This is a genomic window from Ancylobacter gelatini, assembly GCF_022601675.1.
In the GTDB taxonomy this organism is placed as follows: Bacteria; Pseudomonadota; Alphaproteobacteria; order Rhizobiales; family Xanthobacteraceae; genus Ancylobacter; species Ancylobacter gelatini.
The window spans coordinates 1-56843 of sequence record NZ_JAKVIL010000013.1 but is presented as its reverse complement, the minus strand read 5'-3'; the positions used below and the strand labels follow the sequence as shown (position 1 = coordinate 56843).

The 56843-nt window shown below is 67.5% G+C and carries 54 protein-coding genes, 1 tRNA gene and 1 pseudogene (1 of these 56 running past the window's edge); 23 read left to right on the top strand and 33 right to left on the bottom strand.

Annotated elements, in window-relative coordinates:
* The 4 genes and pseudogenes from MKI84_RS19000 to MKI84_RS18985 all read left to right on the top strand — a co-directional run.
* Positions 1-256, top strand: the 3' portion of a protein-coding gene (locus MKI84_RS19000) for a TetR/AcrR family transcriptional regulator C-terminal domain-containing protein (protein WP_241621835.1). 407 nt of this gene lie to the left of the window's left edge; the window shows 256 of its 663 coding nt (coding positions 408-663); the start codon falls outside the window, past its left edge; it ends in the stop codon at positions 254-256.
* A 16-nt stretch (positions 257-272) separates the two neighbouring features.
* On the top strand, positions 273-1292 hold the full coding sequence (gene ilvC, locus MKI84_RS18995; protein WP_241621834.1) for a ketol-acid reductoisomerase: 1020 nt from the start codon (positions 273-275) through the stop codon (positions 1290-1292).
* 208 nt (positions 1293-1500) lie between these two features.
* Positions 1501-1755: pseudogene (locus MKI84_RS18990) on the top strand (BrnT family toxin); the annotation flags it as partial.
* Positions 1724-1948 carry a hypothetical protein gene (locus MKI84_RS18985; protein ID WP_241621832.1) on the top strand — a complete coding sequence of 75 codons (225 nt, stop codon included), beginning with the start codon at positions 1724-1726 and terminating at the stop codon, positions 1946-1948. The pseudogene MKI84_RS18990 and the gene MKI84_RS18985, both read left to right, overlap by 32 nt.
* A gap of 46 nt (positions 1949-1994) precedes the next feature.
* Here MKI84_RS18985 and MKI84_RS18980 read toward each other — a convergent pair whose 3' ends face one another.
* The 6 genes from MKI84_RS18980 to MKI84_RS18955 form a co-directional block, all read right to left on the bottom strand.
* Positions 1995-2534, bottom strand: coding sequence for a DedA family protein (locus MKI84_RS18980; protein WP_241621831.1), 540 nt, complete (start codon positions 2532-2534; stop codon positions 1995-1997).
* Positions 2534-3811, bottom strand: coding sequence for an NAD(P)/FAD-dependent oxidoreductase (locus tag MKI84_RS18975; protein WP_281063258.1), 1278 nt, complete (start codon positions 3809-3811; stop codon positions 2534-2536). Before MKI84_RS18975 ends, MKI84_RS18980 begins: the two co-directional genes overlap by 1 nt.
* Before the next feature lie 6 nt (positions 3812-3817).
* Positions 3818-5689 (bottom strand): DNA mismatch repair endonuclease MutL, encoded by a 1872-nt coding sequence (gene mutL, locus MKI84_RS18970; protein WP_241621830.1) that lies wholly within the window; start codon positions 5687-5689, stop codon positions 3818-3820.
* An 80-nt stretch (positions 5690-5769) separates the two neighbouring features.
* Positions 5770-6591 (bottom strand): ABC transporter permease subunit, encoded by an 822-nt coding sequence (locus MKI84_RS18965; RefSeq protein WP_241621829.1) that lies wholly within the window; start codon positions 6589-6591, stop codon positions 5770-5772.
* 112 nt (positions 6592-6703) lie between these two features.
* Positions 6704-7615 (bottom strand): ABC transporter permease, encoded by a 912-nt coding sequence (locus MKI84_RS18960; protein ID WP_241621828.1) that lies wholly within the window; start codon positions 7613-7615, stop codon positions 6704-6706.
* Between the two features lie 10 nt (positions 7616-7625).
* Positions 7626-8801, bottom strand: coding sequence for an ABC transporter ATP-binding protein (locus tag MKI84_RS18955; RefSeq protein ID WP_241621827.1), 1176 nt, complete (start codon positions 8799-8801; stop codon positions 7626-7628).
* 193 nt (positions 8802-8994) lie between these two features.
* On the opposite strand from MKI84_RS18955, the gene MKI84_RS18950 reads away from it, so the two are divergent.
* Positions 8995-10395: a glutamine synthetase family protein gene (locus MKI84_RS18950; RefSeq protein ID WP_241621826.1), complete on the top strand. Its 1401-nt coding sequence runs from the start codon at positions 8995-8997 to the stop codon at positions 10393-10395.
* A 12-nt stretch (positions 10396-10407) separates the two neighbouring features.
* On the opposite strand, the gene MKI84_RS18945 is transcribed toward MKI84_RS18950, so the two are convergent.
* Entirely contained in the window at positions 10408-11148 is a 741-nt protein-coding gene (locus MKI84_RS18945) for a metallophosphoesterase family protein (RefSeq protein WP_241621825.1), read from the bottom strand.
* Between the two features lie 166 nt (positions 11149-11314).
* Complete coding sequence (locus MKI84_RS18940) at positions 11315-11674, bottom strand: DUF1127 domain-containing protein (protein WP_241621824.1); 360 nt, start codon at positions 11672-11674, stop codon at positions 11315-11317.
* A 220-nt stretch (positions 11675-11894) separates the two neighbouring features.
* On the opposite strand from MKI84_RS18940, the gene MKI84_RS18935 reads away from it, so the two are divergent.
* On the top strand, positions 11895-12779 hold the full coding sequence (locus tag MKI84_RS18935; RefSeq protein WP_241621823.1) for a LysR substrate-binding domain-containing protein: 885 nt from the start codon (positions 11895-11897) through the stop codon (positions 12777-12779).
* A 31-nt stretch (positions 12780-12810) separates the two neighbouring features.
* On the opposite strand, the gene MKI84_RS18930 is transcribed toward MKI84_RS18935, so the two are convergent.
* The 3 genes from MKI84_RS18930 to MKI84_RS18920 all read right to left on the bottom strand — a co-directional run bounded on the left by MKI84_RS18930 (position 12811) and on the right by MKI84_RS18920 (position 16486).
* Complete coding sequence (locus MKI84_RS18930) at positions 12811-14181, bottom strand: glutamate--cysteine ligase (protein WP_241621822.1); 1371 nt, start codon at positions 14179-14181, stop codon at positions 12811-12813.
* Positions 14182-14285: 104 nt separating this feature from the next.
* Positions 14286-15407, bottom strand: a complete 1122-nt coding sequence (locus tag MKI84_RS18925) for a carboxylate-amine ligase (protein ID WP_241621821.1) — start codon at positions 15405-15407, stop codon at positions 14286-14288.
* Positions 15408-15694: 287 nt separating this feature from the next.
* On the bottom strand, positions 15695-16486 hold the full coding sequence (locus MKI84_RS18920; protein WP_241621820.1) for a 16S rRNA (uracil(1498)-N(3))-methyltransferase: 792 nt from the start codon (positions 16484-16486) through the stop codon (positions 15695-15697).
* A 104-nt stretch (positions 16487-16590) separates the two neighbouring features.
* On the opposite strand from MKI84_RS18920, the gene MKI84_RS18915 reads away from it, so the two are divergent.
* The 10 genes from MKI84_RS18915 to MKI84_RS18870 all read left to right on the top strand — a co-directional run bounded on the left by MKI84_RS18915 (position 16591) and on the right by MKI84_RS18870 (position 25304).
* Positions 16591-17394, top strand: coding sequence for a hypothetical protein (locus MKI84_RS18915; RefSeq protein WP_241621819.1), 804 nt, complete (start codon positions 16591-16593; stop codon positions 17392-17394).
* Between the two features lie 17 nt (positions 17395-17411).
* Positions 17412-18395, top strand: a complete 984-nt coding sequence (gene ubiA, locus MKI84_RS18910; protein WP_241621818.1) for a 4-hydroxybenzoate octaprenyltransferase — start codon at positions 17412-17414, stop codon at positions 18393-18395.
* Positions 18396-18524: 129 nt separating this feature from the next.
* Positions 18525-19157, top strand: a complete 633-nt coding sequence (locus tag MKI84_RS18905) for a ribonuclease D (protein ID WP_241621817.1) — start codon at positions 18525-18527, stop codon at positions 19155-19157.
* A gap of 118 nt (positions 19158-19275) precedes the next feature.
* The gene (gene lptC / locus MKI84_RS18900) at positions 19276-20043 is read left to right on the top strand and encodes an LPS export ABC transporter periplasmic protein LptC (protein ID WP_241621816.1); all 768 of its coding nucleotides are present in this window, start codon (positions 19276-19278) and stop codon (positions 20041-20043) included.
* Between the two features lie 69 nt (positions 20044-20112).
* The gene (locus MKI84_RS18895) at positions 20113-20757 is read left to right on the top strand and encodes an LptA/OstA family protein (protein WP_241621815.1); all 645 of its coding nucleotides are present in this window, start codon (positions 20113-20115) and stop codon (positions 20755-20757) included.
* A 170-nt stretch (positions 20758-20927) separates the two neighbouring features.
* Complete coding sequence (gene lptB, locus MKI84_RS18890) at positions 20928-21869, top strand: LPS export ABC transporter ATP-binding protein (protein WP_241621814.1); 942 nt, start codon at positions 20928-20930, stop codon at positions 21867-21869.
* Positions 21870-21929: 60 nt separating this feature from the next.
* Positions 21930-23531: an RNA polymerase factor sigma-54 gene (rpoN, locus tag MKI84_RS18885; protein ID WP_241621813.1), complete on the top strand. Its 1602-nt coding sequence runs from the start codon at positions 21930-21932 to the stop codon at positions 23529-23531.
* 167 nt (positions 23532-23698) lie between these two features.
* Entirely contained in the window at positions 23699-24298 is a 600-nt protein-coding gene (gene hpf, locus MKI84_RS18880; protein WP_241621812.1) for a ribosome hibernation-promoting factor, HPF/YfiA family, read from the top strand.
* Between the two features lie 73 nt (positions 24299-24371).
* The gene (gene ptsN / locus MKI84_RS18875; protein ID WP_241621811.1) at positions 24372-24836 is read left to right on the top strand and encodes a PTS IIA-like nitrogen regulatory protein PtsN; all 465 of its coding nucleotides are present in this window, start codon (positions 24372-24374) and stop codon (positions 24834-24836) included.
* A gap of 156 nt (positions 24837-24992) precedes the next feature.
* The gene (locus MKI84_RS18870) at positions 24993-25304 is read left to right on the top strand and encodes an XRE family transcriptional regulator (RefSeq protein WP_241621810.1); all 312 of its coding nucleotides are present in this window, start codon (positions 24993-24995) and stop codon (positions 25302-25304) included.
* A 42-nt stretch (positions 25305-25346) separates the two neighbouring features.
* Here MKI84_RS18870 and MKI84_RS18865 read toward each other — a convergent pair whose 3' ends face one another.
* From MKI84_RS18865 to rpmH, 5 genes are all read right to left on the bottom strand, one after another.
* Complete coding sequence (locus tag MKI84_RS18865) at positions 25347-26420, bottom strand: NAD(P)-dependent alcohol dehydrogenase (protein ID WP_241621809.1); 1074 nt, start codon at positions 26418-26420, stop codon at positions 25347-25349.
* Positions 26421-26524: 104 nt separating this feature from the next.
* Complete coding sequence (gene yihA / locus MKI84_RS18860; protein ID WP_241621808.1) at positions 26525-27193, bottom strand: ribosome biogenesis GTP-binding protein YihA/YsxC; 669 nt, start codon at positions 27191-27193, stop codon at positions 26525-26527.
* 15 nt (positions 27194-27208) lie between these two features.
* Complete coding sequence (gene yidC / locus MKI84_RS18855; RefSeq protein WP_241621807.1) at positions 27209-29026, bottom strand: membrane protein insertase YidC; 1818 nt, start codon at positions 29024-29026, stop codon at positions 27209-27211.
* Positions 29016-29426 carry a ribonuclease P protein component gene (gene rnpA / locus MKI84_RS18850; protein WP_241621806.1) on the bottom strand — a complete coding sequence of 137 codons (411 nt, stop codon included), beginning with the start codon at positions 29424-29426 and terminating at the stop codon, positions 29016-29018. Before rnpA ends, yidC begins: the two co-directional genes overlap by 11 nt.
* Positions 29427-29473: 47 nt before the next feature.
* A complete protein-coding gene (rpmH, locus tag MKI84_RS18845; RefSeq protein ID WP_241621805.1) occupies positions 29474-29608 on the bottom strand; it encodes a 50S ribosomal protein L34 in 135 nt (44 codons plus the stop codon).
* A 532-nt stretch (positions 29609-30140) separates the two neighbouring features.
* Here rpmH and MKI84_RS18840 point away from each other — a divergent pair.
* The 3 genes from MKI84_RS18840 (at position 30141) to MKI84_RS18830 (ending at position 33176) form a co-directional block, all read left to right on the top strand.
* The gene (locus MKI84_RS18840; RefSeq protein WP_241621909.1) at positions 30141-31610 is read left to right on the top strand and encodes a sensor histidine kinase; all 1470 of its coding nucleotides are present in this window, start codon (positions 30141-30143) and stop codon (positions 31608-31610) included.
* Between the two features lie 45 nt (positions 31611-31655).
* The gene (locus MKI84_RS18835) at positions 31656-32933 is read left to right on the top strand and encodes a glycoside hydrolase 5 family protein (protein ID WP_241621804.1); all 1278 of its coding nucleotides are present in this window, start codon (positions 31656-31658) and stop codon (positions 32931-32933) included.
* A 166-nt stretch (positions 32934-33099) separates the two neighbouring features.
* A tRNA-Arg gene (locus tag MKI84_RS18830) sits at positions 33100-33176 on the top strand.
* 354 nt (positions 33177-33530) lie between these two features.
* Here MKI84_RS18830 and MKI84_RS18825 read toward each other — a convergent pair.
* The 5 genes from MKI84_RS18825 to MKI84_RS18805 form a co-directional block, all read right to left on the bottom strand.
* Positions 33531-34151 (bottom strand): DJ-1/PfpI family protein, encoded by a 621-nt coding sequence (locus MKI84_RS18825; RefSeq protein WP_241621803.1) that lies wholly within the window; start codon positions 34149-34151, stop codon positions 33531-33533.
* Positions 34152-34216: 65 nt separating this feature from the next.
* Entirely contained in the window at positions 34217-35167 is a 951-nt protein-coding gene (locus MKI84_RS18820; RefSeq protein ID WP_241621802.1) for a substrate-binding domain-containing protein, read from the bottom strand.
* Between the two features lie 82 nt (positions 35168-35249).
* On the bottom strand, positions 35250-36242 hold the full coding sequence (locus MKI84_RS18815; RefSeq protein ID WP_241621801.1) for an ABC transporter permease: 993 nt from the start codon (positions 36240-36242) through the stop codon (positions 35250-35252).
* The gene (locus tag MKI84_RS18810) at positions 36235-37803 is read right to left on the bottom strand and encodes a sugar ABC transporter ATP-binding protein (RefSeq protein ID WP_241621800.1); all 1569 of its coding nucleotides are present in this window, start codon (positions 37801-37803) and stop codon (positions 36235-36237) included. Before MKI84_RS18810 ends, MKI84_RS18815 begins: the two co-directional genes overlap by 8 nt.
* Positions 37800-38450: a GntR family transcriptional regulator gene (locus tag MKI84_RS18805; RefSeq protein ID WP_342593652.1), complete on the bottom strand. Its 651-nt coding sequence runs from the start codon at positions 38448-38450 to the stop codon at positions 37800-37802. The genes MKI84_RS18810 and MKI84_RS18805 overlap by 4 nt, the downstream gene beginning before the upstream one ends.
* Positions 38451-38644: 194 nt before the next feature.
* Between MKI84_RS18805 and MKI84_RS18800 the strand changes: the two genes are divergently transcribed.
* From MKI84_RS18800 to MKI84_RS18790, 3 genes are all read left to right on the top strand, one after another.
* Positions 38645-39901 carry an iron-containing alcohol dehydrogenase gene (locus tag MKI84_RS18800; protein WP_241621799.1) on the top strand — a complete coding sequence of 419 codons (1257 nt, stop codon included), beginning with the start codon at positions 38645-38647 and terminating at the stop codon, positions 39899-39901.
* On the top strand, positions 39898-40857 hold the full coding sequence (locus tag MKI84_RS18795) for an alpha/beta hydrolase (protein ID WP_241621798.1): 960 nt from the start codon (positions 39898-39900) through the stop codon (positions 40855-40857). Before MKI84_RS18800 ends, MKI84_RS18795 begins: the two co-directional genes overlap by 4 nt.
* 161 nt (positions 40858-41018) lie before the next feature.
* A complete protein-coding gene (locus MKI84_RS18790) occupies positions 41019-41447 on the top strand; it encodes an OsmC family protein (protein WP_241621797.1) in 429 nt (142 codons plus the stop codon).
* A 42-nt stretch (positions 41448-41489) separates the two neighbouring features.
* On the opposite strand, the gene MKI84_RS18785 is transcribed toward MKI84_RS18790, so the two are convergent.
* From MKI84_RS18785 to MKI84_RS18730, 12 genes are all read right to left on the bottom strand, one after another.
* Entirely contained in the window at positions 41490-42365 is an 876-nt protein-coding gene (locus MKI84_RS18785) for an efflux RND transporter periplasmic adaptor subunit (protein ID WP_241621796.1), read from the bottom strand.
* Positions 42362-42598, bottom strand: coding sequence for a DUF1656 domain-containing protein (locus MKI84_RS18780; RefSeq protein WP_241621795.1), 237 nt, complete (start codon positions 42596-42598; stop codon positions 42362-42364). The genes MKI84_RS18785 and MKI84_RS18780 overlap by 4 nt, the downstream gene beginning before the upstream one ends.
* A gap of 8 nt (positions 42599-42606) precedes the next feature.
* Positions 42607-44763: an FUSC family protein gene (locus MKI84_RS18775; RefSeq protein ID WP_241621794.1), complete on the bottom strand. Its 2157-nt coding sequence runs from the start codon at positions 44761-44763 to the stop codon at positions 42607-42609.
* Positions 44764-44986: 223 nt separating this feature from the next.
* Positions 44987-45331: a cytochrome o ubiquinol oxidase subunit IV gene (cyoD, locus tag MKI84_RS18770; RefSeq protein ID WP_241621793.1), complete on the bottom strand. Its 345-nt coding sequence runs from the start codon at positions 45329-45331 to the stop codon at positions 44987-44989.
* On the bottom strand, positions 45328-45960 hold the full coding sequence (locus MKI84_RS18765) for a cytochrome c oxidase subunit 3 (RefSeq protein WP_241621792.1): 633 nt from the start codon (positions 45958-45960) through the stop codon (positions 45328-45330). Before MKI84_RS18765 ends, cyoD begins: the two co-directional genes overlap by 4 nt.
* Positions 45957-48086: a cbb3-type cytochrome c oxidase subunit I gene (locus MKI84_RS18760; protein WP_241621791.1), complete on the bottom strand. Its 2130-nt coding sequence runs from the start codon at positions 48084-48086 to the stop codon at positions 45957-45959. Before MKI84_RS18760 ends, MKI84_RS18765 begins: the two co-directional genes overlap by 4 nt.
* Positions 48083-49015, bottom strand: coding sequence for a COX aromatic rich motif-containing protein (locus MKI84_RS18755; RefSeq protein WP_241621790.1), 933 nt, complete (start codon positions 49013-49015; stop codon positions 48083-48085). Before MKI84_RS18755 ends, MKI84_RS18760 begins: the two co-directional genes overlap by 4 nt.
* A gap of 410 nt (positions 49016-49425) precedes the next feature.
* Positions 49426-50262, bottom strand: a complete 837-nt coding sequence (gene fghA, locus MKI84_RS18750) for an S-formylglutathione hydrolase (RefSeq protein ID WP_241621789.1) — start codon at positions 50260-50262, stop codon at positions 49426-49428.
* Positions 50263-50273: 11 nt separating this feature from the next.
* Entirely contained in the window at positions 50274-51401 is a 1128-nt protein-coding gene (locus tag MKI84_RS18745; RefSeq protein ID WP_241621788.1) for an S-(hydroxymethyl)glutathione dehydrogenase/class III alcohol dehydrogenase, read from the bottom strand.
* 27 nt (positions 51402-51428) lie between these two features.
* Positions 51429-51710 (bottom strand): metal/formaldehyde-sensitive transcriptional repressor, encoded by a 282-nt coding sequence (locus tag MKI84_RS18740; protein ID WP_241621787.1) that lies wholly within the window; start codon positions 51708-51710, stop codon positions 51429-51431.
* A gap of 92 nt (positions 51711-51802) precedes the next feature.
* On the bottom strand, positions 51803-53131 hold the full coding sequence (locus MKI84_RS18735) for a sigma-54-dependent transcriptional regulator (RefSeq protein ID WP_241621786.1): 1329 nt from the start codon (positions 53129-53131) through the stop codon (positions 51803-51805).
* Entirely contained in the window at positions 53131-54969 is a 1839-nt protein-coding gene (locus tag MKI84_RS18730) for a sensor histidine kinase (RefSeq protein ID WP_241621785.1), read from the bottom strand. The genes MKI84_RS18735 and MKI84_RS18730 overlap by 1 nt, the downstream gene beginning before the upstream one ends.
* Positions 54970-55234: 265 nt before the next feature.
* On the opposite strand from MKI84_RS18730, the gene MKI84_RS18725 reads away from it, so the two are divergent.
* Entirely contained in the window at positions 55235-56593 is a 1359-nt protein-coding gene (locus MKI84_RS18725) for a dicarboxylate/amino acid:cation symporter (RefSeq protein WP_241621784.1), read from the top strand.
* Positions 56594-56843: the final 250 nt, after the last annotated feature.

Sequence of the window (56843 nt, the reverse complement as noted above, 5' to 3'; positions counted from 1 at the left end):
TATCGGCGAACGTTTGAAGCCGGTTCTGGACGCCGGGCGCGAGGCCGGGCTGATCGGCTTCGACGACACCGAGACCGCCTTCCGCACCTTTATCGGCCTGGTCGGCCGCGACGTGCAGATCCGGCTGCTGCTGGGCGATGCGCTTCGTCTCCCGGCCGCCGAGATCGAGCGCGACGCCGCGCGCGCCACCGACCAGTTCCTCGACCTCTACGGCACGGGCCTTTCGGTCCTGGGCCGGAACCCGACCAACGCGTGAGACAAGGAGACCCCCAATGCGCGTTTATTACGACCGCGACGCCGACGTGAACCTGATCAAGGGCAAGAAGGTCGCCATCATCGGCTATGGCTCGCAGGGCCGCGCCCATGCGCTGAACCTCAAGGATTCCGGCGCCAAGGACATCGCCATCGGCCTCAAGCCCGGCTCGGCGACCGCCAAGAAGGTCGAGGCCGACGGCCTCAAGGTGATGACCGTCGCCGAAGCCGCCAAGTGGGCCGACCTGATGATGATGGCCACCCCGGACGAACTCCAGGCTGACATCTACAAGGACGAGATCGCGCCGAACATCCGTGACGGCGCCGCGATCGCCTTCGCCCACGGCCTCAATGTGCATTTCGGCCTGATCGAGCCCAAGGCTTCGGTGGACGTGGTGATGATCGCCCCCAAGGGCCCCGGCCACACCGTGCGCGGCGAATACCAGAAGGGCGGCGGCGTGCCCTGCCTCGTGGCGGTGCATCAGGACGCCTCGGGCAACGCGCTCGACCTCGGCCTGTCCTATGCCTGCGGCGTCGGCGGCGGCCGTTCGGGCATCATCGAGACCACCTTCAAGGAAGAGTGCGAGACCGACCTGTTCGGCGAGCAGGTGGTGCTGTGCGGCGGCCTCGTGGAACTGATCCGCGCCGGCTTCGAGACGCTGGTCGAGGCCGGCTACGCGCCGGAAATGGCCTATTTCGAGTGCCTGCACGAAGTGAAGCTGATCGTCGACCTCATCTATGAGGGCGGCATCGCCAACATGAACTACTCGATCTCCAACACCGCCGAATGGGGCGAGTACGTCTCGGGTCCGCGCATCATCACCGCCGAGACCAAGGCCGAGATGAAGCGCGTGCTGACCGACATCCAGACCGGCAAGTTCACCTCGGAATGGATGCAGGAATACAAGGCCGGCGCGGCCCGCTTCAAGGGCATCCGCCGCATGAACGATTCCCACCAGATCGAGCAGGTCGGCGAGAAGCTGCGCGGCATGATGCCGTGGATCGGCGCCAACAAGCTGGTCGACAAGTCGAAGAACTGAGCCTCATCCGCTCATCTGAAACGACGTCATGGCCGGGCTTGTCCCGGCCATGTGCGTTTAGGGCGACAGATCGGTGGACCAACCAAGGCACCGCTCGTGAAATTGATTGCACCGACTGCCAACCGAGTCCGCTAGCCCGCGCTGAAATCAGTTTTCAAGGCTGCTTTAAATGGGCGAGACGGACGATTTCGAGTGAGACGATGACAAGGATGCGGCGAACCGGGCCAAGCATGGTTTGCCGCTCCTCTTTGCCGAATTCATATTTGACGGCCGCATACGTCTGGAGCGTCCATCTCCCAAGCTGGTTGTCGGCGACGCGCGCTTCGAAGCAATGGCCGAAGTGGGAGGACGTGTTATACTATGTGTCTTCGTCTGGAGAGGGCACCGTCGGCGGCCCATATCCGTGAGGCGAGCGCATCGGAGCGAGAGACGTGTCTTCGCACAAGCCATCGAAGGAAGCTGAACGTCTGTTGCGCGAGTTCGACTGGGCGAAGGTCGATGCGCTGACGGACGAGCAGATCATCGCGGCGGCAAAGGCGGACCCTGACAGTTCGATGCCCACCGAAACCGAACTCGCCGAATTCGATCTCGTGCTGCCCGCCAAAGCGCGCCACGAGAGGAAGAAGGGCCAATCGCCCAAGGAAGCCGCCGAATAGTTGCGCGCGCCGCCCGCCGGCCCGAGCCGGGCGCCCGGCTTCCGCCTTATCCCCCGGTCCAGTACTTCACCGCCGCCGCGCCGGGCGCGAGCAGCAGGAAGGCCCAGAGCATGGCCGAGGCGATGTTGGCCATCTGGAACAGCAACTGGGGCATGGCGAACATGCCGGCGACCAGCGGCACCACGGCGCGCAGCGGCCCGGAGAACCGGCCGAGAAACACGCTCCAAGTGCCGAAGCGGTGGAAGAAGCGTTCGCCGGGCTCGATGATGCCGGGATAGCGCGAGAGCGGCCAGATACGCCGCACGCCGTCCTTGAAATGGAAGCCGACCCAATAGGACAGCGCGTCCCCCAGAGTGGCGCCAAGCATGGCGCCCAACCAGACCGGCAGGAAGGCGATGCCGCCGGCCTCGATCAGCGGGCCGAGCCCGATGAGGATGAAGGTCGCCGGCACAAACAGCGAAATCACCGCCAGCGATTCGCCAAAGGCCAGCGCGAAGGCGATAGCCGGCGCCCAATGGCCGTGGGCCTCGATGAAGGCGAGCGCGTCGCGCGCATAAGCCTCGAATTCCGGGAAAGCAGCGTCCATCAGAACCTGTCGCGCAGGGCGTAATAGGTGAGACCGGCCGCCAGCAGCGGCCAGCGCATGACCGGCCCGCCCGGAAAGGCCGGCACCGGCAGGCCGGCGAGCAAATCGAACCGGCCGAGTTGCCCCGCCACGGCTTCCGCCAGAATCATCCCGAAATAGGGCGCGAGCATCACGCCCTGCCCGGAATAGCCCGCGGCCGTGAGCACGCGCGGCGAGAGTTTCCGCACGAAGGGCATCCGGGTCATGGTGATGCCCAGCAGTCCACCCCAGCCGTAATCAATGCGCACATCGGCGAGCTGCGGAAAGATTTTCAGCATGTAGGGCCGCACGAAGGCGCCCGGATCGGAGCGCAGCCGGCGGGTGTAGCTTTCGCCACCACCAAACAGCAGCCGCCCGTCTGGGCTCAAACGGTAATAATTCACCACGAAACGGGAATCGGCGACGGCGGCGCCGTTGGCGATCACGTCGCGCGCGCGCCCCCCGAGCGGCTCGGTGGCGGCGATGTAATTGGCGATCGGCATCACATAACGGTCGACGCGCCGGTCGAGGCCATCCTGCAGGCCATCGCCGCATTCCAGCACCCAGTCCGCCTCGACCACGCCCTTCGCGGTGGTCACCGACACTTTCGCGCCCTCGGTGACGGTGAGCGCGCGCGAGCGTTCGAACATGCGGGCGCCGGCGTCCTGCGCGGCCCTGGCGAGGCCCAGCGCCAGCTTGAGCGGGTGCAGATGCCCGCCCCCGTGATCGATCATGCCGCCGTGATAGGCGTCCGAGCCGACCAGCGCCCGCAATTCCTCGCGCGAGAGCGGGGCGGCGTCGGGATAGTCGTAGACCTCGTTGAGCTTCTTCGCATAGGCGTGGCTGTGGGCGACATAACCGGGCTTGTGGTCGGCGACGATCAGCCCCGGCCGGACATCGCAGACGATGCCGAGACGCGCGATGAGGGCGTAGAGGTGGCCCTTGGCGTCCTCGGCGAGGCGCCACAGCGCCTTGGCGTTGTCGAGCCCCGTCTGCGCCTCCAGCCAGTCCTGATCGCGGCGCTGGCCGGAATGGATCTGCCCGCCATTGCGGCCCGAGGCGCCCGAGCCGAGGCGCGAGGCCTCCAGCAGCACCACGTCGAGCCCGGCTTCCGCGAGATAGAGCGCGGCGGACAGCCCGGTATAGCCACCGCCGACGACGCAGACATCGCAGCGCACCGGGCCGACGAGCTCGGGCAGCGGAGCGGGCAGGTCCACCGTCGCGGCGTACCAGCTTTTCGGGTGATCCTTGTCGAACAAGGCGCTCTACCTTCGCGCGAACAGCCGCTCGACATCGGCGAGCGACAGGGTGACGAAGGTCGGCCGGCCATGGTTGCACTGGCCGGCATTGGGGGTCTGTTCCATCTCGCGCAGCAGGGCGTTCATCTCCTCGACACGCAGCCGGCGCCCGGCGCGCACCGAGCCGTGGCAGGCCATGGTGGCGGCGACATGGAGCAGGCGCCGTTCCAACGGCAGGGCATCGTCCCATTCCGCCGCGTGCTCGGCAAGCTCACGCAGCAGCTTGGAAATATCGGCGTCGCCCAGCAGCGCCGGCACCTCGCGCACCAGCAGCGCGCCGGGGCCGAACGGCTCGACCACGAGGCCGAGAGTCTCCAGCGCCTCGGCACGCTCGGCAAGCCGCGCGGCGTCGGACGGATCGAGATCGACCACGAGGGGCACCAGCAGCATCTGCCGGGCGAGGCCGTCGCGCGCCATGGCGGCCTTCAGCTTCTCATAGACGATGCGCTCGTGGGCGGCATGCTGGTCGATGATCACCACGCCCTCGGAGGTCTGGGCGATGATGTAGGTCTCGTGGAGCTGCGCGCGCGCGGCCCCTAGCGGACGCTCCACCAGCTCGGCCGACGGGGCTGCCTCATGGGCGCGGGCATCGACGGAGGGCGTGGCGTCGAGCGCCAGCCCGCCGGCGGAGGCGTAAGGCGGCAGCTCGAAGGCGGCCTGCGCGGTTTCCGCGAAGCCGCCCGCGGGCACGGGCTCGGGCGCCGCCCAGCTCTGGCGCCAGTCGAACGGACCGCTCGCCGAGCGCTCGCCGCTCCAGCGGGAGGGTTGTGCCGGCAGGGTGGGCGACAGGCCGGGACGTGCCAGATCGGCCAGCCGATCGGCGGCGGTGGAGGCGGTGCGCGGCACGCCGGCGGTGAGCGCGTCGGTGAGCGTGCGCACGATCAGGGCGCGAACATTGCCGGCGTCGCGGAACCGCACCTCGGTCTTGGCCGGGTGCACGTTCACATCGACCTCGCGCGGGTCGATATCGAGGAACAGAACGGTGACCGGGTGGCGGTCGGAGGGCAGGAGGTCGGCATAGGCGGCACGGATGGCGCCGATCAGCACCTTGTCGCGCACCGGCCGTCCATTGACGAACAGATATTGCGACAGCGAGTTGGCCTTGGAGAAGGTCGGCAGGCCCGCGAGGCCTTCCAGGCGCGCGCCCTCGCGCAGGCCGGAAATATCGAGCGCATTTCGCGCCACCTCATGACCCAGAACATCGGCGATTCGGGCGCGCCGACCGGCGGAATCGGCGGTGCGCGCCGGCCAACTCACCGGCGGGCGTTCATCGGTGGCGAGCGTGAAGCCGACGTCGGGGCGGGCGAGCGCGAGCCGGCGCACCACGTCGATCGCGGCGGCGGTCTCGGCGCGCTCGGATTTCAGGAATTTCAGCCGCGCCGGGGTGGCGAAGAACAGGTCGCGCACCTCGACACGGGTGCCGTGGCCGAGCGCGGTCGGGCGCGGGGCGGATTTCTCCCCGCCCTCGACGCGAATCTCGAAGGCCGTCTCGGCACCGGGCGGGCGGGAGGCGATGGAGAGCCGGGCCACCGCGCCGATCGACGGCAGCGCCTCGCCGCGAAAACCGAGCGTGTCGATGGCCAGCAGGTCCTCATCGTCGAGCTTGGAGGTGGCGTGACGCTCGACGGCGAGGCTCAGATCGGACGGGCCCATGCCGCCGCCATCGTCGGTGACGCGCATCAGCCGGCGACCGCCGCCGTCGATCACCACCTCGATGCGCCGGGCTCCGGCGTCGAGGGCGTTCTCGACGATCTCCTTGAGCGCCGCGGCCGGGCGCTCCACCACCTCGCCGGCGGCGATGCGGTCGACCAGCGTCGAGGGCAGGAGGCGGAGCGGCATGTCGGGTCCAAAGGCGATTCGGCGGAAAGGCGCGGGCGACTATAGCAGCCCGGCCGCCCCCTCGCCCGACTTGTCCCCGTTCATGCTTCCGCCGCCGCCAGCCGCTCGGCCCTCTCACGCTCGACTTCCTGCCGCTTGGTCATGATCGAGGCGAAGATCACCACCACGGTGACGATGGCGATGAGGATGGTGCAGGCGGCGTTGATTTCCGGCGTCACGCCGAGGCGCACCTGGGAATAGATGCGCATCGGCAGGGTGGTGGCGCCCGGCCCCGTGGTGAAGCTGGCGATGACCAGATCGTCCAGCGACAGGGTGAAGGCCAGCATCCAGCCCGAGATCACCGCAGGCAGGATGATCGGCAGCGTGATCACGAAGAAGGTCTTGAACGGCGTGCAGCCGAGATCGAGCGCCGCCTCTTCCAGCGAGCGGTCGAAGGTGACGAGCCGTGACTGCACCACCACCGAGACGAAGCACATGGTGAAGGTGATGTGCGCCAGCGTGATGGTCCAGAAGCCGCGATCGAACCCGACCGCCACGAACAGCAGCAGCAGCGACAGGCCGGTGATGACTTCCGGCATCACCAGCGGCGCGTAGATCATGCCGGAGAACAGCATGCGGCCGTGGAAGCGGCCATAGCGGGTCAGCGTGATCGCCGCCAGCGTGCCGAGCACAGTGGCGACGCTCGCCGAGAGGAAGGCGACGCGCAGCGTCACCCAGGCGGCGTCGAGAAGCTGCTGGTTCTGGAACAGCTTGAAATACCACTCCACCGAGAACCCCGCCCATACCGTGACGAGGCGCGAGGCGTTGAAGGAGTAGATCACCAGCAGCAGGATCGGGATGTAGAGGAACGCGAAGCCCAGGACGATGGAGCTGACGTTGAACCAGGAGAGACCCTTGCGCATCTAGAGCCCTTTCCCTTCGGTGGAGCCCATCCGAAGGATGGGAAAGCGCTCTCGAACCCACAGGCGGGAGCATGTTCCCACCACAAAAATCCTTCTGTTTTTGTGGAACATGCTACCGCGCCTCCACTTCGCGGGCCTGGACGTTCTGGTAGAACACGATCGGCACCACCAGGACCAGCAGCAGCAGCACCGCCACCGCCGAGGAGACAGTCCAGGAGCGGTTCACCGAGAACTCGGTCCACAGCACCTTGCCGATCATCAGCGTGTCCGAGCCGCCGAGCAGATCGGGGATGACGAACTCGCCCACCGCCGGAATGAAGCACAGCAGGCAGCCGGCGAACACGCCGGGCAGCGAGAGCGGCCAGGTGATCTTCCAGAACGCGGCGATCGGCGTGCAGCCGAGATCGGCGGCGGCTTCCAGCAGCGTGTCGTCCATCTTCTCCAGCGCCGAATAGAGCGGCAGGATCATGAAGGGCAGGTAGGAATAGACGATGCCGATATAGACCGCCCAGTCGGTGGCGAGGATCTGCAGCGGCGCGTCCGGGCTGATGATGCCGAGCGCGATCAGCAGCTGGTTCAGCAGCCCCTCGGGCGAGAGGATGCCGATCCACGCATAGACGCGGATCAGGAACGAGGTCCAGAACGGCAGGATCACCAGCATCAGCAGGGTGGGACGGATCGATTTCGGCGCGCGCGCCATGGCATAGGCGATCGGGTAGCCGGCCATCAGCAGCAGCAGGGTCGAGATGCCGGCGATCCAGAGGCTGGAGCCATAGGCTTCGAGGAACTCGTTGTCCCAGCTCAGGACATAGCCGTAATTCTCGAAGGACAGCTCGCCGAACGCCTCGCGGAACACGTCCCAGCCCTCGGAGAGATCGAAGGTGGGGAAATAGGGCGGCTGGGCGATGGCGTCCTGCGACAGGCTGATCTTGAAGACGATCAGGAACGGCGCGAGGAACAGCGCCAGCAGCCAGAAATAGGGGATGGCGACGACCAGCCAGCGGCCCCGTGCATTGCGTGCCATGGCGGTCTCCTCAGCTCGTCAGCAGCACGCCGGCATCCGCCGACCAGGACACCCACACCTTGTCGTCCCAGCTGATGGGCCGCTCGACCATGCGCGTCAGGTTCGGCTTGGCCGCCTTGATGCGCGAGCCATTGGCGAGTTCGACATGATAGATCGACAGGTCGCCGAGATAGCCGATATCCCACACCGTGCCGGGTAGGCAGTTGGCGCCCTGCTCGGTCGGCGGATCGAGATCGACCCGCACCTTTTCCGGGCGAATGGCGATGAACACGGTGTCGCCGGGCCGGGACGCCACCTCCTGATGAACCGTGAGCGGCATGTCGCCGGCGGCCTCGGCGCGCAGCGTCGAGGTTCCGGAACCGGTCGCCTCGATCCGGGCCTCGATGATGTTCACGTCGCCGACGAAATCGGCGACGTAGCGCGAATTGGGCTGCTCGTAGATCACCGCCGGCTGGTCGACCTGGATGAGCTTGCCATGGTTCATCACCGCGATGCGATCGGCGACCGTCATCGCCTCCTCCTGATCGTGGGTCACGATCAGGAAGGTCATGCCGAGCTCCATCTGGATGTCCATGAGCTCGAACTGGGTCTCCTCGCGCAGTTTCTTGTCGAGCGCGCCGAGCGGCTCGTCCAGCAGCAGCACCTTGGGGCGCTTGGCGAGCGAGCGGGCGAGCGCCACGCGCTGGCGCTGGCCGCCGGACATCTGGTGCGGCTTGCGCTTGGAAAACTTCTCCAGCTTCACCAGCTTGAGCATCTCCTCGACGCGGGCGGCGATCGCGTCCTTGGACATGCCGTCCTGCTTGAGGCCGAAGGCGATGTTGTCCCACACGCTCATATGGGGGAACAGCGCGTAGGACTGGAACATCATGTTGGTCTGCCGCTTGTAGGGCGGCGTGCCCACGAGGTCCTGCCCGGCAAGGGTGATCTGCCCGGACGTCGGCTCCTCGAAGCCGGCGAGCATCCGCATCAGCGTGGTCTTGCCGCAGCCCGACGGGCCGAGCAGGGCGAAGAACTCGCGCTCGTAGATGTCGAGGTTGAGATTGTCGATGGCGACGAAATCGCCGAAGCGCTTGGTGACGTTCTGGTAGCGGATGAGCGGAACGGCGGCCGGGTCGTTCCAGGGAGCGAATTTCCGGCGGATGCCGCCGACGGTTTTCTGCGTCGTTGCCGTGACGCCCGTGCTCATGTGATGCCCCGTGATGCCCGCCGGTAGCCCGGCCCTGCCCTGAACGCTATCCGCGTTCCGGCAATGGCTCAACCATCCCGATGCAAACTATTTTACCATGCCCGGAAACAGGCAGGCCGGACCCGCCTTGACGGCTTACGCACGGGCGTGATCCCCTCAGCCATCAGCGCGTCAGGCGCAGCGAGAAGGTGTCATGGTCAAGAAGAAGCGCTCGGAAAAGGCGGTAATCGAATCGGGGCGGGGCGTCGCCTCGCTCGCAGAAGCGAAGGCCTGGATGGCCGCCCGCGGCATCACCGAGATCGAGTGCGCGGTGCCGGATCTGGCGGGCGTAGGGCGCGGCAAGATCATGCCGGTGTCGAAGTTCCTCTCCAGCCCGACCATGAACCTGCCGCTCTCGGTCTTCTTCCAGACCATCTCCGGCGACTACCCGCCCTATGACGATCTGGTCGATTCGGTGGTGGTGGATTCCGACCTGGTGATGGAGCCGGACTTCTCGACACTCGCCATCGTGCCATGGGCGCAGGACCCGACCGCGCAGATCATCCACGACGCCTATCACCGCGACGGGCGGCCGGTGGAGCTGGCCCCGCGGCAGGTGCTCAAGAACGTGGTCGACCTCTACGCCAAGAAGGGCTGGAAGGCGGTGGTCGCGCCGGAGATCGAGTTCTATCTGGTCGAGCCCAATACCGATGCCGACTACCCGCTCAAGCCCCCGATCGGGCGCTCGGGCCGGCCGGAGATCGGCCGCCAGTCCTATTCGATCCAGGCGGTGAACGAATTCGACGCCCTGTTCGAGGACATGTACGACTATTCCGAGGCGCAGGGGCTGGAGATCGACACGCTGATCCATGAGGACGGCGCGGCGCAGATGGAGATCAACCTGCTGCACGGCGACCCGATCGTGCTCGCCGACCAGGTGTTCCTGTTCAAGCGCACCATCCGCGAGGCGGCGCTGGCCCACAAGATCTACGCCACCTTCATGGCCAAGCCGATCGCCGACGAGCCGGGCTCGGCGATGCACATCCACCAGTCGATCGTCGATGCCGAGACGGGGAAGAACATCTTCTCCGACAAGGAGGGCGATCCGACGCCGGAATTCTTCTCCTTCATCGCCGGCCAGCAGCGCTACCTGCCGGCGGTGATGTCGATCCTCGCGCCTTACGTGAACTCCTATCGCCGGCTGACCCGCGATTCGATGGCGCCGATCAACGTGCAGTGGGGTTATGACAACCGCACCGCCGGCCTGCGCGTGCCGCCCTCCTCGCCGGCGGCGCGCCGGGTTGAGAACCGCGTGCCGTCCTCGGACGCCAACCCCTATCTCGTCATCGCCGCCTCGCTGGCCTGCGGCTATCTCGGCATGGTGGAAGGGCTGCGCCCGACCGAGCCGCTGGAATCCGACGCCAAGGGCCTCGACTTCGAGCTGCCGCGCGGCCTCCTGGAGGCCGTGGCGGCGATGCAGTATTCCGACGAGATCGCCACCGTGCTCGGCCCGTCCTTCATCAAGACCTACACTGCGGTGAAGCAGACCGAGTTCGACACCTTCATGCGCGTCATCTCGCCCTGGGAGCGCGAGTATCTGCTGCTGAACGTGTGAGGCGCGCCGGCCTCAGGCCGGCGGCATCCAGCCGGTGCGGACCGAGTGGGCGATGGCCGGCCGGCCATGGCGCTCGGCCTGACGGGCGGCGGTCTCGACATCATAGGGCACGGCATGGAACTGCGCGCTCCAGCCGCCGGGGCCGCGCTCCAGCAGCGCATAGCGGGCATGGGGCGTACCGGCTTCCACCACATGGGGCACCGGCAGCGCGGCGCGGTAGCCGGGCATGCCGACGCTGCCGGGGTTGAGCACCAGCACGCCGCCGATCGACGCCATGCGCGCCACATGGCTGTGCCCGCACAGCACCATTTCGGCGCCGCCGCTGCCGGCAAGGCGGGCGCGGATCGCCGCTTCGGTGTCGAGACGCGGGCGGCCGGTGGACATGTCCTCCAGGAGATATTCCTCGTCGCCGCCAGCCGGGCTGCCATGGCAGGCGAACACCGCGCCATCGAGCAGCGTGAGCGTCGCCGGCAGGGCGGCGATCCAGCCGAGCTGGTCGGGGGAGAGCAGCGGCCGGGCGAGCGCGTCGAGCCCGTTGGCGCCGTTCATGGTCAGGCCCCGCTCATGATTGCCGGCGAGCGTCGGGCAGCCAAGCGCCATCTGCGCCTGCGCGCTGCCGGCGGGATCGAACGGCCCGGAGACCAGATCCCCCAGATTGACCATCAGGTCCGGGGAAAAGCGGGCGATATCGGCCAGTACCGCTTCAAGGGCGATCAGGTTGCCGTGGACATCGGCGATGACGGCAAGGCGCATGGCTCGGCTTCCGGTTCGGTGGGCGCGGCAGTCTCGGGACGCGCGGCGCGGCGCGCAAGCGGGAGGACGCAACAAAAAAGCCCGCCGGAGTGAACCAGCGGGCTTCAGTTGAGCGGCATGAGGGGTATGCCGCTTGAAATTCGGTCCGGTTTCCCACCCGCCATGATCAGCGATACGCCATCACGGAGGCATCGGAGGCCGGCGCGGCGGTCTCATCGGCCGGCATCTGCCGGGCAGCGCGCGCAAGGTTGCGCCGGTTGGCACGGCGCTCCACCGCGCGCACCACCAGAACCGCCGTCGGGTCCTGCCAGAGCGGGCCGGAAGCCGCGTCGCGCAGATCCGCGCGCGTCAGGCCGATATCCTTGAGCATGCGGTCATCGAACTGACCGAGCTGGGAAATGGTGTGGCGGTGATAGACCGCCTTGGCAAAACCCAGCGTGGCCTTGAAACCGGCAACCAGAAGCCCGCTGGCCATGGTGCCGAACGAGGAGAACGCTGTTCTCCGAACCTCGCCAATATACGACATTGCAACCTCCATCCGCTGGGCGACACGGGCGGCGAAGCCCGGCACCTGTCGTTCCGCGTGATGTCTGCCTTGTCGCCGCGAACCACCCTGGCCGCCACCCGAAACCGACATCACTCATTTGCGATGCGAGGGTTATGCCGGAGCGCAATCAATCACACTAGCGAATGTTTATGATCTGACTTATCATGTTCCTTGATATTGAACCGCCGGAGACGGGTCCATGACGGTGCTTCTCGACATTGATCAATTAAGAACCTTCATAGCTATCGCCGAAACCGGCAGTTTCACGAAAGCTTCCGAGGTGGTTCACAAGACCCAATCGGCGGTGTCGATGCAGATGAAACGGCTGGAGGAACGGGTCGGCAAGCCGATCTTCGCGCGCGACGGGCGCGCCTCGCGCCTTACCGACGAAGGTGACCGGCTGCTCGATTATGCCCGCCGCATCATCAAGCTGAACATGGAGGCGATGGCGAGCCTCTCTTCCGCCGAACTGTCCGGCCGGGTGAGGCTCGGCGTGCCGGACGACTACGCCGACCGCTATCTGCCGGAGATCATGGCGCGGTTCTCCAACACCCATCCCAATGTCGAGCTGACCGTGGTGTGCGACCCGTCCACCGACCTGATCGACCGCATCGATACCGGCGACCTCGACCTCGCCATCGTCACCGATTGCGAGATGATCACCCGCGAGCCGGAAATCATCCGGCGCGAGCAACTGCTCTGGGTCAGCTCCGCGCGCCATTCCGTGCATCTGGACGAACCGCTGCCGCTCGCGCTCGGGCGCCAGACCTGCAACTGGCGGCACGAGGCCATCTCCAAGCTTCAGGATATCGGCCGCCCGTTCCGCATCCTCTACACCTCGTCCAACGGCACGGCGGTGTCGGCGGCGGTGCTGGCGGGGCTGGCGATCTCGGTGCTGCCGGAATCCGGGCTGCGGCCCGGCATGCGCGTGCTCGGCCCCTCCGACGGCTTTCCCGCGCTCGCCCCGTGCCGCATAGGGCTGCTGCGCAACCGGCACGAATCATCCGCGCTCGCGGATGCGCTGGCCACGCACATCATCCAGGGCCTCGACAACATCTCGGAAGCCGCGATCGCCGCGGAATAGGCGCGCCATCCGCTGGCGCGCCCGGCACCGCTCAATAGGCGAGCTGGTCGAAGATCGGCTCCACCGAGCCGCCCCATTCGCCGTGATAGCGCTCCAGCAGCACCTCGGCCTGGGTGCGGCCGCTGGCGAGAAGCTCCTCGATCGGGCGCAGGAAACGGGTCTCGTCGCGGCCCTGGCTGTCGCGCATGTCGCGGCGGGCGAGGCCCTGCCGGGCGAGCGCCACCACCTCGCGGGCGACCTCCAGCAGCGGGCGGCCGGCGATCTGCGCCTTGAAGCCCAGCTTCGGCACGTCGTCGCGCAGTTGCTGGCGCTGCTCCGCGCTCCAGCCCTTGGCCAGATCCCAGGCGGCATCGAGGCTCTGCGTGTCGTAATAGAGCCCGGTCCACAGCGCCGGCAGGGCGCAGAGATTGCACCAGGAGCCGGCATCGGCGCCGCGCATTTCGAGATACCGCTTCAGCCGCACCTCGGGGAAGATGGTGGACAGGTGATTGGCCCAGTCCGACACCGTGGCGCCCTCGCCCGGCACGGCGGGGTGCTTATGGGCCAGCAGATCGCGGAACGAGGAGCCGGCCACGTCGATATAGGTGTCGCCGCGCTTGATGAAGTACATCGGCACGTCGAGCGCGTAGTCGACATAACGCTCGAACCCCATGCCCTCCTCGAAGGCGAAGGGCAGCATGCCGGCGCGGTTATTGTCGGTGTCGCGCCAGATTTCCGAGCGCATCGAGAGGAAGCCGTTCGGCTTGCCCTCGGTAAAGGGCGAATTGGCGAACAAAGCGGTGGCGACCGGCTGCAAGGCGAGGCCGACGCGCAGCTTCTTCACCATGTCGGCTTCCGAGGCGAAGTCGAGATTCACCTGCACGGTGCAGGTGCGGTACATCATGTCGAGGCCGCGCGTGCCGACCTTCGGCATGTAGTTGGTCATGATCCTGTAGCGGCCCTTGGGCATGACCGGGGTCTCACCCAGCGTCCATTTCGGGCTCATGCCGAGGCCGAGAAAGCCGAAGCCGAGCGGGGTGGCGACTTCCCGCACCTGTTCGAGATGGCCGTTGACCTCCGCGCAGGTCTCATGGATCGACATCAGCGGCGCGCCGGAGAGCTCGAACTGCCCGCCGGGCTCCAGCGAGATCGCGCCGCCGCCGATGGTGTCGGCAAGGCCGATAATGGCCTCGCCTTCCATGATCGGCTCCCATCCGTTCAACGCCTGCATGCCGCCGAGCAGCGCGCGGATGCCGTTTTCGCCTTCATAGGGAACCGGCTCATGCCCGTTCAGCGTGAAGGGGAACTTTTCATGCTCGGTGCCGATGCGGAATTTCGAGGGCGCCTTGCTGCCTTCCTCAAGCCACGCGACGAGTTCGTCGCGGCTTTGAATGGGCTGCGTATCGATCTGGTCTCGCGCCATGGATAACTCCGGCCGGCATGCTGGGCGCGCGACCATACACAGGCGCGCCCGGGACGCAAATCAGGAGTATCCCCGCGCGAGGCGAGCTATTCGCAGAACGCAATTCACTGAATCGAGGCGTGGGTCAGCCAGGTGGTCACGGCCTTGAACGCCTCGGTGCGGTTACCGGTGCGGTGCGCGGCTTCCTGATAGACCGCGATCTGCATGTCGGCGCTGGTGCCCCCGCTCAATATGGTGCGCAGCTGCTGCAGTTCGGCGAGGCAGCCGAGCGCGCGCGCATCGTCGGCGACCTGGTCGAGCAGCGTCTCCACCGCCTGCGCCACCGGCACCGCCTCGCGGGCGCCGCGGTCGACGAAGCTGCCGTGAATGCCGTAGCGCTGGGCGCGCCATTTGTTCTCGACCGCGATGGCGCGGTCCACCGCGTCGACCCCGGCATTGAGCTTGGGGTTGTGCGCCAGATGGCGGACGAGGGAGCGGTACAGCGCCGCGATGGCGATGGAATCCTCCACCCGCGTGCAGCTGTCGGGCGCGCGCAGCTCCAGCGTGGGGTGCTTGCGCGAGGGGCGGATGGTCCACCACACATAGCTGGAATCGCGGATCGCCCGCGCCGCCACCAGCGCGTCGATATAGTCCTGATAGGCCTTGGCGGTCTCGAACAGCTCCGGCAACCCGGTGCGCGGCAGTTCGTCATAGGCGGCGAGCCGGTAGCCCATCAGCCCGGTGCGGCGCGATTCCCAGAACGGCGAGGAGGTGGAGAGCGCGACGAAGACCGGCAGGAACGGCAGGATGCGCCGCATCACGTCGACCTGGGCCTCGGGGTCCGGCAGCTCGACATGGACATGCAGCCCGCACAGCATGTTCCGCTCGCCCAGCATCTGGAGATCGTGCATCAGCCCGTCATAGCGCCGCGCCGGGGTGCGCTTGCCGCCCTGCCAGGTCGCGGTGGGATGTGTGCCGGCGGCGAAGAAGGCGAGATCGAAGCCGTGGGCCACCCCGCTCAGGGCGCGGCGCAGCCCGGCCAGCTCTATCCGCGCCTCGGCGAGATCGACATGGGGGCGTGTCATCACCTCGATCTGCGACTGCAGCATTTCACCGGAAAGCCGCTCCCCGAGCCCGGCGCGGGCGGCATCCAGAAAGCCCGGCGGCGTCCGGCGCAGGGCGCTGCGGGTCTCGCCATCGACGACGAAATATTCTTCCTCGATCCCGACTCGGAACTCGGATGCCATCCTGCAACTCCCCCTGATACCAATGCTTCCAGGCACGACTATCCGCTCCCCGTGAAATATTTACGGTGAATCGGAACGAGACTTTGGATCGCGATAAAATAAGACTGAAATGTGACCCGAGCATTTCGGGTGTATTTCAAATAAGTATACTGTTTGTGATATTTTTATACTTTAACATTGTCTGCTGATCGCACCGGGCAGACGGAACGCCTGCCTTTCCGACAGCGATAAACGCGCAAGGGCACGATCGGTTCCCCGCCGTCCGGGAGGCAATTGTGCCGCCGGCATCAGCTCGCGGATTGCCGCGCGGCCTCGACCAGCGCCAGCGCCGCGACGGCGGCGGTGTCGGCGCGCAAGATACGGGGGCCGAGCGACAGCACGATGGTGCCCGCGCGCGCCTTCAGCATGCGGCGTTCCAGATCGTTGAACCCGCCTTCCGGCCCGATCAGCACCGCGAGCGGACCGGCCACCGCGGCGCGCAGCGGCGCCAGCGGATCGCCCGGCGCCGCCGCCTCGTCGCAGAACACCACGCGGCGCTCCGGCGAAAGCCCCGCCAGCCAGCGCTCCAGGCTTTCCGGCTCCAGAACCTCGGGCAGGCAGAGGATGCCGCATTGCTCGGCGGCTTCGACGGCATTGGCGCGCATGCGCTCGGTATTCACGCGCGTGGCCTGGGTATGTCGGGTCATGACCGGCACCAGCCGGCCCGCCCCCATCTCCACCGCCTTCTGCACCATGTAGTCGAGCCGGGCGTGCTTGAGCGGAGCGAAGACATAATCCAGCTCGGGCCGCGCCGTCTGCGCGCGCAGCCGGGCCTCGCAGGCCAGCACCACCTCGCGCCGGCCGCCGGGCTGGCGCACCGCGCGCCACTCGCCATCGCGTCCGTTGAACAGGTGCAGCGCCTCGCCCACCGCCAGCCTTATGACGTCGTTCACATAATGCGCGCGGTCGCGGTCGAGGCGAATCTCGCCCCCCGGCTCCAGCGCCTCGTCGACGAAGAGCCGCTGTGCGCGAAAGTCATAAATCGCGTCCGTCGCGCCCTCGATCGGGGAAGAGGATGATGATTCGCTGGGCCTGACCATGTTTTGATCGCATAATTCCGCTAGTGGCTCTGCCGTGATGTTGCCCAATCTTTAGGGCCTCTGTATCACGCTGGGTCAAGAATGTTGCATGGGCGGACGGCTGCATGAGACGATCGAAGTCAATCGCCGCGGAAGGCCGCGGGCTCCGCGCTGCCGCGCGGCGGCACCGTGGAGGGCTTGCGGCCTGCGCGCTGGCGGGTGTCATCGGCCTTGCGGCGGCACTGCCGGCGAGCGCGCAGTGGATCGGCACGCCGGGCGGCAGCGTCACCTCCGAACCGCCGGCGGCACTTCCCGCCCCGACCGAACAGGCCGCGCCGGTCGCCCCGGCATCGACGCCTGAACCCGCGCTGATATCGCCCGGCAGCATGCAGTCTCCCGGCTTCTCTCCCGGATTCGGCGCGCCCGGCGGCTTCTCCCAGGGAGGCATGGCTCCCGGTGGCATGGCTCCCGGCGGCATGCAGGCGGGCCCCGGCCCGGCCGATGCCGCAACGGCTCGGGAGTGCCAGACCTCGATCGAGAAGCTGCGCGACGACCTCGAAAAGCGCGGCGCGGCGATCCAGACCGCCTCCAGCAAGAAGCGCCCGCCCTCCGAGCTGTGCCCGATCTTTCGGAATTTCGTCAGCGCCCAGCAGAAATTCTATGACTACCTGAACACCAACAAAGCGCGCTGCGGCGTGCCGAGCGACGTCCTTCCCAAGATGAAGGAGAACCTGACGGGCATCTCCTCGGTCCGCAACAAGGTATGCGACGCCGCCAAGGCGCAGGCGGCCGGCGCCGGCGGACCCAGCGGCCCGCCCACGCAGGGCGCGGTGTCCTCGGGTCTCGGCCTGCCGTCCGGCCTGCCCACCACCGCCAATTCCCGCCCCGGCGGCGTGTTCGACACGCTCGGCGGCAACGCGCTGCGCTGACAGGGGCTTCGAGCCGCATGGCCGTGCCGACCGGAACCGCCGATGAGGCCGCCGAGCCACTGGCGGGCGCGCGCGCGGGCGACAGTCCCGCCGACGCCGCGCGCGGCAACTGGGTCGACCGGCGCGCGCCGGCCGGTCTGCGGCCCTATCTCAGGCTGGCGCGGGCCGACCGCCCGATCGGGAGCTGGCTGCTGCTCATTCCCTGCTGGTGGTCGGTGGCGCTGGCCGCGCAGATGCCCGGCGCCGGCTGGTCGGCCTATGCGGTGGTGCTGCTCGCGCTGTTCGCCATCGGCTCGGTGGCGATGCGCGGAGCGGGCTGCACCTGGAACGACATTCTGGACCGCGACATTGACGGGCTGGTGGAGCGCACCCGCTCGCGCCCGCTGCCCTCCGGGCAGGTCAGCGTGCGGCGCGCCTTCGCCTTTCTCGGGCTTCAGGCGGTGGCCGGGTTGCTGGTGCTGGCGTGCCTGCCGCCCTTCGCCATGATCGTGGCGGTCTCCTCGCTGGGCGTGGTGGCCATCTACCCGCTTATGAAGCGGGTGATCTGGATTCCCCAGCTGGTGCTCGGGCTCGCCTTTTCCTGGGGCGCGCTGATGGGCTTTGCCGCCCTTACCGAGAGCCTGCCCGCGAGCGCGCTCCTGCTCTATGCCGGCTGCGTGTCCTGGGTCATCGGCTACGACACGATCTATGCCCATCAGGACCGCGAGGACGACGCCATTGTCGGGGTGAAGTCCTCCGCCCGCCTGTTCGCGCAGCACACACGGCCATGGCTGGTGGCCTTCTACGCCGCCGCCGTGGCGCTGATCGGCCTCGCCATCGCGCAGGCCGGAGGCGGGGCGCTGGCTTATGCCGGGCTCGCGGCCTTTGCCGGCCACCTCGCCTGGCAGGTCTGGCGGCTCGATATCGACGATCCGGCGCTGTGCCTCGCCGTGTTCCGCTCGAACCGCGACGCCGGGCTCATCCTGTTCGCGGCGCTCGCGCTGCAGGCGGCCTTTGCGTGAAACGACGCGCTGCGGTTGATCGCCGGCGCGCGCGGATGTTAAGGAGCCTCATTTCCCGGTCCGGCTCCCCGCATGGCGATGCGGCAGCGCGTTCCGGCTGATCGGACGCGCTCCAGAAAGTCCCATGACATGACCATCCGCCTGCATCGCGGCGACCTGCCGGACCTTGCGAACTACACGCCCGCGCGCGCGCCTTTCGTGGCGATCGACACCGAGACGCTGGGGCTCAACCCGCATCGCGACCGGCTGTGCGTGGTGCAGCTCTCCAATGGCGACGGCTCGGCCGACATCGTGCAGATTCCCGCCGGCGCCGGCCCGGGCAGCGCGCCGAACCTGGAGAGGCTGCTGGTCGATCCCGGCAATGTGAAGCTGTTCCATTTCGCCCGCTTCGATGTCGCGGTGCTGTCCAAGACCTTCGGGCTGACGGTCTCGCCGGTGTGGTGCACCAAGATCGCCTCGAAGCTGACGCGCACCTATACCGACCGGCACGGCCTGAAGGAGCTGGTGCGCGAGCTGCTCGGCATCGACCTCTCCAAGCAGCAGCAGAGTTCGGACTGGGCAGCGACCGACCTCTCGGACGCGCAGCTCCATTACGCCGCCTCGGACGTGCTGCATCTCCACGCGCTGCAGGCCAGGCTCGCCAGCATGCTGGCGCGGGAAGGCCGAACCGGGCTGGCGGAAGCCTGTTTCGGCTTTCTGCCGACGCGGGCGGCGCTCGATCTGGCCGGCTGGCCCGAAGAGGACATCTTTTCGCACAGTTGAGGCGGCATGAAGCGCGCAGCCGTTTCACGAGCAAGGCGGACTCCTTGCACCCCCTGCGGTATGGGGCCATCTTCGGAACGGGTCCAAGATGGGGCGGCACGGACAGTCAGCGAGACACATGAACCGATACGTGCAACCTCCCGAGCGGGCCGGAACGCAACCGGCGCGGGCCGGCACCGGCCCGGCGGCGCCGCGCCCCGGCCATGGGAGCGCCCCCGACGGGCGACGGGCCGATGCCGCCTTCAAGGCCGCGCGACGCAACAGCCGCTTCGTGCGCTTCCTGCGCGTGGCGCTGCCGGCCGGCGTGCTGGTGGTGCTCGGGCTTACGGTGGCGGCGAGCTATATCGACCCGCTGAAGCTGGCCGTCGACCTGCCCTTCGATCTCGGGCGGATCTCGCTCTCCGGCTCGCGGATCAAGATGGAGTTTCCAAAGCTCCAGGGCTTCACCGCCGATAATCGCGGCTACAGCGTCACGGCACAGTCCGCCTCGCAGGACCTCACCAATAGCAGCCGGGTCGACCTCGAACAGATCGAGGCGCGGGTGGAAATGCCGAGCCAGGGTTGGGCGACGCTGAGCGCGAAGACCGGACGCTACGACACCAAGCAGGAACAGATCGTGCTGAGCGACGGCGTGATCTTCGGCACCGATTCCGGCTATGGCGGCAAGCTCGAGGAAGCGGCGGTGGACATCAAGTCCGGGAAGATCACCTCCGACCGCCCGGTCGAGCTGACCTATCAGGACGGCAGCCTCACCGCCGACCGGATGGAAATCTCGCAGAAGGATTCCCGCGCCGTGTTCACCGGGCATGTCCAGCTCAACTTCAAAATGCCGCCGTCGGGCGACGATGAGGCCGAGGCGCCGCCGGCGCTGCGCGGCACGCCGTGAGCCGCCCACACGCAACCGTGGCCGCCCTCGCCATTGAACGCCGCCGCCGCACCCGCTAGAGATGCTTGCATGAACCTGTCCCGCCGCCCGCTCATCGCCTTCTGCGCCCTCGCGCTGCTTGCCGCCCTGCCGGCGGCGGGGCCCGCCCATGCGCAGAGCCGCAACGTGCCAAACGCGCTGCAGGGCTTCGCGACCAACCGCGACCAGCCGATCCGCATCGATGCCAACAGCCTCGAGGTGATGGACCAGGAGAAGCGCGCGGTGTTCTCCGGCAATGTCGTGGTGCAGCAGGGCGACACCACGATGCGCTGCAAGGAGCTGGTGGTCTATTACGACGGCAAGGAAGCCGCCGCGGCGGGCGGCAAACCCAATGCGGGCGGAAAGTCCAACGCGGAGGCGCTGGCCGCCGGCAACCCGATGAGTTCGTCCGCCATCCGCCGGCTGGAGATCAACGGCTCGGTGGTGGTGACCACCAAGGAGCAGACCGCCACCGGCGACCAGGGCATCTTCGAGAACCGCACCAACACCATCACCCTCACCGGCAATCCGGTGGTGCTGACCTCCGGCCCCAACGTCATCCGCGGCAAGAAGCTGACCGTGGACCTCACCTCGGGAACCTCGCGGTTCGACGGCGGGCGCGTGGAAAGCCTGATCGTGCCCAACAGCGTGCAGCAGCCCGACGGCGCCGCTCCCGGGGCACCCAAGCCGCGCTGACCGGCCCCTCGCCGTCATTGACCACCCGGTTCGCCAGCGCGCCCGCGCGGCGCCCGTTACCGCGCAAGGCTTCCGCGCCGATTCGGCCCGGAACTTGCATATGCCATTTGCCAGAGCGCGCCTGAACGTTTATCACCTATCCGGTGGTGGCCTCACCACGGAGGGTGCGCGTGGGATTTTTTTCCAGTTTCGGCGGTCGAGGCGGCAAGGCTCAGCAGGCGACGCGGGCGCGCAGCTTTGGCGACGGCGGCACGGCGCAGCCGGCGCCCGCGACCATGGCCCAGAAGGCCGAGGCGCCGACCCAGCCCGCGGCGGCGGGCCCCGCCACGGCTCCGGGCCCTGCGGCGGCTCCGGTCCGTAGCTATCAGCCCTCGCCCCATATCAGCGGCGAAGGCATTCTCAGCGCCACCGGCCTGATGAAGACCTATGGCCAGCGCACCGTGGTGCGCCAGGCCGGGCTCAATGTGCGGCGCGGCGAGGCGGTCGGCCTGCTCGGCCCGAACGGCGCCGGCAAGACCACAATGTTCTACATGATCACCGGGCTGGTGAAGGCCGATGCCGGACGCATCGAGCTTGACGGCCACGATGTCACGCACCTGCCCATGTATCGCCGTGCCCGGCTCGGCGTCGGCTACCTGCCACAGGAAGCCTCGATCTTCCGCGGCCTCTCGGTCGAGAACAATATCCGCGCCGTGCTCGAGGCCGTGGAGCCCAGCCGCAAGAAGCGCGAGAAGGAACTCGACGCGCTGCTCGAGGAGTTCCGCGTCACCCATGTGCGCAAGTCGCCCTCGATCGCGCTGTCCGGCGGCGAGCGCCGCCGCGTCGAGATCGCCCGCGCGCTGGCCTCGCGGCCGACCTTCATGCTGCTCGACGAGCCCTTCGCCGGCATCGACCCGATCGCGGTGGGCGACATCCAGACGCTGGTGCGCCACCTCACCCAGCGCGGCATCGGCGTGCTGATCACCGACCACAATGTGCGCGAGACGCTCGGCCTCATCGACCGCGCCTATATCATCCATTCGGGGCAGGTGCTCATGGAGGGCTCGCCGGACGAGATCGTGGCGAGTCCGGATGTGCGCCGGCTTTATCTCGGCGAGGAGTTCCGTCTCTAAGATGATCGCGCCCGCGTTCCTCGCCCCCCTCGTCGCCATCCCGTGCCGGGAGTGCGCGTCATGTCGCTAGGCCCGCGTCTCGAATTCCGCCAGGCCCAGTCTCTGGTGATGACCCCGCAGCTGATGCAGGCCATCAAGCTGCTGCAGCTCTCCAATCTCGATCTGGTGGCCTATGTCGAGGCCGAGCTTGAGCGCAACCCGCTGCTGGAGCGCCCCGCCGAGCCCGAAGGCGAGCGCTCGGGCGACGACAGCGAGGGCGCCGGCGAGGGCGGCCATGACGACTACGAGTCCCGCCACGGCGAGGCGGACGGCGCGCTCGATTCCGGCGCCGACGCGCATGGCTCGGGACGCGAGGAAGCGACGTCCGACTGGCTGGAGGAACGGCTCGACACCAGCCGCAGCGCCATCGAGGACCGCCTCGATACCGGGCTGGAAAACGTGTTCCCCGACGATGCCGGGCGCGAGAGCGTCGGCCCCTCCCCCGGCGCGGAACCGTCCTATTCGGAATGGTCCGGGGTCGGCTCGGGCGGCGGCGACGAGGACGGCTACAATCTCGAAGCCTTCGTCTCCGCGCAGATCACGCTCGCCGACCATCTGGAAGGCCAGCTCATGCTGGCGGTCTCCGATCCGGTCGAACGGCTGATCGGCCAGCATCTGATCGACCTGATCGACGAGGCCGGCTATCTCGGCGCCGACATGGCCGGTGTCGCCGAGCGCCTCGGCGCCTCGCTGGAGCTGGTGCAGAAGGTGCTGACCATCGTCCAGTCCTTCGACCCGCCCGGCATTGGCGCGCGCTCGCTGGCCGAGTGCCTCGCGATCCAGCTGCGCGAGCGCGACCGCTACGATCCGGCGATGGCGGCGCTGCTCGCTCATCTCGAACTGCTGGCCAAGCGCGAGTTCACGACGCTCAAGCGGGTCTGCGGCGTCGACGATGACGACCTCGCCGAAATGGTCGGCGAGATTCGCCGCCTCAACCCCAAGCCGGGCCTCGCCTTCGGCTCCGGCATCATCCAGCCGATCGTGCCGGACGTGTTCGTGCGCGGCACCGCCGACAACTGGCTGGTGGAGCTGAACTCCGACACGCTGCCGCGCGTGCTGGTGAACCAGGCCTATTATTCGCGGGTGCAGAAGACCACGCGCAATGAGCGCGAGAAGGCCTTCCTCACCGACTGCATGCAGACCGCGACCTGGCTCACGCGCTCGCTCGACCAGCGCGCCCGCACCATCCTCAAGGTCGCGATCGAGATCGTGAAGCAGCAGGACGCGTTCCTGACGCTCGGCGTGCAGTATCTGCGCCCGCTGAACCTGCGCATGGTGGCCGACGCCATCGGCATGCACGAATCGACGGTTTCCCGCGTGACGTCCAACAAATACATGGCGACGCCGCGCGGAATCTTCGAGATGAAATATTTCTTCTCGTCGTCCATTTCCGCCTCCAATGGCGGCGAGGCCCATTCGGCGGAATCGGTGCGCTTCCGCATCAAGCAGATGATCGACGCCGAGACGCCCGACGACGTGCTTTCCGACGACACGCTGGTGCAGAAGCTGCGCGAGGCCGGCATCGACATCGCCCGCCGCACCGTGGCGAAATATCGCGAGGCGATGCGCATTCCGTCCTCGGTGCAGCGGCGCCGCGAGAAGCAGGCCGCGGTCTCGGCGTGACGGAAGATGGGGCTTTCCACGGCTCTCCTACGGTTCGCGTTGACACTTTCCCTCGCGGCTCCTACCTGTTTAGGGCACCGGCCGGGCAAGTAGGGGGTTCGGGCAGAATGCAGACAGCGTGTCGACGCGCTGTCTCGCGGTTTGCCCCAGCAAAGGGACTAGGCACCATGCCGCTGCGGGTTTCTGGAAAAAATCTCGACGTAGGGGAAGCGCTGCGCCAACGCGTTTCCGAGCGACTGGCCGAAGCGATGGGCAAATATTTCGACGGTGGCTGGTCAGGTCACGTGACGGTAACGCGCGAGGGGTCCGGCTATCGCTCGGATTGCGCGCTGCATCTCGACAGCGGCACCATTCTTCAGGCCCATGGCGACGCGCAGGATCCTTATGCCAGCGCCGATGCCGCCGTGGAGCGCATCGAGACCCGCCTGCGCCGCTACAAGAGCCGCGTGAAGCGTCACGTGGTCAATGGCGACAGCGCCGCCGACAGCTTCCTGCCCGAGCGCGTGCCGCTGACCGTGTTCTCCGCGCCCGATCATGACGAGGCCGAGGCCCTCGACGGCTGGAGCCCCACCGTGGTCGCCGAGCAGACCGCCAACCTGCCGCGCCTCGCGGTGAGCGATGCGGTGCTGGAACTCGACTTCACCGGCGCCGCCGTGCTGGTGTTCCGCCATGCCGGCCATGGCGGCATCAATGTGGTGTATCGCCGTGCCGACGGTCACGTCGGCTGGGTGGACCCGCCGAGCCGCGCGGCGGAAGACGTTCATTGATCGCCTCCAACCTCTTGGGGCGCGTGGGGGTTTTCCTCCGCGCCCCGCACACTGGCTGCACCCGGATCTTCCCATGGCGTTGAACGATATACTGGCGCTGCCCGCCGTCTTCCCGACCCTCAAGGTCACGAGCAAGAAGCAGGCATTGCAGGAATTGTCGGCGCGGGCGGCGGAGCTGCTGAAGCGGGACGAGCGCGAAATCTTCGAGACACTGAACCAGCGCGAGCGGCTGGGCTCCACCGGAGTCGGCCACGGCATCGCGATCCCTCACGGCAAGCTTGCCAAGATGGACACGCTGTTCGGCATGTTCGCGCGGCTGGAGAAGCCGATCGACTTCGAGGCGCTGGACGGCGAGCCGGTCGACCTCATCTTCCTGCTGCTGGCGCCGGAATCCGCCGGGGCCGATCATCTCAAGGCGCTGGCGCGTGTCGCCCGGCTGCTGCGCGACCCCGAGGTGGCCCGCAAGCTGCGCAACAGCCGCGACGCCGCAACCATCCACGCCATCCTCACCGGCAGCGCCGCCTCGGACGCGGCCTGAGTCCCGGCGGCTGATCTCCGTCCTACGCGTGTAGCGAAAATCGCATGGAGCGCGGAGCCGAATCCGGCTTCATGCGTTGTTCCCCGATACGGATACCGCCGTGAGCCGGGAAAATCCCCGGTTCACGGCGTGACGGGAGAACAGGCGATGGCATCCATGAACACCACCCAACCGCTCTCGGCGGCGCAGTGCCGGGCGGCGCGCGCCCTGCTCGACTGGCCGGCCGACGAGCTCGCCACCCGTGCGCGCGTGCCGAGCGCCTGGCTGGAGGCCTTCGAGCAGGGCGCCGAGCCCGGCGGCGACAATGACCCGGGGGAGACGGCGCGGCTGCGCCGCACGCTGGAGGCGGCGGGGGTGGAGTTTCTCGACAGCGGCCTCGCCAGCGCCGGCGGCGGGCCCGGCCTGCGGGTGCGCGCGCAGGCCGACTATATCCCCGCCGAGCAGCTCAACTCCGCCAATGACGGCTGAAGCCGCGCGGGGCGGCTGATACCGTGAAGCGCCGGCGAACGCTCAGGGCGTGATCGCCACCTTGAGCACGCCGTCACGCTGGTGCGAGAACAGATCGTAGGCGGCTTCGATGTCGTCAAGCTTGAAGCGATGGGTGACCAGCGGCTTGAGGTCGACCCGGCCGGTGGCGATGACCTCCATCAGCCGGCGCATCCGCTCCTTACCGCCCGGGCACAGCGTGGTGACGATCTTGTTGTCGCCGAGGCCGGCCGAGAAGGCGCCGAGCGGAATGGTCAGGTCGCTGGAATAGACGCCGAGTGAGGACAGCGTGCCGCCGGGCCGCAGAACACGCAGCGCCGCCTCGAACGTGCCCTGCGTGCCCAGCGCCTCGATCGAGACGTCGACGCCGCGCCCGTCCGTGATCGCCATGATCTGATCGACCACATCGCCCTTCTTGAAGTCGACCACATGGTTGCAGCCCAGCGCGGCGGCGATGGCGAGGCGCTCGGGCACGGTATCCACGCCGATGATGCGGGTCGCGCCTTTCAGCCTGGCGCCGGCCACCGCGCACAGGCCGATCGGGCCGAGCGCGAACACCGCCACTGTGTCGCCGATCTGCACCGCCCCGCTCTCCGCGCCGGAGAAGCCGGTGGACATGATGTCGGGGCACATCAGCACTTCCTCGTCCGACAGCCCTTCCGGCACCGGGGCGAGGTTGGCGAGCGCGTCCGGCACCAGCACATATTCGGCCTGCGTGCCGTCGATGGTGTTGCCGAACTTCCAGCCGCCCATGGCCTTGAAGCCATGCTTGGTGCCCGCCCCGTCCTGCGAGCCGCAGCCGCACAGGCAGGCGAAGGAATGGCCGGAGGGGGTGATGGCGCCGGCGATGACGCGCTGGCCTTCGGTGAAGCCGGTGACGGCGGAGCCGAGCTTCTCGATGATGCCGACCGGCTCATGGCCGATGGTCAGGCCCTTGGCGACCGGATACTCGCCCTTGAGGATGTGAACGTCCGTGCCGCAGATGGTGGTCGTGGTGATGCGCACCAGCGCATCGAGCGGACCGACGTCGGGAATCGGCTTCTCGTCGAGGACGATGCGTCCGGGCTCGACGAAGATCGCGGCTTTCATCCTGGCCATGGCGGGCTCCTTTTTGACTGGAGCCTGACCATAACCGGAAGCCGCGCGGCTTCCATGACATCCATCAATCGCCGGCTCAGTTCCCGCCGGCCGGCCTGATGCGCTCAGGCGGTGATGCCGCGCTCGTCCATCAGCCGCACGATGGCGGCACGCAATTCACCCATGCCGGCGCCCTCGCGGCTGGAGGTGGCGAACACGGTCGGGAACGCCGCCGGCCGGCGCTTCAGCGCGGCTTCGGTCTCGGCGATGCGCGTGGCGAGCTCCGCCTGACCGAGCTGGTCGGACTTGGTCAGCACGATCGCATAGGACACCGCCGCCTTGTCGAGCCCGTCCAGCACGCCAAGGTCGATCGGCTTCAGCCCGTGGCGGGAATCGATGAGCACGAAGACGCGGGCGAGATTGGCCCGGCCGCGCAGATAGGCGTGGATGGTCGCGGTCCAGGCATCGACCTTGTCCTTCGGCGCCTTGGCGAAGCCATAACCCGGCATGTCGACCAGCGTCAGGTCCGGGCCAAGGCCGAAGAAGATGAGTTCCTGCGTACGCCCCGGCGTCACCGAGGTGCGCGCCAGCGCCTTGCGGCCGGTGAGCGCGTTGACGAGGCTCGACTTGCCGACATTGGAGCGGCCGGCCAGCGCGATCTCGATGCCGCGCATCGGCGGCATCGTCTCGATGGTGGGGGCCGCCGACAGGAACCGCCATTCGCCGGCGAACAGCCGGCGGCCGGTTTCGATTTCCTCGGGCGAGAAGCCCGAGGCGTCGGGCGCCAGCGTCATGATGTGATCAGTGCCTCAGCTTGGCTTGGTCTTCTTGCGGACGAACAACCCCTTGACGTTCCCCCACAATTCCACCTTCACGCCATGGCGACGCATGATGATCGACTGCTGGATCACCGAGAGCGTGTTGTTCCAGGCCCAGTAGATCACGAGGCCGGCCGCGAAGGACGACAGCATGAAGGTGAAGACCAGCGGCATCCAGTCGAAGATCATCTTCTGGGTCGGGTCCGGCGGGGCCGGGTTCAGCTTCATCTGCACCCACATGGTGATGCCCATGATGATCGGCCAAACGCCGAGCAGCAGGAAATGACCGATGACCGGCACCGTACCCGGATCCCAGGGAATCAGGCCGAACAGGTTGAAGATGGTGGTGGGATCGGGCGCGGAGAGGTCCTTGATCCAGCCGAAGAACGGCGCGTGCCGCATTTCGATGGTGACGAACAGCACCTTGTACAGCGCGAAGAAGACTGGGATCTGGATCAGGATCGGAAGGCAGCCCGCGATCGGGTTGATCTTCTCCTTCTTGTAGATCTCCATCATCTCCTGCTGCAGCTTCACCCGGTCGTCGCCGTAGCGCTCCTTGAGCGCGGCGATCTCGGGCTGCACCGCCTTCATCTTCGCCATCGAGGCGTAGCTCTTATTGGCGAGCGGGAAGAACACGCCCTTGAGCATCACGGTGACGACCAGGATCGCGACACCGAAATTGCCGACGAAGCGGTAGATCCAGTCGATGACCAGGAACAGCGGCTTGGTGATGAAGTAGAACCAGCCCCAGTCGATCAGCAGGTCGAAGCGGTCGATATTGTACTGGGTCTGATAGCCGTCGACGAGTTGCACCACCTTGGCGCCGGCGAACAGGCGCCCGTCGGTGGTGCCCTTGGCGCCCGGCGCGACGGTGACGGCATCGCCGAGGAAATCGGTCTGGTAGGTCAGGTCGGCGCCGTGGCTGGTCGCGGAAAAGCGTGCCTGCACCTTTTCCTCTGCGCCCGGAATCACGGTCGCGGCCCAGTACTTGTCGGTGATGCCGAGCCAGCCGCCAACGGAGGGGAAGGTCTCGCTCTTGCTCTCGGCGATGGCGTTGTACTTGATCTCGTGCAGGCCGGCCTCGCTGGTCACGCCGATGAGGCCTTCATGCAGGATGTAGTAGCCGAGCGTGTGCGGCGTGCCGTGGCGCGAGACCAGGGCGAACGGATGCAGGGCCACGGACGCTGCGGTCGCGTTCTCCACGTCGTCGACCACATGGAACATGTAGTTGTCGTCGATCGAGATGGTGCGGCGGAAGGTAAGCCCCTCGCCATTGTCAAAGGTCAGCACCAGCGGCGCCTGCGGGGTGAGCTTGGCACCCTCGGGGGCGGTCCAGATGGTATCGGCGCCGGGCACCTTCACATTGGCGCCCGCGGCCGGCACCCAGCCGAATTCCGAATAGAACGGGTTGGGACCGCCCGACGGCGACAGCAGCACGATGATCGGGCTGTCGGGGTTTACGGTCTCGCGATAATTCTTCAGCGAAAGATCGTCGATACGCCCGCCGCGGAGCGAGATCGAGCCGATGACGCTCGGCGTCTCGATGGCCACGCGCGGGGTGCGCGCCAGGGCTTCGTCGCGGGTCATCGCCCTAGCCGGAACGGCGTTCGGTGCCGGGGCGGTGGCGCCGGGCGCGACCGGTGCGGTGGTGCCGTCGGAATTGACGGTGGTGGCCGACTGCTGCGCGGTCTGCTGCTCGGCCTGACGCTGCGCTTCCATGTGCGGGACGCCGGAAAAGTACTGCCAGGCGATCAGAATCGCCATCGACAGCACGATGGCGACGATCATGTTGCGGTTTTCAGACGTCATTGGCGGCATCTCCGTCGGCGCGCACGGCGTCCCGCGTCGCACGTCCCCCCGCAGCGGGGCGAGGCCCGCGCCGGCTTCCAGAATGGAGGCGGCCGATCCCGCGCTCCACGTCAATTACGAGTTCGCTAAAACGAGTGCCGAGCGCGGCGCGCCGGGCGACGATCACATAATCGAAACCGGGCCGGCCTGCGCGCGGCAGGGCGTCGCGGACCGCCTCGCGCAGGCGCCGCCTGATGCGGTTCCGCTCGACGGCATTGCCGTGTTTCTTGGTGACCGTGAGACCGATGCGCGGACAATCCTCGTCCGCGCGATCACGGGCCTGAAGCAGCAAGGGACCTGCATTGGCGCGCAACCCTTTGGCTGCGGCCAGAAAATCCTTGCGCTTGACGAGCCGTTGCATCGGAGCGCCGATCCTCTCAGACGAGGGTGCGGCCAACTCCAGCCATGTCAGGCCGAGAGACGCTTGCGACCGTGCGACCGGCGGGCGGCGATGATCTTACGGCCGTTACGGGTCGCCATGCGCGCACGGAAGCCGTGCCGGCGGGCGCGCACGAGCTTGCTCGGTTGATAAGTGCGCTTCACGGGAATTCTCCGCATCTGATTAAAAATGCCGCCCGGACCGGAATGTCGCCCCCTATCCGGCCGGCCGCGAAGCCAGTCGCGGCACAAATGCGCAAATGCGGGAAACAGCCCGGCCGCCAAGGCAGCCGTGGTTCGGTGCGGCTTATAGGGGGGGCGTCCGGCCAAGTCAATCACGGAGTCTGTCATGAAGCGTTCCCCGCCTCACCGACCGCCCGTTCCGTATCCGGCGGCACCGGTGACGACACGGGACGGGCGACGCCGCGCACGGTGCCGCCGGCGGCACGAACCCTTGCATCGTGCCCTTGCATCGTGCCCTTGCATCGTGCCCTTGCATCGTGCCCTTGCATCGTGCCTAGCGGATACTACGTATCCGTCTCGTCCGCGCCGCAATCATGCGTTGGAATCGCCGCAAAGGACGCGCCTTCCAGCCGACGACACGGCAGGGCGCGCTGCCCATGGAGACCGAGTGAGCGCCCGCGCGACAACGCCACCGACGGAGTCTTCCGTGCCGGCCGAGCCCGACGGTCCGGCCGTGGAATCATGCGCGTTCGGCGCCGCGGCCCGCATTCCACGCCATCTCGGCCTCTCCGGCAAGCTGCTGGTCTTCACCCTCGCCTTCGTGCTGCTGGCGGAAATCCTGATCATCGTGCCGTCCATCGCCGCGTTCCGGCTGAACTGGCTCTCGGACCGGCTGGCGGCGGCGCGCACCGCCGCGCTCGTGCTCGATGCCGCGCCCGAAGGCATGATCTCGCCGCAACTGACCCGCGAATTGCTGGACAGCGTCGGCGCGATCACCGTGGCGATGAAGCGCGACAATACCCGCCGCCTGCTCGCCTCCACCGACATGCCGCCGGAAGTCGACCACCATGCCGACGTGCGCGACGTCTCGCCCTGGCAGGCCGCGACGGAAGCGTTCGACACGCTGCTGTCGCGCGACGGGCGGGTGATCCGCGCCGTCGGAACCCCGCCGCGCGGCGACGGCTTCATCGAAATCGTGCTGAGCGAGACCCCGCTGCGCAAGGCGATGCTGCGCTTTGCGCGCAACATCGCGCTGGTGTCGCTGGTCATCGCCGCGCTGACCGGCGCGCTGGTCTATCTCGGCCTCGCCTGGATGTTCGTGCGCCCGATGCGACGCCTCACCCAGCGCATGATCGCGTTCCGCGACAATCCGTCCGCCGCCCCGCCCCGCCCCGGCGCTGCCGACCGGCTCGACGAGATCGGCCAGGCCGAGCGCGAGCTGACCCTGATGCAGCGCCAGATCGCCGATACGCTGCAGCAGAAGAACCATCTCGCCGCGCTCGGCCTCGCCGTCTCCAAGATCAATCACGACCTGCGCAACCTGCTGGCCTCGGTGCAGCTCATCTCCGACCGGCTCGCCGATATTCGCGACCCGGCCGTGCAGCGCTTCGCGCCCAAGCTGGAAGCCGCGCTCGACCGCGCGATCTCCTATTGCCAACAGACGCTGGCCTATGGCCGCGCGCAGGAGCCGGAGCCGGAGCGGAGGATGATCCCCCTCGCCCCGCTGGTGGCCGAGGTGCGCGACACGCTCGGCCTCGGCCCCGAGGAAAGTGCCGCGATCGGCTGGGTCGAATCGATCGAGCGGGGCTTGAGCGTCGATGCCGACCCGGACCAGCTGTTCCGCGTTCTGCTCAATCTGAGCCGCAATGCGGTGGAAGTGCTCTCCGGCCGCGCGCCCAACGATCCCGACCGCGACCAGATTCGCATCACCGGCCGGCGCGAGGGCGCCACCGTGGTGATCGAGGTCGCCGATACCGGCCCCGGCGTGCCGGAAAAGGCGCGCGCCCATCTGTTCGAGCCGTTCCAGGGCTCGGTGCGGCGCGGGGGCACCGGGCTCGGCCTCGTCATCGCCTCGGAACTGATGAAGGCCCATGGCGGCGATATCGAGCTGGTTCCCGGCACCATGGGCGCCACCTTCCAGATCCGCGTGCCCGACCGCCCGGTCGATCTCGACGCCCACCGCGCCCGGCGCGCGCAGGGGTGAGCTCACCCGAGCCCGGCCCCGCCGGCCTCCGCTGAAAGGACCGCCATGCCGCGTCTCATGACGGGTTTCGACTTTTCCGTGCTGCGCCGTGCCGCGCTGCTGGCCGGCCTGCTGCTCGCGCTGCCGCCGGAGGGCCTGGAGGCCGCCGAGGTGACGGTCTCCGGCACGGAACTCCGCCTGGACGGCGCGCCGTTCCGGGTGCGCGGCGCTGCCGGGGACGGCCCGCTGCCCGAACTCGCCGCGCTCGGCGCCACCACGGTGCGCTCCTATGGCGGGGACCCCGGCGCGCTGCTGGACGCCGCGCAGGCCGCCGGCCTGAAGGTGATCGTCGGTCTGTGGGTGGAGCATCCCCGGCGCGGCGTGGACTATGCCGACCGGGCCTTCGTGGAGCGCCAGCTCTCTACCTTCCGCGCCATTGTCGAGCGCTACCGCGCCCATCCCGCCCTGCTGATGTGGGGCATCGGCAATGAGGTCGAGTCCGAGCTTGCCGACATGTCCGCGGTGTGGCCGGCCATCGAGGAGGTGGCGGCGATGGTGAAAGGCCTCGATCCCGCTCACCCGACGATTGCCGTACTGGCCGAGACCGGCACCGACAAGGTGTCCCGGCTCAAGGCCGCCGCCCCGCATATCGACGTGCTCGGCATCAACACCTATGGCGATGCGGTCTATTCCGCCGAAGCCCGCGCCCGGGGACAGGGCTGGACCGGGCCGATCGTGATCACCGAGCTTGGTGCGCTCGGCCAGTGGCAGGCCGCCACCACGCCGTGGGGCGCGCCGTTCGAGCTGACCTCGACGCAGCGCGCGATCCAGCTCCGCCGCTACCTCGCGGCGCTGGAGCCTTCCGGCCCCGGCGTCATCCTGTTCCTGTGGGGCGACAAGCAGGAAGTCACGCCGAGCTGGCATAGCCTGCGCCTGCCCACCGGCGAATGGACCGAGGCCTCCGAATCGATGGCCGAGGCGTGGGGCGGACGCACGCCGGACGGCAACCACGCCCCGCGCATCGCCGCGCTGCGCTTCCGCGACACGGAAAGCGCGCCTTTCGCCTCCTGGCCAGCCACCGGCGGTGCCGTGGTGCTGGAGGCGAACGACCCGGACGGCGACCCGATCGACGCGCGCTGGTACGTGATGTCGGAGAGCACCGATCGCGGCGTGGCGGGCGATGCCGAGCGCCGGCCGGCGATTCACGAGGGCGCCGTGGTCGAGAGCGATTCGCGCGGGGCGCGGATCGCGGGCCTGGCGCCCGGCCGCTATCGGATTTTCGTCGACCTGCGCGACGGGCGCGGCGCGGCGGCAAGCGCGAACCTTCCCTTCGAGATTCGCTAGTCTGTGCGCGGGCGCAAATGCCGCCGCCCTTGTGAACAGCTGTGGACGACGCGCTATGTTTGCCGAGCCTGTTGCAATGCGCGGCGAAACGAGGTAGCTCACGGGCCTCTCGCGGCAGGTACTGCCTGTCGCGATCTCAAGCTTCCTCCTCCACGGAGAAAGCCGGGCGCCCGTAGCTCAGCTGGATAGAGCACCAGACTACGAATCTGGGGGTCAGAGGTTCGAATCCTTTCGGGCGCGCCACTTCCATACAAAACCGTCAACGCCGTTCGCCGCCGCTCCTGCAATGGAAGCGGCTGCTGGCGTGCGCAGTAGGTCTGACTTGTTTCCCATCAGTCGAATCTCCGACTTGCTCGCGACCGCGACGGGTTGAGCGCGCGCACGCGGGCGATGGCGCCGGTCTTCGCCGTCAGCGCGGCGCGCCTGTCGACATTGCGCGCCGGCCGGTCATGGGCGGGGGGCCGATTCCACGGACAACACGCCGAGAGCCGGGGACGGGCCATTTCGCGTGTCCCGCCGCCGCGGCGACGGCAAGAGGCCGCGTGATCGCCAGTGCTCCATCCCGGACGCTCGACGGAGCGTCCGGGATGACCATCGTCATGCCGCCCGGGTCGCGGCGGCCGGGGCATCACCCGAATGGCGGATCTCGGTGCCCAGCACCTTCAGGCACTCGCGCATGAAGGCGGCCAGCGCCGTCCAGCCCTTGGCGGAGACCATGTTGCCGTCGACCAGCGCCTCGGTGGGCGAAAGATCGACATAGGTGCCGCCGGCCAGGCGCACTTCCGGCTCGCAGGCTCCCAGCGCGCCCACCCGCTTGCCGGTCAGCACCCCATCCACTGCCATGAGAATCTGCGCTCCATGGCAGATGGTGAAGATCGGCTTTCCGGTCTCGTGGAAGTGGCGGACCATCGCCTGGATGCGCTTGTCGGTGCGGATATATTCCGGCCCGCGCCCGCCGGCGCAGTAGACCGCGTCATACTCCTCCAGCCTCACTTCGGAGAAGGTCTTGTTGATGTCGGCGAGGTGGCCGAAGCGCTCGATATAGGTCTGGTGACCCTCGAAATCGTGCAGCGAGGTCTGGATCTTGTCGCCCGCCTTCTTGTCGGGGCAGACGACGTGGACGGTGTGACCGACGGCTTCCATTCCCTGCTGGAACACGAAGATCTCGTATTCCTCGGTGAATTCGCCCGTCAGCATAAGGATTTTCTTGCCCGGCATGGGGAGTACCTCCGCTCGTGGTGAGAGGCCGGGCGTGTTCTCGTGCCCGGCCCATTTTGTCAGGATCAGAACGGCGAGTCGGGGAAATAGTATTCCTCGGCATTTTCCTTGGTGATCAGCGGCGCATCGAGCTTTAGCGAGCCGCGCACCGGCGCGTGGCCGGCAAAATGGGCGGCCGTGAGATAGATCGCGGTCTTGATCATGGACGGCGGATAGGGCGTCTCCACCGGGGTCATGGCGTCGCCGGCCTTCACCTTCTCGATGATTTCCTTCATGCCGTTGCCGCCGAGCGCGAACTTGATCTCCTTGCGGCCGGACTGCTTGATCGCCTCCAGCACGCCGAGCAGCATGTCGTCGTCATTGGCCCATACCGCGTCGATCTGCGGGTATTTGGCAAGGTAGTCCTGCATCAGCTTGAAGGCTTCGTCGCTGTTCCAGTTGGCGTACTGGATATCGAGCACCTTCAGGTCCGAGCCCTTGATTCCGTCCTGGAAGCCCTTGATGCGCTCGTCGTCGATCACGGTCGGAATACCGCGCAGCACCACGAGGTTGCCCTTGCCGCCGAGTTGCTCGACGAGGAACTTGGCGGTGTTGAAGCCGACAGCAATGTTGTCGCCGGCGACATAGAGGTCCTGGATGGTGGGATCGTTGAGGCCGCGATCCACCACGGTGATGAAGGCGCCCTTCTCCTTGATCGTCTTCACCGGGGTCGTCAGTTCCTCGGACGAGTGCGGCAGGATGACCAGCGCGTCCATCTTGCGTGTTGCCGACAGATCCTCGATGGCGCTGACCTGCGCGCTCGCGGACGGCGAGGTCTTCACGATGACCTCAAGGCCGGGAAAGGCCTTGGCGATCTCCTTGGCGGCGGCGTTGGCGTGATAGACCACGCCGGCGGTCCAGCCATGGTCGGCGGCGGGAATGGAGACGGCGATGATCTTCTTCTCGGCGGCCGAGGCGGTGCCGGCGGCGAGAAGCGATGCCGTCACCCCAGCGGCAATCAGAGCGTTCCTGAGCATGTGTTTCCTCCACTAGGTGCGGCAGTCTTGATTGGTGTCCGGCGTGTCGCGGCTGCCTCGCGCGCGCCGGTTCCGTTCCGCGCTACCTCTTCGACATCCTCTGGATCAGCATGGCGATGATGATGATGACGCCCTGCACCGCAGCGACGAGGTATTCGGAGACGAAGTCGGAAAGCACCATCAGATTGGCGATGAATTCGAGGATCACCGCGCCCGCCACCGTGCCCCAGACGCGCCCGCGCCCGCCGCGCAGGGCGGTGCCGCCGATGACGACGGCGGTGATGACCTGCAGTTCCCACAGCAGCCCGGTGGTCGGCGTCGCCGCGCCGAGCCGGGGCACGTAGCAGATGGCGGCGATGGCCACACAGGCGCCCTGGATGACATAGGCCATGGTGCGCACGCGGGTGACGGAGATGCCGGAATAGCGCGCGACGTCTTCGTTCGCGCCCACGGCCACGCAGCGCCGCCCGAAGCGCGTGCGGTACAGGACATAGGCGGCGACCAGCGCCACGGCGAGCGAGACGAGGATCGGGATCGGCACGCCCAGCACGTCGCCGAAATAGACCGGGCGATAGGCGTCGCGCAGGCTGCGGTCGATCGCCACCGTGCCGCCATCGGTCATGTAGGTGATGAGCGCGCGGAAGATGCCCATGGTGCCAAGCGTCGCGATGAAGGGCTCGATGCGCCCGAGCGTGACGATGGTGCCGTTCAGCAAGCCGCACGCGATGCCGGTGACCAGCGCCACCGCCATGCCGAGCGGGATCGCCGCCGTGCCGACATTCGGCGCCACCCAGTTCATGAACAGGATCATCACCCCGGTGATGAAGGCGGCCATCGATCCCACCGACAGGTCGAGCCCGCCGGAGGAGATGACGAAGGTCGCGCCGATCGCGATGATGGCGATGAAGGCGCTGCGGGTGACGACATTGGCGATGTTGTTGGCCGACAGGAAGTCGGGGTTGATGAGGAACCCGATCGCCACCAGCGCGATCAGCGCCAGGAAGGGGCCGGCATCGCCCCAGCCGATGGACCAGCCCTGCGAGGCGCGCGGCGGCGCGGCGGCGACGTCAGCCATGTGCGTGTTCCTCCGGTATTTTTTCACCCGCCACGCTGCTGGTGGCGTAAAGCGCGACATTGCTTTCCGACATGGCACCGCCGGTAAGCTCTCCATTGATCCGGCCCGAGCGCATCACCAGGATGCGGTCGCACAACCCGATCAGTTCCTGCATTTCCGAAGAGATGACGACGCAGGAGCGGCCTTCCCGGACCAGTGACTGGATGAAGGCGTAAATCTGGCTCTTGTTGGCGATGTCGATGCCCCGGGTCGGCTCATCGATGATGATCACCGAGGGGTCGTTCAGCATCACCTTGGCGAGCAGCAGCTTCTGCTGGTTGCCCCCCGACAGCTGGCCCGCCTTGGCATCGAGGTTGCGCAGGCGGATGTCATAGCTGCGCACCGCCTGATCGAGTTGCCGCGCCTCGCCGGCAAGGTCCAGCCCGGCGAGGGGATGCACCCGGTCCAGCGCGGCCAGAGTGAGGTTGGGCGCGAGGCGCTCGCCGAGCAGCAATCCCTTGCCCTTGCGGTCCTCGGTGAGGTAGCCGAGACCTGCGGCGGCAGCCTGCGCCGGCGAGCCGAAATGAACCGGCCGCCCGTGCAGGCGCACGGCGCCGAAGCTCGCCGCGCGCAGGCCGATCAGGCCCTCGAACAATTCGGTGCGCCCGGCGCCGATCATGCCGGCGAGGCCGAGAATTTCGCCCTTGCGCAGGGTGAGCGACACGTCGCGCACGAAACCGGGCACCTCGGCGTGCTCGATCTCAAGCGCGGGCTCGGCCAGTTCCCGTTCCAGCCGCGCGGGATACAGGCTGGCGAATTCGCGGCCGACCATCAGGCTCGCCATGCGGTGCGGCGTGAGGCCCTCGGCGTCGTAGGTTCCAACCATCCGCCCGTCGCGCAGCACGGTGACCCGGTCCGCCAGCCGCTCCACCTCGTCGAGGCGGTGGCTGATATAGAGGATGGCGACGCCGCGCCGCTTGAGCTCCAGGATGATGTCGAGCAGCGGGTCGACCTCTTCATGGGTCAGCACCGCGGTCGGCTCGTCGAAGATCACCACGCGGTGTGTGCCGAGCAGCGCCTTGGCGATCTGCACCAGTTGCCGGTTCGCGAGCGAGAGGTCGCAGACCCGGGCGCGCGGCGAGACGTTGCAGCCGATCTCGGCAAGCTGCGCCGCCGCGGCCTCGCGCATGGCGCGCTCATCGAGCCGGCCGAAGCGGGTGACCTCCCGGCCGATGAAGATGTTCTCGGTGACCGTCAGCGCCTCGGCGAGCAGGATCTCCTGATGCACCAGCGCGATGCCCGCCGCCTGTGCATCGGATGGCCTGTCGAAGATGACGGGCTCGCCGTCCATGAGCAATCCGCCGTCGCTCGGCTTCAGATAGCCGGAGAGCAGGCGCATCAAGGTCGATTTTCCCGCGCCGTTCTCACCGATGACGGCGTGAATCTCTCCCGCGCGGATGTCGAGCGACGCGTCGGAGAGCACGGTGACTCCGCCGAATTCCTTGGCGAGGCGCTCTGAGCGAAGCACCGGCGCTGGCGCCGCGCCGCCGGCCCGGGAGGGGGAGGCGCCGAGGGCGGTCATGAATCGAACGCCGGAAGAAGGCGGGCGTAGGAACGCTCGATATGCGTGCGCATCACCCTACGGGCCGCATCGGCGTCGCGGGCCGCGAAGGCGGCGAGGATCGCCTCGTGCTCGTCCAGCGCCTCTTCGGTGACCCGCGCGTGGAACATCAGCCGGAAGATGTGGAAATGGGTATGCTGGTGAGCCAGCGTCTCGCGGATCAGCTCATTGCCGGCGACCGCGACGATCTTGTCGTGGAACACCGCATCCTGCCGGGCAAAGCGCGAATAGCGCCCGCGCTCGTCCGCGCCGCCGCTGCGATGCATCACGCCGGCGGCTTCGGTCAGCTCGGCAAGGGCGGCCTCCGTCATCACCTGGGCCGCCCGGTGGGCCGCTTCCGGTTCCAGCAGCAGGCGCAGTTCGTAAAGCTCCTCGAACCGGCGACGGGTGATCTGGGGCGCCGCGCTGTAGCCGACGAGGTGGGTCTTGACGACCAGCCCCTCGCCTTCCAGCCGCCCCAGCGCCTCGCGGATCGGTGTCTGCGACACGGCCAGCTCGCGCACCAGATTGTCGACCGTAATGCGCGACCCCGGCGCGATCTTCAGCGCCATGAGGCGGGCGAAGATCGCCTCATAGACCTCTTCAGCAAGGCTGGCCGCGCGATGAATTGGAGGCTCGGGCGCGCCGGGCTCGGATAAATGGAACGATGCGATGAGGGGCTTGGGGCTGCGCACGTGTTTTGTCCCTTGACAGTATTCGACAGCTAGCACGATCCTCAGATGTTCTCAATACGATATCCTATACGATTTATTGTAGGATGCCTTTAGGGAACTGGTATTCATTATTACAGGCGGGCAAGGTCGTGACACTGTTCTCAGCAATTCGGCTGCCGGCCGAAATCCTGTTCGGCAAGGGCCAGCGCCACGCCCTTCCCTCCGTGGCCGCGCGCCTCGGCACGCGCGCACTGTTGTGCACCGACGAGCGCCTCGCCGCGTCGCGCGACTTCGCCCGCATGCTGGACGGCCTGCGCGAGGCGGGCCTGGCCGTGCGCGTCTATGACCAGGTGCTGCCGGACGTGCCGCGCGACACCGTCGCGGTGTGCGTGGAGGCGGCGCGGCCCTTCGCGCCGGATCTCGTGATCGGGATTGGCGGTGGAAGCTGCCTCGACATGGCCAAGTGCGCCGCCCTGCTGCTCAGCCATGGCGGGCGCCTTCCGGACTATTACGGGGAGTTCAAGGTGCCCGGCCCGGTGCTGCCGCTCATCCTCGTGCCAACCACGGCCGGCACCGGTTCGGAGGCGACGCCGGTCGCGGTGATCTCCGATCCCGACCGAACCCTCAAGGTCGGCGTTTCCAGCCCCCACCTGATTGCCCGGTCGGCGATCTGCGATCCGGAACTCACCATCTCCTGTCCGCCGGCGCTTACCGCCATCGCCGGTGCCGATGCGCTTACCCATGCCATCGAGGCGTTCACGGCGGGGCGGCGTTCGCCGTCGCCGGAGCTGGCGCAGAAGCATGTCTTCATCGGCAAGACCGCGCTGACCGACCATTTCGCCCTGCTCGCCATCCGCCTCCTCGGCCGCAGCCTGGAACGCGCCTGGCGCGAGGGGACCGACGAGGAAGCGCGTGCCGAGGTGATGATGGCGGCACTGGCCGCCGGCTGCGCCTTCGGCACGGCAGGGACGGCCGCCGCGCATGCCATCCAGTATCCGGTGGGAGCACTGACCCACACCGCACACGGTCTCGGCGTGGCGACGATGCTGCCCTATGTGATGCGGTTCAATCGCGAGGCTGCGCTGGAGGACATGGCCGAGATCGCACGCGCACTCGGCCTTGCCGACGAGGGGCGATCGCGCGCGGCGCGGGCGGATGCCGCCATCGGGGAGGTGGCTCGCCTCTTCGCCGCCATCGGCATCCCGCCGACGCTGGCCGCACTTGGCCTGCCGGCCGACAAGCTCGTCTGGACCGGCGAACAGGCGCTCGGCATCGAGCGTCTCCTCAAGAACAGTCCGCGCCCGGTCGGGCCGGCCGAGATGACCTGCCTGCTCGATGCCGCCTATCGTGGCGATCTCGATGCCGCCGCCGCGAACCTCCTTCCAGCGCAGGAGGCCCGTGCGTGAACGTCACCGCGCTGTCTCCCGCGGTTTCGCGCGCCCCGCTCGCCGTGGGGGCAAAGGACCGCGAGGCCGGCACCGGTGGCGCGCCGGATTTCCGCCCGGCGACATCCGTCCATCACCCTCTCACCGCGAGCCGCATCGCCATGACCGACCCATTTCGCACCCGCGACCACGTGCCGGACTTCGACCGGCATGTGGCGGACTATGCGGCGCGCAGCGCGGCGATACGGGCGCGGCTGCCGATGCTGCCCGACATCGCCTATGGCTCCTCAGCCGCCGAGACGCTCGACCTGTTCTTTCCCCCGCCGCATCTCGCGACCGGCGCGGTGCACATGTTCATCCATGGCGGTTATTGGCGCATGTTTGCCAAGGAGGATTTCTCCTTCGTCGCCGAAACGGTGACGCGGGCCGGCGCTATCGCGGTGATCGTCGATTACGACCTCATGCCGGCCGTGCGGATGGAGACGGTGGTCGCCCAGGTCCGCCGTGCCCGCGACTGGGTGCGGCGGCACATCGGCGCGCATGGCGGCGACCCTGCGCGTCTCACCATCAGCGGCCACTCCGCCGGCGCCCATCTCGGCGCGCTGCTGTTCGACGAAAGCCAGCCATCCGAGGGCATAGCCGGGGCGCTGCTGCTGAGCGGCATCTATGATCTGGCGCCTCTGCGGGACTCGTTCCTGAAAGAGCTGATCGACCTCAGCGCCGACGAGGTCGCCGGTTTCAGCCCGATGCGCAAGGATTACAGGGCGCGCCTTCGCGTGAGGCTGATGGTGGGCGAAAAGGAGACCGCCCCTTTTCACGCCCAGGCCGGGGCCTTCAGATCCCGCCTTGCGGCCGCGGGCCTCAGCGCCAGTCTGGAGGTCGCGCCCGGCGCCGACCATATGAGCATCGTCGCCGACCTTGGGACGCCGGACACCGAAACGGCACGCCGGCTCGCATGCTGCATCGCTGCCGGCTAGGCGTGCTTCATCTGTTCGGCCATGATCCACCCTGAGAGCGGGCGCGCCGCCTCGGCCCGAGGCGAGGCATGCGGCCCGATCAACGTGTGATCGAGCAAGCCCGCCGCCTCAAGACCCTTCACTCTCTCGCCACAGGCGCAAACTGGACAAAGGATACCGTAATGAACCGTTTTGGCAGCGCGCATTGGACCGGCGACATCAAGCACGGCCGCGGCACGATCACGACCGAGAGCGGCAAGGTGAGCGAGCTCCCCTATTCGTTCTTCACCCGCTTCGGCGATGAGCCCGGCTCCAATCCCGAGGAACTGATCGGCGGCGCTCACGCGGGCTGCTTCGCCATGGCGCTGAGCGGCGCGCTCACCGCCGCCGGTTTCACCGCGGAAAGCCTCGACACCAAGTCGATCGTCACCGTGGAGAAGGACGGTGCCGGATTCACCATTACCGGCGTCCACCTTTCGGTCACCGCCAAGGTTCCCGGCATTGACGAGGCGGCCTTCCTGAAGATCGCTCAAGGGGCCAAGGCCGGCTGCCCGGTTTCCCGGCTCATGAGCGTGCCGATCGCGTTTGATGCCGAGCTCGTCGCCGGCTGACATCACGCGGGCCGCGCCGGAAGCGCGACGGCCGGCGCCCCCTCAGGGTGCCGGCGTCTGCGGCGTCACGATGATGGTGGCGGACATGCCGGAGGACAGGCGCACGCCGCGCGGCAACGCGTCCAGCTTCACGCGCACGGGAATGCGCTGGGCCAGCCGGATCCACGAGAATTGCGGGTTGACGTCCGCCAGCAGGCCGCGCGCATCGTCGGGATTGGCGATCGCGCGCGACAGCCCTTCCACCACCCCGTCCAGCACCACGCTCCCCGCCATCAGCTCGACCTGGGCGCGCGCCCCTTCCTGGATCAGCGGCAGCTTGGTCTCCATGAAGTAGCCGTAGACATAGAAGGTATCGGAATCGACCAGCGCGAGCACGCCATCGCCGGTGCTGGCGAAGTCACCCTCGACCGTGGTGAGGTTGGTCACATAGCCGTTCACCGGCGCGTGGACCTGGCTGCGCCGCATGTTGATCTGCGCCACCTTCAGATTGGCCTGCGCCACCAGCAATGCGCCTTCCGCCTCGGCGGCGAGCGTGTTCATCTGCTGGCCCGCCTCCACCGAGAATCCGGGGCTGTTCTCCCGCCGCAACGTGTTGAAGCGCGTGGCGTTGTCGCGGGCGAGCTGAAGGGCGGCCGTCTTCATCGCGACATCGCCCTGCGCATGCTCAAGCGCGGCCTGAAACCGCTCCGGGTCGATCTCGAACAGCAGGTCGCCCTTCGCCACCTGCTGGTTGTCCTTCACATGGATCGCGCTGATGAGGCCGGACACATCGGGCGCCACCTGAACCACATTAGCGAGAACGCGCGCGTCGCGTGTCCAGGGCGACAAGGTATAGTAGGTCCAGAGCTGCCAGCCGATGACAGCGGCAATCGCGACCGTGACCAGCGTGACCGTCACTCGCAGCAGGCTACCGATCATTGACTTATCTCTCCCGACAGCATCGGCCATCCGAAGATCAGCGCGCCGACGATAATGACGTACAGGGCCGCATCGAACAGCGGCCGATGCCAGACCAGACGATAGAAGCCGGCCCGATCCGCGAGGCGGCTGATGATCAGATACGGAATGAGCGCCGCCGCCGCCCACAGCGCCACCGGCGGCAGGTAGAAGCCGAACAGATCGACCGTACGGAACAAAGGTTGCGAATACATGCGCGATCTCAATCCGTTAGGGCGAGCTGGAGAAAGGCCTGGTCGAGTTCGAAGCGATCGGCGAGGAAGCGCAGGCTGGACGCGGCGCCGAGCACCGCCCGCGCGGCGGGCGAGCCTGGGGCGGGCGCCAGCCGTTCCAGCCCGAGCCACATCTGCCGGATCGTTTCCCGGCCCTCCTGGAGTTGTGCCTCGCGGCCCTGCCGAACGGCCGGCAGGCCCGCCAGCACGCGCGCGAGGCGGGAAATGCCCTGATCGAGTTCCGCGCGCGCAGCCTCCGGCATGGCGGGATCGGCGGCGGCCTGTCGCAGCCGGCCAAGCTCCAGCGCGCTCGACGCGCTCGCCAGCATGCCGCGCAGGAAAATCTCGTCGCCGTTCACCGTGAGCTTGAGCCGCGACAGCACGGACGCCAGGAGATCGACAATGTCGCGGCCGATGTGGCGCGCCGGCCGGTGGCCGGTAGCCGCTTCCGGCAGGAGAACCCCGATGGCGCGTTGATAGGCGTGGCGGCGCGTGGCGGTGGCCGTGACCGGGATGAGCCGCGCCACCATCAGGCAGACGAACATGCCGAAGACCAGCCCGGTGCAGAAATTGGCGAAATCCAGCGGATCGGGATCGTAGACATTGGCCGTTGCCGCCGCGGCGACGAAGTAGATGGTGAACGTGCCCGCCGAGGCGCCAAAGCGCGGCGTGCCGATCAACAGCCCCAGCGGCACGAGCACCAGCAGCAGGAAGGTCGCTAGCATGCCGAAGCCTTCCAGCCATGGATACACATAGGCCATGACGAAATAGGCGCAGAAACATGCGGCGATGACGGCGCGGAAATACGGCCAGCCGATCTTGCCGGGATCGTCGGTGTTCACGCACTGATAGCTCATCAGCGCCAGGCCCGTGATGCCGGCAATGCCCTGATCCCACTCGGTCGCGTACCAGAACAGGCAGAAGATGAGCACGGCCAGCCCGGAGCGCGTGCCCTGCAGCAGGGCCTCGCGCCGACCGGCGCGTCGCCCGCCATGCGCCGGATGGCCCCGGCGGCCGGCGCGCGGGTGCGAGACGCTCGCGGAATCGACCACCGCGCCGGTGGCGAGCGCCAGCAGCGAGAGTTCGCGCAGCATCTTGGTGCTGCGCCGAAGGATGAGCGTCACATCGGCCAGAAGCGCCAGCGGCACGGAGCCGGCGAGCGCCTCGACGTCCCTCCCGCTCGCCGCCAGCCGACGCCGCGCCCGCGCAAGATCCGCGCGGCTGGACGCAAGACCGGCGTGTGTCACCGGGCCGCGGGATACCCGCTCCAGCGTCGCGATGGCCGTCTCGATCGCGGGAAGCAGATGCGCGGTCACCGCCTCGCCCCCGGCCCCGCCGGTACGGAAATCAGCCAGCCGCAGGTAGAGGCTGCGCGCGGCCGCCACGGTCGCCAGGGATTCCCGCAGCGCCTCGCGCAGGGCATCGGCGTCCGGTCGCAGTTCCCGCGCCTCGAACACCGCGAAGGAGCGCAGCGCGTCGAACTTGACGATCTTGGCCAGCACGTCGCGACGCTGGCGCATGAAGGCCTCAACGGGCGTGCCCGCCTTCAGCGCGAGGGCGGCATGGGCGGCAAGCTCGCCATAGGTCTTCGCCAGCAGGCCGCGCAACTGCGTGCCGGCATAGACCGGCATGACCAGGCCGTTCGCCAGGCTGGCGCAGCCGATGCCGATGGCGATCTCCGTCGCGCGGTTCACCGCCACGCTCCACGCGCCAGAGGGATCGGCCGCGCCCTGGAAGGTGACGAGCAGCCCGGTATACCCCGCCAGCATGAAGCCATAGGCGGCGAAATTGCTCATCCGCGTCGCGCTGTAATAGCAGGCGAAGATCCAGAGAACGGCGGCGCCGACCAGCAGGATCGGGTTCTGCGAGAACAGCTCGACGATCAGCAGCCCGCACGCCGCCGCGATGACCGTGCCGAGCAGGCGGAACGCCCCCTTGGCGAAGGCGGCGCCGGCCGAGGATTGTGTGAGCAGATAGACCGTCAGGATCGCCCATTGCGGCTCCTGCAGCTCCAGCCAATAAGCGATGGCGAGCGCGCAGATCGCGGCGAGCGCAAGACGCACCGAGACGGCAAGGTTTCGCCAGCTCACCTCGAGTGGAAAGACCGGCCACGCCACCGGCACCGGCCTGTCAGTCGTCCCCGCCAATGGCCTGCCTTCCGTCCCATCTCTCCGTCAGACGGCAATTTAGGCGATGCGGCGACGCAACGTCCAGACCGCGCGGCAGCTTTCCTAGAGGATAAGCACGTATACCAAACAGGATACGGCAGTAAGATCAGCGAACCCAAATGTGATTTTCGGCGGAAGGGATCTTGCGACAATCCCCTCTATTTCGTCAGGGCGTGATGAGCGCATCACGCCCTTATATCTATTACGGCATCATGCGCAGATGCTGGTCGTAGAGGATCCAGATCGTGCCTGACACCATCACCAACAGGATGAGGGCGGTGAACAGGATCAGCTTCAGGTCGTCGCGATGCGAGCGGGCGAGATCGATGTGCAGGAAGCAGCGCAGATGCACGAGCACCTGGATGAAGGCCAGCAGCCCGAGAACCGCCAGCGCCGCGCCGCCCGTCAGCAGCTTCATCCAGACCAGCGTAAACGCCGCGCCCGTCAGCACCAGGGCAAGAACCAGCCCGATGAGATAGCTGAGCCGCTCGCCGAATTCGCTTCCATATTCGCTGGCCGGCATGCCGGCGGGAGTTTCGTCGTTCATGACACCACCCCGAACAGATAGACGAAGGTGAAGATGCCGATCCAGACCACATCCAGCATGTGCCAGAACAGGGCGAGCCGCATGAGCCGCAACTTCACCGCGGTGTTCAGGCCGAAAACCGCGATCTGGACGGCCATGATCACCATCCACACCAGCCCGGACGAGACGTGGAGCGCGTGGGTGCCGGTCAGCAGGTAATAGGCCGAAAGAAACCCGCTCGCCTGCGGCGGCGCGCCATGGGCCGTGATCATCACATAATAGTCGTGCAACTCCATGCCGACGAAGGCCGCCCCGAGCACGCCGGTCGCCAGCAGCCAGGCCAGCACGCTGCGCGCATTCTCGCGGTACTTCATCGCCAGCATCGCGAAGCCGAAGGCGAAGCTGGACAGCAGCAGCAGCAGGGTTTCCACGAAGGCGGCGGTCAGGTCGAACACCTCCGCCGGAGCGGGGCCGCCGGCGATGCCCTGCACGCTCATGGCGGCATAGGTCGCGAACAGCACCGCGAACAGCACCAGATCGCTCATCAGGAAGATCCAGAAGCCGAACACGACCTCCTCGGCCGCCTCATGGCTTTCGGGATCGGTGGCGCCGAGATTGACTCCCGGATGCAGGCGTTCGGACACGCTCATGACAGCACCTCCACGGCTCTGCCGGCAGGCACGGCGCCGGCGCGCGCGGTCAGCGCCTCGGGAAGCGCCTTGCCCCGGTTGTCCGACGTCATTTCCTGCTCGCGCGGCACACCCGGTGCCGCCCGCGCGGCGGCCAGGAACGCCTCGTTCTGCGCCTTCACCCGGGCCGCCGGGATGATCTCGACCGTGTTCATGTTGAAGGATCGCACGATGACCACGGCCCACATCAGCACGAAGGACACCGCCACGAGCCACCAGATGTGCCAGACCAGACCGAAGGCCCAGGCGCAGGCAAAGAGGCCGATCAGAGGCGCCGTCGCGGTGTTGCGCGGCACCTCGATATCCTCATAGGCCGCCGGCGAACGATAGGCCTGCCCCGACTGCTTTGCCTCGTAGAAAGCATCGCGCGAGGTGACGTCGGGCAGCACCGCGAAATTCCACTCCGGCGCGGGCGCGGGGATGGACCATTCCAGCGCCCGCCCGTCCCAGGGATCGCCCAGCGGACAGGCCAGCCGGTCCCGCTGGCGCACCGACACCACGATCTGCGTCACCATGAAGGCGAAGCCGGCAAGGATCAGCCCGGCTCCGGCCATGGCGAGCGCGAGCCACGGCAGATATTCCGGGTCCGACCACATATAGGTCCGCCGGGTCGCGCCCATCATGCCCAGCCAGTAGAGCGGGAAGAACGCGAGCAGGAAGCCGGGCGCGAAGCACCAGAACGACGCCCGGCCCAGGCCCTCATGCAGCCGGAAGCCGAAGGCCTTCGGGAACCAGAACTGCACCGCCGCGAACATGCCGAACAGCACGCCGGGAATGATCATGTTGTGGAAGTGCGCCACCAGGAACAGCGTGTTGTGGACCTGGAAGTCCACGCCGGGATTGGCGAGCAGCACGCCGGTCAGGCCACCGAGAATGAAGGTGAGCAGGAAGTTGATCAGGAACAGCATCGAGGTGGAAAAGCGGATGCGCCCGCCCACCATGGTCAGCAGCCAGTCATAGACCTTCACGCCCGTCGGCACGCCGATCACCATGGTCGCGATGCCGAAGATGGCGTTCACGTTGGCGCTCTGGCCCATGGTGAAGAAGTGATGCAGCCACACCGCGAAGGAGAGCACGGCGATGCACATGGTGGCGTAGACCAGCGAGGTGTAGCCGTAGATCCGCTTGGCCGAGAAGGTCGCGACCACTTCCGACCACACGCCGAAGGCCGGCAGGATCAGGATGTAGACCTCCGGGTGACCGAACAGCCAGAACAGGTTGGCGTAGTTCATCATGTTGCCGCCGTCGCCATTCGTGAAGAAATGGAAGCCGGCGTAGCGGTCGAGCGCGAGCATCACGGTCACGGCGGTGAGCGGCGCCATGGCGAAGATCATGAGGATCGAGGTGCACAGCGTCGTCCAGCAGAACAGCGGCATGCGGAACAGGGTCATGCCGGGGCAGCGCTTCTTGTAGATCGTCACCGCGAAGTTGAGGCCGGTCAGCGTCGAGCCGATCGAGCCGAGCGACACCGCCCAGATCCAGTAATCCACCCCCTCGCCCGGACTGAACTCGATACCGGTGAAGGGCGGGTAGGCGGTCCAGCCGCCGGTGGAGAACTGGCCGACCACCAGCGAAATCATGATCAGGATCGCGCCGGCGACGGTCAGCATCAGCGAGATGGCGTTGAGCAGCGGGAAGGAGACGTCGCGCGCGCCGATCTGCAGCGGCATGACGTAGTTCATCAGCCCGGTGATGAACGGCATCGCCACGAAGAAGATCATGATGGTGCCGTGGGTGCTGAACAGCTGCCCGAAATGGTCCGCGGACAGGAATCCGGCGCTGTCATAGGCGACCAGCTGCTGCGCGCGCATCAGCGCCGCCTCGATGACCGCGCGGGCGAACATCACCAGTGCCAGCACCATGTACATGATGCCGACCTTCTTGTGGTCGACGCTGGTCAGCCAGTCACGCCACAGCGGCACCCACCAGCGCTTGACCGTCAGCAGGATCACCACCGCAACCGCGCCGAGGACCGCGATCGAGCCGGCGCCGGAGGCGATGAATTCGCTCAGCGAGGGGTCCAGTATCGCGCCGGCAAACACGAAGGAGGTCCATTGAAGCTGGCCGAAAATCAGCTCCCAGTTCATTGCACGGCCTCCGGCGTATGATGATGGGGCGTCGGGGACGCGCCTGCGGCGGGCAGAGCGGCGGGCGCGGTCGCCGGCGGGGCCGGCATGTGGGCATGCCCCTGCCCGGCCACCATGTCCGGCGCGAAGCTGGCGATCACCTGGTCGAACAGGCCGGGGGACACGCTGCCATAGAGCACCGGCTGGTCAATGACGGAGGGTTCGAGCAGCGCCTGATAGCCGGCGAAGTCGATGCCCTGGCCCTGCGCCTTGGTGCTCGCCACCCAGCTGTCGAAATCCTGCGGGCTCACCACGCGGGTGACGAAGGACTGCTGGGCGAAGCCGAGGCCGTTATACTGGGTGTTGCGCCCGGTGAACTCGCCGGTCTCGTCGGCCAGCAGGTTGAGCTGGGTCTGCATGCCCGCCATGGCGTAGATCTGCCCGGCAAGGCGGGGCACGATGAAGGACTGCATCACCGTGCCGCTGGTCAGCTTGAGCGTGACCGGCCGGCCTTCGGGCAGGGTGAGCAGATCGAGCGTCGCCACCCCCTGCTCGGGATAGAGGAACAGGAATTTCCAGTCGAGCGCGACGACTTCCACCACCAGCGGGTCGGGGCCGAGCGGGCGGTACGGATCGTTCTCGATGGTGTGCTTCCACAGCGCCGAGCCGAGAATGACGATGAGCGCCACCGGAACGCCCCAGATCAGCGTCTCCAGCCCCCAGCTGAACTCCCAGTCCGGCCGATATGTGCCCTTGCCCGCGCGCCGGTAGCGCAGGAGCACGATCGGCAACGCGATGAACATAGGCACCACGACCAGCAGCATCAGGGCGCTGATCACGCCGAAATGCGTGAGCTGCGCCGAGGCGATCGGACCGGCCGGATCGAGGAAACCACGGGCATGGGCAATCCCGGGAATCCCGGCGCCAAGAACGCCCAGAATGAGCTTCAACTTCACAACTTCCCCCACCCCAGTGGATCAGCGCCAGCGACGGACGGTCTCAGAGGAAATGTCGTACACGTCGTCAGGTACCATCGAAAAACCAGAAACGTAAAGGCGCCGAGTCGCTCTCAAAATCGACCGGCGTGCGTGAGTTCGTTCAGGATTTCGATCAATCGCACTCTTCCATGCCGGCATGCCGTCATTCCGGCCGGTCGTCGGCCACACCCCATCGCCCCCGCTCGACGGACACACCTGACCGACGACAATGCGTGCTTCGGGCGGGAAGGTCTATCTCCCATTTGTGACATGCGCGCCGGTTCGGCCGGAAACGGGCGAGGCGCGCATGCCGAAGACCGGTTCCTGATGCACCCGAGCGCGCTTCGGCCCCAGCCACAGGACCCGCGGCCGGGGCAGCAACCCTACTTCCGAAGCCGCTTCGCGTGCCAGGCGATGTGGTCCGCCATGAAGGTCGAGATGAAGAAGTAGGAATGATCATAACCCTCGCGCAGATTGAGCGTGAGGGGGATGCCGGCGCCAGCGCACGCCTCCTTCAGCAGCTGCGGACGCAGGCCGGTGTCGAGGAACGGATCCGCCGTGCCTTGGTCGACGAGGAATTCCGGGAAGCGCCGGCCGTCCTCAATCAGCGCCACGGCGTCGTAGGACCGCCAGGCGATCTCGTCCTGGCCGAGATATTTCTCCAGCGCCGGGCGTGACCAGTCGGCCGTGCTCGGCTGGGTGATCGGCGCGAAGGCCGAGCAGCTGGCGAAGCGATCGGGATGCTTGAGCGCGATGGTCAGCGCACCGTGGCCGCCCATGGAATGGCCGAAAATGCCTTGCCGGCTCATATCCGCCGGAAATTCAGCGGCGACGAGGGCGGTGAGTTCCTCGACGATGTAGGAATACATCCGGTAATGCGCGGCGTAGGGCTCTTGCGTCGCATCGACGTAGAAGCCGGCGCCGGAGCCGAACTGCCAATTATCCTTCTCGTCCGGCACATGCTCGCCGCGCGGGCTGGTGTCCGGCGTCACGATGATGACGCCGTGCTGCGCGGCGGCGGCGCGATACTCGCCCTTCTCCATCACATTGGCATGGGTGCAGGTGAGCCCGGACAGATACCACAGCACCGGCACGGGGCCGCTCGACGCCTGCGGGGGAACGAACACCGCGAACGTCATGGAGGTGCCGGTGACGGCGGATTCGTGCCGGTACACGCCCTGCACGCCGCCATGCGACTTCGCCTTGGAGACGGTTTCCATCGTCGCGGCCCTCAGTAGATCACCACGGAGCGGATCGACTTGCCTTCATGCATCAGGTCGAAGGCGGTGTTGATCTCGTCGAGCGGCATGGTGTGGGTGATCAGGTCGTCAATGTTGATCTTGCCCTCCATGTACCAGTCGACGATCTTCGGCACGTCGGTGCGCCCGCGCGCGCCGCCGAAGGCCGAGCCCCGCCAGTTGCGTCCGGTGACGAGCTGGAACGGGCGGGTGGAAATTTCCGCCCCCGCCGGCGCCACGCCGATGACGATGGAGGTACCCCAGCCGCGATGGCAGGCTTCCAGCGCCTGGCGCATCACATTGACATTGCCGGTGCAGTCGAAGGTGAAGTCGGCGCCGCCATCGGTCAGGTCCTGAATGGCGGAAACCACCTTGTCGTTGCCGACGTCCTTGGGGTTGATGAAGTCGGTCATGCCGAATTTCCTCGCCATCTCGACCTTGGCGGGGTTGATGTCCACGCCGATGATCTTGTCGGCGCCGACCATCTTCGCGCCCTGGATCACGTTGAGCCCGATGCCGCCGAGACCGAACACCACGACATTGGCGCCGGGCCAGACCTTGGCGGTGTACACCACCGCGCCGATGCCGGTGGTGACGCCGCAGCCGATGTAGCAGATCTTGTCGAAGGGGGCGTCCTCGCGCACCTTGGCGAGCGCGATCTCCGGCAGCACGGTGAAGTTGGAGAAGGTCGAGCAGCCCATATAGTGGAAGATCTCGCCGCCCTGCCCGCCGACGCGCTCGCAGGAGAAGCGCGTGGTGCGATCCGGCATCAGGCCCTGGCCCTGCGTGGCGCGGATCGAGGTGCACAGGTTGGAGCGCTGCGACAGGCAGGTTTTGCACTGCCGGCATTCCGGCGTGTAGAGCGGGATGACGTGATCGCCCACCTTGAGCGAGGTCACGCCGGCGCCGACCTCGCGCACGATGCCCGCACCCTCATGGCCGAGGATCGCCGGGAACTTGCCCTCGGAATCGAGGCCGTCCAGCGTATAGGCGTCGGTATGGCACACGCCGGTCGCCATGATCTCGACCAGCACCTCGCCGGGTTTGGGCCCCCCGATCTCGATGGTCTCGATGGTCAGCGGCTTCTTGGCTTCCCAGGCGACGGCGGCGCGCGATTTCATGGGTTTTTCCTCTTAAGGCTCAACTGGCTATTTCAGATAGGTGCGCAGGATGGCGCGGATCTCGTCGAGTTCGCTCGGGAGCGGGGCGCGCGGCGCCGTTTCGCTCTCCGGACCGAAGGTCTCGCGCAGATGGCTGTCGAGCACCTCGGCCATCAGCCCGCCCGCGGCGCCGCGCAACGCGGCGATCTGCTGGAGCAGCAGGGTGCATTCGGCACCGGCCTCGATCGCGCGCTCCAGCGCCTCCGCCTGCCCCTTGATACGGCGCAGGCGCGTCAGGGCGCGCTTCTTGTCGTCAGGCGAATGGGGCATGGCTGCCGATCGGGCCCAAGGATGCTCGTCGGGGTATTTCAATATACTGCCGGGGGTATATCGGCAAGCCGCGGCAGCGCGATATTGCGCGCCTAGCGATAGGCCGCCTGGTCGATATCGTGCCGGCGCAGCTTGTCGTAGAGCGTCTTGCGCGGGATGCCGAGCAGCTTGAGCGTGCCCTGAATGTCGCCGCGGGTCGCCGCAAGCGCCTCGCGGATCTGTTCGGCTTCATAAGCCTCCATGCGCTCGGGCAGGCTCGCCATCGCCTCCCGGTCGATCGCGGCGGCGGCCGGGCTGTTCTCCGCGAGGCCGAGCGCGACGCGTTCGACGTAATGCATCAGCTCGCGCACATTGCCGGGCCAGTCATGCCGGGCCAGATGATCGCGCACCCCCGCCGTGAGCATCGGGGCCGGGCGGCGGAAGCGCTTGGCGGCCTGGCCGAGAAAATGCCCGAACAGCAGGGGGATGTCGGCCTTGCGCTCGCGCAGCGGCGGAATCCGCACCGTCGCGACATGCAGGCGGTAATACAGATCCTCACGGAAGCTGCCGCGACGGACCAGCTCATGCAGGTCGATCTTGGAGGCCGCCACCACCCGTATGTCGACCTTGCGCACCTCGTTGGTGCCGAGCGGGGTAATCTCGCGGGCTTCCAGCACCCGAAGCAACTTCACCTGCAACGCCGGCGACATCGCCTCGATCTCGTCGAGAAACAGCGTGCCGCCATGGGCGTGCTCGATGCGGCCGATCCGCTTCTTCACCGCGCCGGTGAAGGAGCCGGGCTCATGGCCGAACAATTCGCTCTCGATCACGGTCTCCGGCAGCGCGCCGCAATTGACCGCGACCAGCGGGCTGGTGGCGCGCCGGCTCCAGCGGTGCAGCGCATGCGCCACCACCTCCTTGCCGGTGCCGGTCTCGCCCTCCACCAGCACGTCGACATCGGCATCCGCGATCTGGCGCAGCGTCTGGCGCAGCCGCTCCATGGCCGGGGTGGCGCCGAGCAGCGGCATGTCCACGCTCGCCTCCTCCGCCGCCTGCCGCAAGGCGCGATTGTCGAGAACCAGCCGGCGCTTCTCCAGCGCGTGACGCACCGCGCCGAGCAGCCGGTCGAGCGCATAGGGCTTGGGGATGAAGTCGTAGGCACCCTCCCGCATGGCCTCGACCGCCATGGTGATGTCGCCATGACCGGTGATGAGGATGACGGGCAGATCGGCATCCATGCGCCTCAGCCGCCGGAACAGCTCCAGCCCGTCCATGCCCGGCATGCGCACATCGCTGACCACGACGCCGGAGAAGGTGGCATCGATCCCGGCGAGCGCGGCCGTGGCGGACGGGTAAGGTACCACCTCGTAGCCCGCCAGCATCAGCGCCTGGGTGTTGGCGGCGCGCAGGGTCTCGTCATCATCGATGAAGGCGATATCCATCAGGGCACTCGCGGCAGGATGAGGGTGAACACCGCGCCGTCGCGATTGGCGGCGGCGAGCGAGCCGCCGAACTCGGCGACGATGTCGTGCGAGATCACCAGCCCGAGGCCGAGCCCCGCCGGCTTGGTGGTGGTGAAGGGCATGAACAGCGCCTCCAGCACCGCCGTCGGCAGGCCGGGGCCGTTATCGGCCAGGGTGATGACGGCCGTGTCCGCGTCCACACGCGCCTCGATGCGGATCCGCCCGCCGGGGCGGCCGGCCAGCGCTTCCAGCGCGTTCTGCAGCAGGTTGACCAGCACCTGCTCCAGCCGCACGCGCTCCGCCGATACGAGGATGTCGCCCACGCCCATGTCGAGTTCCAGGGCGACGTCCTGCTCGCGCAATCGATAACCCACCAGCAGCATCGCCCCGTCGACCGCGGCCCCCAGCGACACCGGCCCGACATGGCCCGGCGTCTTGCGGGCGAAGGCGCGCAATTCCCCGGTGATGGCGCCGATGCGCTCGGTCAGCCCGACAATGGTCGCGAGATTGCCGCCGGCGGCCGCCGCGTCGCCGCGCGCCAGCAGCATTCCGCCGCTCTCGGCGAAGGTGCGGATGGCCGCCACCGGCTGGTTGACCTCATGCGCGACGCTGGCCGCGATCTGGCCGAGCACGGCGAGCTTGCTGGCCTGCACGAGTTCGTCCTGAAGGCCCTGCAGCGCCGACTGGGCGTGCTGGCGCTGGTCCATCTCCTCGCGCAGGCGATCATTCGCCGTGCTCAGTTCGCGCGTGCGCTCGTCGACACGGCGTTCCAGCTCACGCCGCGCCCGCTGCTCGCGCCGGCGCTTCTGCACCGCCCGGCGCCGCCGCGACCAGGCCAGCGCGAGCGCCGCGATCAGCACGGCGCCGCCGAGCACGGCCAGCACGCGCGCCGCCGCGATGGGGACGCTGGCGCTGGCCAGGATCGGCACCAGGACATGCAGCGTCCAGCCGGTCGTGGGCACCGGCGCGGCCGCCTCGACAAAGACCCGCGTCGCGCCGCTCCCCGGCATCGCCACCCGCACCCGGTCGCCGCCCTCGGCGCGGATCGGCAGCGGATCGAGCGTCGCATTGCCGAATTGAAGGCTGGCACGGATGGCGTCGCGCTCGGCTTCGGGAATGATGGCGGAAGCGCGAAACTGCCAGCCCGGCACGCTGGTCACCAGCACGATGTCGCGCCGGTCGGTAACGAAGATCGGCCCGGATAGCCGCCGCCATTCCGCCTCGACGCCGGAGAACACCGCCTTCACCACAATGACGCCGATCGGGCCGCCCGGTCCGTCGATCCGTCGTGTCAGGTAAAGGCCGGGTTCGCGGCTGACCGTTCCGAAGGCGAAATGCTCGGCCTCGCCCTCCGCCATGGCGTGCTGGAAATACGGGCGGAACGAATAGTCGCTGCCGACGAAGGAGGTCGGTTCGCGGTAGTTGCTCGCGGCCAGCGTGATGCCCCGGGCGTCGAGCAGATAGATCACGCTCGCGCGCGTGCCGGCGGCCAGCACCTCGAACTTCGCGTCGAGCGCGCGCAGCGTGGCCGGATCGCGATCCATGAGCGCCGCGCGCACATCCGGATCCTGCGCCAGCACCACCGGCAGCGACCGCTGCTTCTCGATCTCGCTGCGCAGCATCGCCGCGCGCAGCTCGGCCGCCGCCTGCGCATCGCCACGCAGTTGCACCATCACCCAGCGCTCGGCACCGTATCGCGCGACCTGATCAAGCAGGACCAGCAGCACGAGAGCCGCCAGCAGGGCCAGCACGCAGCGCGCGCGGCCAGGCCGGCGCAGGGCGCGGCCGAGTCGGGCGAAGCGTCTGACAGGTCGCAAGGGCCAGCTCCTCTTGTGCGAGATTTCGCACGGCCGATCGACGAATTTGTGCGACTTTACGCACAATCTGTCGAGGGGGTATTTTTCTTCTTCAAAATATCCCCGTTATTTCCGGTACTTGAGCCGGAGCGGTTGCGCAACTCTCATCTGGCACGCGCCTTGCGGAACAGGGGGCGCGGCGACAATGCCGTGAACTGATTTTTGCCCCCGGCTCCGAACAACGCCCGCGTAACGAGGCGACGACGGATCCCCTAGGAGGACGCCCATGGCCTACGCCATCGCCCCGGCCCCGGTGAAAGCCGCGCCGCGTAAATTCTATCGGCAGCTTTATTTCCAGGTGCTGTTCGCCATCGCGGCGGGCATCGCGCTCGGTCATTTCTACCCGAGCCTCGGCGCCGACATGAAGCCGCTCGGCGACGCCTTCATCAAGCTGGTGAAGATGATCATCGCCCCGGTGATCTTCCTCACCGTCGCCACCGGCATCGCCAATATGCGCGATCTCGGCAAGGTCGGCCGCGTCGCCGGCAAGGCGATGCTCTATTTCATCACCTTCTCGACGCTGGCGCTGATCATCGGCCTCGTCATTGCCAATGTGGTGCGCCCCGGCGCCGGGCTGAACATCGATCCCGCCTCGCTCGACGCCAAGGCCGTGGCCGACTATGCCGCCAAGGCGCATGAGCAGTCGCTGATCGGCTTCCTGAGCAACATCATCCCCACCACGCCGGTCAGCGCCTTCGCGTCCGGCGACATCCTGCAGGTGCTGTTCTTCGCGGTGCTGTTCGGCATCGCCATGGCCGGCGTCGGTCCCCGCGCCGAACCGCTGATGCATGTGCTGAACTCGGCCTCGCAGATCTTCTTCCGCCTGGTGGAGATCCTGATGAAGGCCGCGCCGATCGGTGCCTTCGGCGCCATGGCGTTCACCATCGGCAAGTACGGCATCGGCTCGATCGCCCATCTCGCCATGCTGGTCGGCACCTTCTACGTCACCAGCGCACTGTTCGTGTTCGTCGTGCTCGGCGCCGTGGCGCGCTATAACGGCTTCTCCATCCTCGCGCTCATCCGCTATCTCAAGGAAGAGCTGCTGCTGGTGCTCGGCACCTCCTCCTCGGAGGCCGCGCTGCCGAGCCTGATGGAGAAGATGGAGCAGGCGGGCTGCCGCAAGTCGGTGGTCGGCCTCGTCATCCCGACCGGCTATTCGTTCAATCTCGACGGCACCAACATCTACATGACGCTGGCGGCGCTGTTCATCGCGCAGGCCACCGGCATCGAGCTCAGCCTCCAGGACCAGATCGTGCTGCTGCTGGTCGCCATGCTCTCCTCCAAGGGCGCGGCGGGCATCACCGGCGCCGGCTTCATCACGCTGGCGGCGACGCTCTCGGTCGTGCCGGCGGTGCCGGTCGCCGGTATGGCGCTCATCCTCGGCATCGACCGCTTCATGTCGGAATGCCGCGCGCTGACCAACTTCATCGGGAACGCGACGGCGACCATCGTCGTCGCGCGCTGGGAAGGCGAACTCGACCGCGACCGGCTGGACGCGGCCCTCTCCGGCCAGCCGATGGAACTGCCGTCGGAAGAGGAAGAGTTCGTCCCGCACGGCGCTCCGCTGCCGGCCGCGGCCGAGTAGGGCAATCGTCCCGCCACAGGCGTCGCCCGGCACGGGCGGCGCCGCTCTGCGGACGGCCCCTGCCGTCCTCCCCCTTTAACGATGTGCAGGACCCCATCGCCGCCGCGCGGCGAGGGGCCGAGAGATGTCCGATGTCATCGATCCGGGAAGACCTGGCTTCCAGCGCGCTGGCGTATCATCGCCTTCCGCGTCCTGGTAAGCTTGAAATTCAGCCGACGAAGCCTCTTGCGAACCAGCGGGACCTTGCACT

Bases quoted from the DNA above. Each gene is read 5' to 3' on its own strand.
- lptC (WP_241621816.1), top strand. From the start codon at position 19,276: ATGAACCGATACGTGCAACCTCCCGAGCGGGCCGGAACGCAACCGGCG.
- fghA (WP_241621789.1), bottom strand. From the start codon at position 50,262: ATGGAAACCGTCTCCAAGGCGAAGTCGCATGGCGGCGTGCAGGGCGTG.
- MKI84_RS18835 (WP_241621804.1), top strand. From the start codon at position 31,656: ATGCCGCGTCTCATGACGGGTTTCGACTTTTCCGTGCTGCGCCGTGCC.
- MKI84_RS18870 (WP_241621810.1), top strand. From the start codon at position 24,993: ATGAACACCACCCAACCGCTCTCGGCGGCGCAGTGCCGGGCGGCGCGC.
- MKI84_RS18815 (WP_241621801.1), bottom strand. From the start codon at position 36,242: ATGGCTGACGTCGCCGCCGCGCCGCCGCGCGCCTCGCAGGGCTGGTCC.
- MKI84_RS18745 (WP_241621788.1), bottom strand. From the start codon at position 51,401: ATGAAATCGCGCGCCGCCGTCGCCTGGGAAGCCAAGAAGCCGCTGACC.
- MKI84_RS18915 (WP_241621819.1), top strand. From the start codon at position 16,591: ATGAGACGATCGAAGTCAATCGCCGCGGAAGGCCGCGGGCTCCGCGCT.
- cyoD (WP_241621793.1), bottom strand. From the start codon at position 45,331: ATGAACGACGAAACTCCCGCCGGCATGCCGGCCAGCGAATATGGAAGC.
- MKI84_RS18895 (WP_241621815.1), top strand. From the start codon at position 20,113: ATGAACCTGTCCCGCCGCCCGCTCATCGCCTTCTGCGCCCTCGCGCTG.
- MKI84_RS18920 (WP_241621820.1), bottom strand. From the start codon at position 16,486: ATGGTCAGGCCCAGCGAATCATCATCCTCTTCCCCGATCGAGGGCGCG.
- MKI84_RS18960 (WP_241621828.1), bottom strand. From the start codon at position 7,615: ATGGCACGCAATGCACGGGGCCGCTGGCTGGTCGTCGCCATCCCCTAT.
- MKI84_RS18760 (WP_241621791.1), bottom strand. From the start codon at position 48,086: ATGAACTGGGAGCTGATTTTCGGCCAGCTTCAATGGACCTCCTTCGTG.
- MKI84_RS18930 (WP_241621822.1), bottom strand. From the start codon at position 14,181: ATGGCGCGAGACCAGATCGATACGCAGCCCATTCAAAGCCGCGACGAA.
- MKI84_RS18790 (WP_241621797.1), top strand. From the start codon at position 41,019: ATGAACCGTTTTGGCAGCGCGCATTGGACCGGCGACATCAAGCACGGC.
- MKI84_RS18980 (WP_241621831.1), bottom strand. From the start codon at position 2,534: ATGGACGCTGCTTTCCCGGAATTCGAGGCTTATGCGCGCGACGCGCTC.
- ubiA (WP_241621818.1), top strand. From the start codon at position 17,412: ATGGCCGTGCCGACCGGAACCGCCGATGAGGCCGCCGAGCCACTGGCG.
- MKI84_RS18950 (WP_241621826.1), top strand. From the start codon at position 8,995: ATGGTCAAGAAGAAGCGCTCGGAAAAGGCGGTAATCGAATCGGGGCGG.
- MKI84_RS18785 (WP_241621796.1), bottom strand. From the start codon at position 42,365: ATGATCGGTAGCCTGCTGCGAGTGACGGTCACGCTGGTCACGGTCGCG.
- MKI84_RS18780 (WP_241621795.1), bottom strand. From the start codon at position 42,598: ATGTATTCGCAACCTTTGTTCCGTACGGTCGATCTGTTCGGCTTCTAC.
- MKI84_RS18955 (WP_241621827.1), bottom strand. From the start codon at position 8,801: ATGAGCACGGGCGTCACGGCAACGACGCAGAAAACCGTCGGCGGCATC.
- MKI84_RS18925 (WP_241621821.1), bottom strand. From the start codon at position 15,407: ATGGCATCCGAGTTCCGAGTCGGGATCGAGGAAGAATATTTCGTCGTC.
- ptsN (WP_241621811.1), top strand. From the start codon at position 24,372: ATGGCGTTGAACGATATACTGGCGCTGCCCGCCGTCTTCCCGACCCTC.
- MKI84_RS18765 (WP_241621792.1), bottom strand. From the start codon at position 45,960: ATGAGCGTGTCCGAACGCCTGCATCCGGGAGTCAATCTCGGCGCCACC.
- rnpA (WP_241621806.1), bottom strand. From the start codon at position 29,426: ATGCAACGGCTCGTCAAGCGCAAGGATTTTCTGGCCGCAGCCAAAGGG.
- rpoN (WP_241621813.1), top strand. From the start codon at position 21,930: ATGTCGCTAGGCCCGCGTCTCGAATTCCGCCAGGCCCAGTCTCTGGTG.
- MKI84_RS18725 (WP_241621784.1), top strand. From the start codon at position 55,235: ATGGCCTACGCCATCGCCCCGGCCCCGGTGAAAGCCGCGCCGCGTAAA.
- hpf (WP_241621812.1), top strand. From the start codon at position 23,699: ATGCCGCTGCGGGTTTCTGGAAAAAATCTCGACGTAGGGGAAGCGCTG.
- MKI84_RS18820 (WP_241621802.1), bottom strand. From the start codon at position 35,167: ATGCTCAGGAACGCTCTGATTGCCGCTGGGGTGACGGCATCGCTTCTC.
- mutL (WP_241621830.1), bottom strand. From the start codon at position 5,689: ATGCCGCTCCGCCTCCTGCCCTCGACGCTGGTCGACCGCATCGCCGCC.
- MKI84_RS18740 (WP_241621787.1), bottom strand. From the start codon at position 51,710: ATGCCCCATTCGCCTGACGACAAGAAGCGCGCCCTGACGCGCCTGCGC.
- MKI84_RS18940 (WP_241621824.1), bottom strand. From the start codon at position 11,674: ATGTCGTATATTGGCGAGGTTCGGAGAACAGCGTTCTCCTCGTTCGGC.
- MKI84_RS18810 (WP_241621800.1), bottom strand. From the start codon at position 37,803: ATGACCGCCCTCGGCGCCTCCCCCTCCCGGGCCGGCGGCGCGGCGCCA.
- MKI84_RS18735 (WP_241621786.1), bottom strand. From the start codon at position 53,131: ATGGATATCGCCTTCATCGATGATGACGAGACCCTGCGCGCCGCCAAC.
- MKI84_RS18945 (WP_241621825.1), bottom strand. From the start codon at position 11,148: ATGCGCCTTGCCGTCATCGCCGATGTCCACGGCAACCTGATCGCCCTT.
- MKI84_RS18965 (WP_241621829.1), bottom strand. From the start codon at position 6,591: ATGCGCAAGGGTCTCTCCTGGTTCAACGTCAGCTCCATCGTCCTGGGC.
- yihA (WP_241621808.1), bottom strand. From the start codon at position 27,193: ATGACGCTGGCGCCCGACGCCTCGGGCTTCTCGCCCGAGGAAATCGAA.
- MKI84_RS18825 (WP_241621803.1), bottom strand. From the start codon at position 34,151: ATGCCGGGCAAGAAAATCCTTATGCTGACGGGCGAATTCACCGAGGAA.
- MKI84_RS18935 (WP_241621823.1), top strand. From the start codon at position 11,895: ATGACGGTGCTTCTCGACATTGATCAATTAAGAACCTTCATAGCTATC.
- MKI84_RS18905 (WP_241621817.1), top strand. From the start codon at position 18,525: ATGACCATCCGCCTGCATCGCGGCGACCTGCCGGACCTTGCGAACTAC.
- yidC (WP_241621807.1), bottom strand. From the start codon at position 29,026: ATGACGTCTGAAAACCGCAACATGATCGTCGCCATCGTGCTGTCGATG.
- ilvC (WP_241621834.1), top strand. From the start codon at position 273: ATGCGCGTTTATTACGACCGCGACGCCGACGTGAACCTGATCAAGGGC.
- MKI84_RS18865 (WP_241621809.1), bottom strand. From the start codon at position 26,420: ATGGCCAGGATGAAAGCCGCGATCTTCGTCGAGCCCGGACGCATCGTC.